The 56,078-nt window shown below is 60.3% G+C and carries 52 protein-coding genes, 1 other RNA gene and 1 pseudogene (2 of these 54 cut by a window edge); 34 read left to right on the plus strand and 20 right to left on the minus strand.

Annotated features, from left to right (window positions below; genetic code table 11):
- A protein-coding gene (locus VC35_RS08060; protein ID WP_046039056.1) for an energy transducer TonB crosses the window boundary here: on the plus strand, nt 1-487 show its 3' portion. The gene continues 128 nt to the left of window position 1, outside the view; the window shows 487 of its 615 coding nt (coding positions 129-615); the start codon falls outside the window, past its left edge; the stop codon is at nt 485-487.
- A gap of 46 nt (nt 488-533) precedes the next feature.
- Here VC35_RS08060 and VC35_RS08065 read toward each other — a convergent pair whose 3' ends face one another.
- Nucleotides 534-1,511, minus strand: coding sequence for an NADPH:quinone oxidoreductase family protein (locus tag VC35_RS08065; RefSeq protein WP_046039058.1), 978 nt, complete (start codon nt 1,509-1,511; stop codon nt 534-536).
- A gap of 150 nt (nt 1,512-1,661) precedes the next feature.
- Between VC35_RS08065 and VC35_RS08070 the strand changes: the two genes are divergently transcribed.
- Entirely contained in the window at nt 1,662-2,069 is a 408-nt protein-coding gene (locus VC35_RS08070) for a flagellar basal body-associated protein FliL (protein ID WP_032829534.1), read from the plus strand.
- Nucleotides 2,070-2,139: 70 nt separating this feature from the next.
- Here VC35_RS08070 and VC35_RS08075 read toward each other — a convergent pair whose 3' ends face one another.
- Nucleotides 2,140-2,592, minus strand: coding sequence for an EVE domain-containing protein (locus VC35_RS08075; protein ID WP_046039059.1), 453 nt, complete (start codon nt 2,590-2,592; stop codon nt 2,140-2,142).
- A 195-nt stretch (nt 2,593-2,787) separates the two neighbouring features.
- On the opposite strand from VC35_RS08075, the gene VC35_RS29490 reads away from it, so the two are divergent.
- Nucleotides 2,788-2,943, plus strand: a complete 156-nt coding sequence (locus tag VC35_RS29490) for a hypothetical protein (protein ID WP_007982896.1) — start codon at nt 2,788-2,790, stop codon at nt 2,941-2,943.
- Nucleotides 2,944-2,978: 35 nt separating this feature from the next.
- On the opposite strand, the gene VC35_RS08080 is transcribed toward VC35_RS29490, so the two are convergent.
- The 4 genes from VC35_RS08080 to VC35_RS08090 all read right to left on the minus strand — a co-directional run bounded on the left by VC35_RS08080 (nt 2,979) and on the right by VC35_RS08090 (nt 4,403).
- On the minus strand, nt 2,979-3,584 hold the full coding sequence (locus VC35_RS08080; protein ID WP_046039060.1) for a 5-formyltetrahydrofolate cyclo-ligase: 606 nt from the start codon (nt 3,582-3,584) through the stop codon (nt 2,979-2,981).
- Between the two features lie 86 nt (nt 3,585-3,670).
- Nucleotides 3,671-3,849: non-coding RNA, 6S RNA (ssrS, locus tag VC35_RS28745), on the minus strand.
- 30 nt (nt 3,850-3,879) lie between these two features.
- Nucleotides 3,880-4,197: a cell division protein ZapA gene (locus VC35_RS08085; RefSeq protein ID WP_007982900.1), complete on the minus strand. Its 318-nt coding sequence runs from the start codon at nt 4,195-4,197 to the stop codon at nt 3,880-3,882.
- Nucleotides 4,194-4,403, minus strand: a complete 210-nt coding sequence (locus VC35_RS08090) for a TIGR02449 family protein (RefSeq protein WP_007982902.1) — start codon at nt 4,401-4,403, stop codon at nt 4,194-4,196. Before VC35_RS08090 ends, VC35_RS08085 begins: the two co-directional genes overlap by 4 nt.
- A gap of 194 nt (nt 4,404-4,597) precedes the next feature.
- Between VC35_RS08090 and VC35_RS08095 the strand changes: the two genes are divergently transcribed.
- The 9 genes and pseudogenes from VC35_RS08095 to gcvH all read left to right on the plus strand — a co-directional run bounded on the left by VC35_RS08095 (nt 4,598) and on the right by gcvH (nt 13,850).
- Nucleotides 4,598-5,155: a YecA/YgfB family protein gene (locus VC35_RS08095; protein WP_046039061.1), complete on the plus strand. Its 558-nt coding sequence runs from the start codon at nt 4,598-4,600 to the stop codon at nt 5,153-5,155.
- Nucleotides 5,156-5,182: 27 nt separating this feature from the next.
- Nucleotides 5,183-6,517, plus strand: coding sequence for a Xaa-Pro aminopeptidase (gene pepP / locus VC35_RS08100; RefSeq protein ID WP_046039063.1), 1,335 nt, complete (start codon nt 5,183-5,185; stop codon nt 6,515-6,517).
- Nucleotides 6,514-7,701 carry a 2-octaprenyl-6-methoxyphenyl hydroxylase gene (gene ubiH / locus VC35_RS08105; RefSeq protein ID WP_046039065.1) on the plus strand — a complete coding sequence of 396 codons (1,188 nt, stop codon included), beginning with the start codon at nt 6,514-6,516 and terminating at the stop codon, nt 7,699-7,701. The genes pepP and ubiH overlap by 4 nt, the downstream gene beginning before the upstream one ends.
- Before the next feature lie 38 nt (nt 7,702-7,739).
- Nucleotides 7,740-7,847, plus strand: a pseudogene (locus VC35_RS29940) (tetrameric acyl-CoA thioesterase); the annotation flags it as partial.
- A gap of 9 nt (nt 7,848-7,856) precedes the next feature.
- Nucleotides 7,857-9,074 carry a 2-octaprenyl-3-methyl-6-methoxy-1,4-benzoquinol hydroxylase gene (locus tag VC35_RS08110; protein ID WP_185754761.1) on the plus strand — a complete coding sequence of 406 codons (1,218 nt, stop codon included), beginning with the start codon at nt 7,857-7,859 and terminating at the stop codon, nt 9,072-9,074.
- A 267-nt stretch (nt 9,075-9,341) separates the two neighbouring features.
- Nucleotides 9,342-10,346, plus strand: coding sequence for an extracellular solute-binding protein (locus VC35_RS08115; protein WP_046039067.1), 1,005 nt, complete (start codon nt 9,342-9,344; stop codon nt 10,344-10,346).
- A gap of 215 nt (nt 10,347-10,561) precedes the next feature.
- Nucleotides 10,562-12,178 carry an ABC transporter permease gene (locus VC35_RS08120; RefSeq protein ID WP_046039541.1) on the plus strand — a complete coding sequence of 539 codons (1,617 nt, stop codon included), beginning with the start codon at nt 10,562-10,564 and terminating at the stop codon, nt 12,176-12,178.
- Nucleotides 12,179-12,334: 156 nt separating this feature from the next.
- Entirely contained in the window at nt 12,335-13,417 is a 1,083-nt protein-coding gene (gcvT, locus tag VC35_RS08125; RefSeq protein WP_046039069.1) for a glycine cleavage system aminomethyltransferase GcvT, read from the plus strand.
- Nucleotides 13,418-13,466: 49 nt separating this feature from the next.
- Nucleotides 13,467-13,850, plus strand: a complete 384-nt coding sequence (gene gcvH / locus VC35_RS08130) for a glycine cleavage system protein GcvH (RefSeq protein ID WP_046039071.1) — start codon at nt 13,467-13,469, stop codon at nt 13,848-13,850.
- Between the two features lie 54 nt (nt 13,851-13,904).
- Here the strand turns inward: gcvH and VC35_RS08135 are convergent, their stop codons facing one another.
- On the minus strand, nt 13,905-15,047 hold the full coding sequence (locus tag VC35_RS08135) for a DegT/DnrJ/EryC1/StrS family aminotransferase (protein ID WP_046039542.1): 1,143 nt from the start codon (nt 15,045-15,047) through the stop codon (nt 13,905-13,907).
- A gap of 154 nt (nt 15,048-15,201) precedes the next feature.
- On the opposite strand from VC35_RS08135, the gene gcvP reads away from it, so the two are divergent.
- Entirely contained in the window at nt 15,202-18,075 is a 2,874-nt protein-coding gene (gene gcvP / locus VC35_RS08140) for an aminomethyl-transferring glycine dehydrogenase (RefSeq protein WP_046039073.1), read from the plus strand.
- 195 nt (nt 18,076-18,270) lie between these two features.
- On the opposite strand, the gene VC35_RS08145 is transcribed toward gcvP, so the two are convergent.
- The 5 genes from VC35_RS08145 to VC35_RS08165 all read right to left on the minus strand — a co-directional run bounded on the left by VC35_RS08145 (nt 18,271) and on the right by VC35_RS08165 (nt 22,333).
- Complete coding sequence (locus VC35_RS08145) at nt 18,271-18,588, minus strand: DUF2388 domain-containing protein (protein ID WP_046039075.1); 318 nt, start codon at nt 18,586-18,588, stop codon at nt 18,271-18,273.
- Nucleotides 18,589-18,656: 68 nt separating this feature from the next.
- On the minus strand, nt 18,657-19,106 hold the full coding sequence (locus VC35_RS08150) for an NfeD family protein (protein WP_046039077.1): 450 nt from the start codon (nt 19,104-19,106) through the stop codon (nt 18,657-18,659).
- Between the two features lie 8 nt (nt 19,107-19,114).
- Nucleotides 19,115-20,035: an SPFH domain-containing protein gene (locus VC35_RS08155; protein ID WP_046039079.1), complete on the minus strand. Its 921-nt coding sequence runs from the start codon at nt 20,033-20,035 to the stop codon at nt 19,115-19,117.
- A gap of 84 nt (nt 20,036-20,119) precedes the next feature.
- Nucleotides 20,120-21,904 carry a type IV pilus assembly ATPase TfpB gene (gene tfpB, locus VC35_RS08160; RefSeq protein WP_046039080.1) on the minus strand — a complete coding sequence of 595 codons (1,785 nt, stop codon included), beginning with the start codon at nt 21,902-21,904 and terminating at the stop codon, nt 20,120-20,122.
- A gap of 90 nt (nt 21,905-21,994) precedes the next feature.
- The gene (locus VC35_RS08165) at nt 21,995-22,333 is read right to left on the minus strand and encodes a hypothetical protein (protein ID WP_046039082.1); all 339 of its coding nucleotides are present in this window, start codon (nt 22,331-22,333) and stop codon (nt 21,995-21,997) included.
- A gap of 126 nt (nt 22,334-22,459) precedes the next feature.
- On the opposite strand from VC35_RS08165, the gene VC35_RS08170 reads away from it, so the two are divergent.
- A complete protein-coding gene (locus VC35_RS08170) occupies nt 22,460-22,930 on the plus strand; it encodes an Lrp/AsnC family transcriptional regulator (protein WP_007993158.1) in 471 nt (156 codons plus the stop codon).
- Nucleotides 22,931-22,982: 52 nt separating this feature from the next.
- Here the strand turns inward: VC35_RS08170 and VC35_RS08175 are convergent, their stop codons facing one another.
- Nucleotides 22,983-24,350: a CYTH domain-containing protein gene (locus tag VC35_RS08175; RefSeq protein WP_046039086.1), complete on the minus strand. Its 1,368-nt coding sequence runs from the start codon at nt 24,348-24,350 to the stop codon at nt 22,983-22,985.
- A gap of 157 nt (nt 24,351-24,507) precedes the next feature.
- On the opposite strand from VC35_RS08175, the gene argE reads away from it, so the two are divergent.
- Complete coding sequence (gene argE, locus VC35_RS08180) at nt 24,508-25,656, plus strand: acetylornithine deacetylase (protein ID WP_046039088.1); 1,149 nt, start codon at nt 24,508-24,510, stop codon at nt 25,654-25,656.
- Between the two features lie 245 nt (nt 25,657-25,901).
- The gene (gene argA, locus VC35_RS08185; RefSeq protein ID WP_046039090.1) at nt 25,902-27,200 is read left to right on the plus strand and encodes an amino-acid N-acetyltransferase; all 1,299 of its coding nucleotides are present in this window, start codon (nt 25,902-25,904) and stop codon (nt 27,198-27,200) included.
- 162 nt (nt 27,201-27,362) lie between these two features.
- On the opposite strand, the gene tauA is transcribed toward argA, so the two are convergent.
- Nucleotides 27,363-28,352: a taurine ABC transporter substrate-binding protein gene (gene tauA / locus VC35_RS08190; RefSeq protein ID WP_046039092.1), complete on the minus strand. Its 990-nt coding sequence runs from the start codon at nt 28,350-28,352 to the stop codon at nt 27,363-27,365.
- 364 nt (nt 28,353-28,716) lie between these two features.
- Here tauA and VC35_RS08195 point away from each other — a divergent pair, with 364 nt between their 5' ends.
- The 9 genes from VC35_RS08195 (at nt 28,717) to VC35_RS08235 (ending at nt 37,714) form a co-directional block, all read left to right on the plus strand.
- Complete coding sequence (locus tag VC35_RS08195) at nt 28,717-30,057, plus strand: OprD family outer membrane porin (protein WP_046039093.1); 1,341 nt, start codon at nt 28,717-28,719, stop codon at nt 30,055-30,057.
- A 411-nt stretch (nt 30,058-30,468) separates the two neighbouring features.
- On the plus strand, nt 30,469-31,812 hold the full coding sequence (locus VC35_RS08200; RefSeq protein WP_046039095.1) for an OprD family porin: 1,344 nt from the start codon (nt 30,469-30,471) through the stop codon (nt 31,810-31,812).
- Nucleotides 31,813-32,103: 291 nt separating this feature from the next.
- The gene (locus VC35_RS08205; RefSeq protein WP_046039097.1) at nt 32,104-32,742 is read left to right on the plus strand and encodes a peroxiredoxin; all 639 of its coding nucleotides are present in this window, start codon (nt 32,104-32,106) and stop codon (nt 32,740-32,742) included.
- Nucleotides 32,743-33,032: 290 nt separating this feature from the next.
- On the plus strand, nt 33,033-33,626 hold the full coding sequence (ssuE, locus tag VC35_RS08210; RefSeq protein WP_046039099.1) for an NADPH-dependent FMN reductase: 594 nt from the start codon (nt 33,033-33,035) through the stop codon (nt 33,624-33,626).
- Between the two features lie 90 nt (nt 33,627-33,716).
- Complete coding sequence (locus tag VC35_RS08215; RefSeq protein ID WP_046039101.1) at nt 33,717-34,697, plus strand: sulfonate ABC transporter substrate-binding protein; 981 nt, start codon at nt 33,717-33,719, stop codon at nt 34,695-34,697.
- A gap of 25 nt (nt 34,698-34,722) precedes the next feature.
- The gene (gene ssuD / locus VC35_RS08220) at nt 34,723-35,871 is read left to right on the plus strand and encodes an FMNH2-dependent alkanesulfonate monooxygenase (protein WP_046039102.1); all 1,149 of its coding nucleotides are present in this window, start codon (nt 34,723-34,725) and stop codon (nt 35,869-35,871) included.
- 8 nt (nt 35,872-35,879) lie between these two features.
- Entirely contained in the window at nt 35,880-36,662 is a 783-nt protein-coding gene (ssuC, locus tag VC35_RS08225) for an aliphatic sulfonate ABC transporter permease SsuC (RefSeq protein ID WP_046039103.1), read from the plus strand.
- Nucleotides 36,659-37,465 carry an aliphatic sulfonates ABC transporter ATP-binding protein gene (gene ssuB, locus VC35_RS08230; RefSeq protein WP_046039105.1) on the plus strand — a complete coding sequence of 269 codons (807 nt, stop codon included), beginning with the start codon at nt 36,659-36,661 and terminating at the stop codon, nt 37,463-37,465. The genes ssuC and ssuB overlap by 4 nt, the downstream gene beginning before the upstream one ends.
- 33 nt (nt 37,466-37,498) lie before the next feature.
- Nucleotides 37,499-37,714, plus strand: a complete 216-nt coding sequence (locus VC35_RS08235; protein ID WP_007967989.1) for a TOBE domain-containing protein — start codon at nt 37,499-37,501, stop codon at nt 37,712-37,714.
- 118 nt (nt 37,715-37,832) lie between these two features.
- Here the strand turns inward: VC35_RS08235 and VC35_RS08240 are convergent, their stop codons facing one another.
- Together VC35_RS08240 and VC35_RS08245 are read right to left on the minus strand one after the other, a co-directional pair.
- Entirely contained in the window at nt 37,833-38,471 is a 639-nt protein-coding gene (locus VC35_RS08240; protein WP_046039109.1) for a TetR/AcrR family transcriptional regulator, read from the minus strand.
- A 267-nt stretch (nt 38,472-38,738) separates the two neighbouring features.
- A complete protein-coding gene (locus VC35_RS08245; RefSeq protein WP_046039110.1) occupies nt 38,739-40,115 on the minus strand; it encodes a glutamine synthetase family protein in 1,377 nt (458 codons plus the stop codon).
- A gap of 667 nt (nt 40,116-40,782) precedes the next feature.
- Here VC35_RS08245 and VC35_RS08250 point away from each other — a divergent pair.
- The 7 genes from VC35_RS08250 (at nt 40,783) to VC35_RS08280 (ending at nt 49,172) form a co-directional block, all read left to right on the plus strand.
- Nucleotides 40,783-42,141: a glutamine synthetase family protein gene (locus VC35_RS08250; RefSeq protein WP_046039112.1), complete on the plus strand. Its 1,359-nt coding sequence runs from the start codon at nt 40,783-40,785 to the stop codon at nt 42,139-42,141.
- Between the two features lie 59 nt (nt 42,142-42,200).
- On the plus strand, nt 42,201-43,565 hold the full coding sequence (locus tag VC35_RS08255) for an aspartate aminotransferase family protein (RefSeq protein ID WP_046039114.1): 1,365 nt from the start codon (nt 42,201-42,203) through the stop codon (nt 43,563-43,565).
- Nucleotides 43,566-43,753: 188 nt separating this feature from the next.
- On the plus strand, nt 43,754-44,866 hold the full coding sequence (locus VC35_RS08260; protein WP_046039115.1) for a polyamine ABC transporter substrate-binding protein: 1,113 nt from the start codon (nt 43,754-43,756) through the stop codon (nt 44,864-44,866).
- A 188-nt stretch (nt 44,867-45,054) separates the two neighbouring features.
- A complete protein-coding gene (locus VC35_RS08265) occupies nt 45,055-46,152 on the plus strand; it encodes a polyamine ABC transporter substrate-binding protein (RefSeq protein ID WP_046039116.1) in 1,098 nt (365 codons plus the stop codon).
- Between the two features lie 73 nt (nt 46,153-46,225).
- The gene (locus tag VC35_RS08270) at nt 46,226-47,368 is read left to right on the plus strand and encodes an ABC transporter ATP-binding protein (RefSeq protein WP_046039118.1); all 1,143 of its coding nucleotides are present in this window, start codon (nt 46,226-46,228) and stop codon (nt 47,366-47,368) included.
- 35 nt (nt 47,369-47,403) lie between these two features.
- The gene (locus tag VC35_RS08275; protein ID WP_185754762.1) at nt 47,404-48,285 is read left to right on the plus strand and encodes an ABC transporter permease subunit; all 882 of its coding nucleotides are present in this window, start codon (nt 47,404-47,406) and stop codon (nt 48,283-48,285) included.
- Entirely contained in the window at nt 48,282-49,172 is an 891-nt protein-coding gene (locus tag VC35_RS08280) for an ABC transporter permease subunit (RefSeq protein WP_046039121.1), read from the plus strand. Before VC35_RS08275 ends, VC35_RS08280 begins: the two co-directional genes overlap by 4 nt.
- 142 nt (nt 49,173-49,314) lie before the next feature.
- On the opposite strand, the gene VC35_RS08285 is transcribed toward VC35_RS08280, so the two are convergent.
- Nucleotides 49,315-49,956: an HD domain-containing protein gene (locus tag VC35_RS08285; RefSeq protein WP_046039123.1), complete on the minus strand. Its 642-nt coding sequence runs from the start codon at nt 49,954-49,956 to the stop codon at nt 49,315-49,317.
- Between the two features lie 196 nt (nt 49,957-50,152).
- Here VC35_RS08285 and VC35_RS08290 point away from each other — a divergent pair, with 196 nt between their 5' ends.
- On the plus strand, nt 50,153-51,118 hold the full coding sequence (locus VC35_RS08290) for a GlxA family transcriptional regulator (RefSeq protein ID WP_046039125.1): 966 nt from the start codon (nt 50,153-50,155) through the stop codon (nt 51,116-51,118).
- Between the two features lie 75 nt (nt 51,119-51,193).
- Here VC35_RS08290 and VC35_RS08295 read toward each other — a convergent pair whose 3' ends face one another.
- Together VC35_RS08295 and VC35_RS08300 are read right to left on the minus strand one after the other, a co-directional pair.
- The gene (locus VC35_RS08295; protein ID WP_046039127.1) at nt 51,194-53,593 is read right to left on the minus strand and encodes a penicillin acylase family protein; all 2,400 of its coding nucleotides are present in this window, start codon (nt 53,591-53,593) and stop codon (nt 51,194-51,196) included.
- Nucleotides 53,594-53,696: 103 nt separating this feature from the next.
- Nucleotides 53,697-54,278 carry a DUF6436 domain-containing protein gene (locus VC35_RS08300; RefSeq protein WP_046039128.1) on the minus strand — a complete coding sequence of 194 codons (582 nt, stop codon included), beginning with the start codon at nt 54,276-54,278 and terminating at the stop codon, nt 53,697-53,699.
- A gap of 96 nt (nt 54,279-54,374) precedes the next feature.
- On the opposite strand from VC35_RS08300, the gene bipL reads away from it, so the two are divergent.
- Nucleotides 54,375-55,322 (plus strand): phospholipase BipL, encoded by a 948-nt coding sequence (bipL, locus tag VC35_RS08305; protein ID WP_046039130.1) that lies wholly within the window; start codon nt 54,375-54,377, stop codon nt 55,320-55,322.
- A 129-nt stretch (nt 55,323-55,451) separates the two neighbouring features.
- Here the strand turns inward: bipL and VC35_RS08310 are convergent, their stop codons facing one another.
- Nucleotides 55,452-56,078, minus strand: the 3' portion of a protein-coding gene (locus VC35_RS08310) for a DUF2059 domain-containing protein (RefSeq protein ID WP_046039132.1). It continues 126 nt past the right edge of the window; only the last 627 of its 753 coding nucleotides appear in the window; the start codon falls outside the window, past its right edge; its stop codon occupies nt 55,452-55,454.

Here is a 56,078-nt window from a genome sequence, read left to right on the forward strand (position 1 = left end):
CGGCATGGTGCGTGTCAGCATGACTGTGAAGGCCGATGGATCAGTCAGTAATGCCGTGATTGCGCAAAGTGCACATCCCGAACTCGAAGAGGCATCATTGGCTGCAGTCAACCAATGGCGATTCAAGCCGTGGACAATTACCGAGGATCAACCTGCGCAAATCATCGTGGTCGCACCCATGGAATACAGGCTGGACAGAGAACATCCCTTCCACGTCAACAAGGAATTGGAGCGGCTGAAATGCAGTGCTATCGCACGGGCATCGCGGAACATCGCCGATTCCTCGTGGGTGGACCTGCCGGTTTTCAGCTGGACCCGCAGTTACCTGACGCACTCCCTTTCACCGACGCAATTGCCGGAGGAGAAGCGTCTGGCGCTGATTGCCAAGCTCAATAAAAGCGTCCCATCAATAGTCAGGCGCTGTAATACCTATCCCGCGGGCCGATACGTACGGTTTCTTCCAGAAGAGATAAGAGTGCTGTTATGACAAAAAAGCGCGGCAGCGTGACCGCGCTTTTATTGCAGATAGTGATTCAGCGAACCTGCACCACCACTTTCCCGACCGCTTTACGCTGGCCAAGATCATTGATGGCTTGGGCTGAATTGCTCAGCGGATAAACCTGCGACACCAGGGGCTTCAATTTGCCTTCGGCAAACCAGCTAAACAACTGCTGGAAGTTCGCCGCATTGTCTTGTGGCTGGCGTTGGGCGAACGAGCCCCAGAACACGCCGAGCACTGCCGCGCCCTTGAGCAGGGCCAGGTTGACCGGCAGCTCGGGAATGCGCCCGCTGGCGAAGCCGACCACCAGCAGGCGGCCGTTCCAGGCAATGGCGCGGATCGCCTGGTCGAACAGGTCGCCGCCCACCGGGTCGTAGATCACGTCGGCACCCTGGCCGTCGGTCAGGCGTTTGATTTCGTCCTTCAGGCTGGTTTCGCTGTAGTTGATCAGTTCGTCGGCGCCGGCGGCCTTGGCCACGGCGAGTTTCTCTGCGCTGCTGGCCGCGGCGATCACCCGGGCGCCCATGGCTTTGCCGATTTCCACCGCCGCCAGGCCGACACCGCCGGAGGCGCCAAGTACCAGCAGGGTTTCGCCCGGTTGCAGGTTGCCGCGCTGCTTGAGGGCGTGCATCGAGGTGCCGTAGGTCATGCTGAAGGCGGCGGCAGTGTTGAAGTCCATCGATGGCGGGATCGGCAGCGCGTTGTAGCCCGGCACGGCAACCTGCTCGGCAAAGCTGCCCCAGCCGGTCAGGGCCATGACCCGGTCACCGACTTTCAGGTGGCTGACTTTTTCACCCACTGCGCTGACCACGCCGGCCGCTTCACCACCCGGTGAAAACGGGAAGGGCGGCTTGAACTGGTATTTGCCCTCGATGATCAACGTGTCGGGGAAGTTCACCCCGGCGGCGTGCACGTCCAGCAGGATTTCGTTCTTCTTCGCGACAGGACTGGCGACGTCTTCCAGCACCAGCGATTCGGCAGGGCCGAAGGCTTTGCACAGCACGGCTTTCATCAGGGCTATTCCTTTGGGAGTGATGGCCGATAAGTGTAGGTGTATGGGTCGGCGGGTCAACGAGCATGCCCGGCCCTGATAGTCAGCCATAAGCTTGTGCTTGCGCGGCGGGTCGTTATGCTAGGCCGCAAACCGGATAAGGAGCGAATTTTGAAAGCGTGGATCATGTTGATGCTGGCCCTGTCCCTGCCTGTGGCAGCGGTGGCCGAAGAAGCCAAAGAAGATGCTGCTCCGAAGGTCAGCTACATCACCCTGAGCCCGCCGTTCGTGGGTAACTACGGGCTGGACGGCACGCCGAAACTCAAGGTCTACAAGGCCGACGTGGCGTTGCGGGTGACCGGTGACGAGGCCGCCAAGGCGGTGAAGGCCAATGAGCCGTTGATCCGCAATCAATTGGTCGCGCTGTTCGCCCAGCAGACCACCGAGACGATGAACAATGTCGAGGCCAAGGAAAAGCTGCGTCAGGAAGCGTTGAAGCAGACCCAGCAGGTGATGAACGACGAAACCGGCAAGCCGGTGGTTGAGGATCTGTTGTTTAACAACTTGATCATTCAGTAAGACTTCTATTGCTTGATTTGACGTCATCGCGAGCTTGCTCGCGATGAGGCCTGTCCAGGCGATAAATGGCTCAGGGCTTTAAAGCAATCACCGCCGCCCACTGCTCCGCCGTCACTGGCATCACCGACAACCGCGAGCCTTTCTGCACCAGCGGCAACTCGGCCAGCGCCGTCTGCTGCTTCAGATAATCCAGTTTCAGCACCCGGGCAAACGACTCGACATGCGCGACATCGATCGCGCTCCAGGCGTTTTTGTCCGTAGTTGCCTTGGGGTCGTAGTAATGACTTTCCGGTTCTAGCGCCGTCGGGTCCGGGTACGCGGCTTCGACAATCCTGCCAATTCCGGCGATGCCCGGTTCAGGGCAGCTGGAGTGATAGAAAAAGAACTCATCCCCCACCGCCATGGCCCGCAGGAAATTGCGTGCCTGATAGTTGCGAACCCCATCCCAGCGCGCTTTGCCGAGCTTTTCCAGCCCTTTGATCGAGAGTTCGTCGGGCTCGGATTTCATCAGCCAATAGGCCATGTCTTTTGCTCCTTGCGTGGTGATTGAGCAGCTTGTCGGCGATTTTATGACAAACCGACAGTCGGTTGACGTCAGCATTTGCGCAGCGGTTCACGTTGCCGCAAAATGCCGGCCTTTAGAGCTTGACGCTGCTGCACGGCCTACAAACGGAAACCGCTGCTGTCATCGTGTTGATGTGCCTTTGGGGGGCAATCGATGAAACGCAAACCGGATTTACTATGGATTTTGGTCATTTTGTTTGGCCTTGGTGTCGTGACCACTGGCTATGCCCAAAGCCTGTGGGCCAACAAGACCGATGCACCGGTCGAGCTCGCCCAACTGCAGCAACAGTCGACCGCCTTCAAGCGCTGATCCTGTTGCCTCGGCGCCGCTGATCGAAGTGGCGTCTAGCCTGCGTAATACCAGGCCTTGTCCGTCACCGTTCCTTGCAGCGGCACATCCCAGCTCGCTTGAGCCAATCGCTCCACCTTCTGACATTCATGGGCCAGCCCCAACAGCGTCGGCTTGCGCCAGTCATTTCGTCGCGCCAGGTAGGCCAGGCTCCGATCGTAGAAGCCACCGCCCATCCCCAGGCGTCCGCCTACATCGTCAAAACCCACCAATGGCAACAGCACCAGATCCAGCGCCCAGATCTTGCGCTGCCGGGCGAGGTTGGCCCGTGGTTCGAGAATGCGGAAGCGGTTGGGTTTGAGTTTTTCCCCGGGACGGATGCGCTGGAACACCATTTTGGTTCGCGGCCAGGCGCTCAGCACCGGTAGATAGGTGGCTTTGCCCCGGCGCTGTGCGGCGCGCAGCAACAGGCGCGGATCGATTTCACCGTCGGTGGGCAGGTAGAGCGAGATGTGTCTGGCGCGGCGGAACAGCGGTTGCTGGGCCAATTGCTTGTACAGCCCGCGAGCGGCCTGGCGCTGCTGACTGGGAGTCAGTGCGCGGCGGGCCTTGCGCAGCATGCGTCGAAGTTGCGGGCGGGGGAGCAGCGCAGGTTCGGTCATGTATTCGGGCTTCAACAATGCGGATACGTGAAGCGTACCCGTAAAAACGCCAATGCCGGTATCAAAACCGGCATTGGACTGAAATCAGGCTCCCCGAATGTGCCGCTGTCAACTTAGCCCTTGAACCCGAAAGTTCAAGGTGGAAGATGCAGTAGGCTTTAAGGCTTTCCGTCTAGCGGACATGCACACCAGCCCAACGTGCAACCTCCAGGGTATAGCAAATCGGCTCAGGGACATCGCCAACTGGCAAGCACCCCAGGGAGTGAGGGGATTATACCGCAAGCGGCGACGCGAATCAGCCTTTGGTGACGTCCGGATCGGTGGCGAGTGCCAGATCGACGCGATCGAGCAGGTCACGCACCTGTTCGCGGGTCGATCCGCTGGCCTGGATATCCGGGCGTTCTTCCTTGTGCAGCAGGTCGTGGGTGATGTTCAGCGCGGCCATCACGGCGATACGGTCGGCGCCGATGACTTTGCCGCTGCTGCGGATCTCGCGCATCTTGCCGTCCAGATAACGGGCGGCGCTGACCAGATTACTGCGCTCTTCCTGAGGGCAGATGATCGAATACTCTTTGTCGAGGATCTGCACGGTGACGCTATTGCTTGAACTCATGAGTCTTGCTCCAGGGCCTTGAGGCGCGAAATCATCGATTCGACCTTACGCCGGGCGATTTCGTTTTTTTCAATGAGGTGCGCGCGTTCCTCGCGCCAGGTCTTTTCCTGAGCTAGTAAGAGTCCGTTTTGACTCTTAAGTTGCTCGACTCGGGTAATCAGCAGCTCGAGTCTGGCCATCAGCGCTTGCAGGTCGGTGTCTTCCATTGTCTTCACTGTCTGATGGGTGTTGGACTGTAGGAGCGAACTTGCTCGCGATGAACCTGAGAACGCCGCGGGGTGTCAGGTACCCAGCGTTATCGTTGACGACCATCGCGAGCAAGCTCGCTCCTACAGGGGTAGTCGATGTAGGATACAAGGCCTTCATTCTAGACATAGCGCCGTCTGGCGCCTAGCTGCCCATGACCATTCAGAATTCCCCGTACCAAGCCTTCGCCACCCTGCTGACTTCCAGCGGTCACAACGTCTCGCCTGCTGAACTGCACGGCCTGTTGCTCGGCCGCAGCTGCGCCGGCGCCGGTTTCGACGCCGAAGGCTGGCTGATCGACGCCGCCGAACTGCTCGAAAGCGAGCCGCAGGACAACGTTCGCAACGCCCTGATCGGCCTGCAAGCGATGGTAAAAGGCGAGCTCACCGGCGATGACGTGACCGTCGTTCTGCTGTTGCCCACCGACGACGCTCCGCTCACCGAGCGTGCCGCTGCACTGGGCGAGTGGTGCCAGGGCTTCCTCAGTGGCTTTGGCTTGAACTGCCGTGACAGCAGCGCCCTGAGCACCGAGGCAACCGAGGTGCTGCAGGATCTGGCGGCCATTTCCCAGGTGCAAGATGCCCTGGAAGAGTCCGACGACGGCGAAAACGACTATATGGAAGTCATGGAGTACCTGCGCGTCGCACCGCTGCTGCTGTTCTCCGAGACCAAAAAAGACGTGCCGGCCGCCGCCAAACCGTCTTTGCACTAATCGTAAGACAGGGAAAACCATCTGCCCATGATCCACATCCCGAAATCGGAATACAGCCGTCGCCGCAAGGCCCTGATGGCGCAGATGGAACCCAACAGCATCGCCATCCTGCCCGCCGCCGCGGTGGCCATTCGTAACCGCGACGTCGAGCACGTCTACCGCCAGGACAGCGACTTCCAGTACCTCAGCGGTTTTCCCGAGCCTCAGGCCGTACTGGTGCTGATGCCGGGGCGCGTACATGGCGAATACATCCTGTTCTGCCGCGAACGCAACGCCGAGCGCGAGCTGTGGGATGGCCTGCGTGCCGGGCAGGAAGGCGCGATTCGCGACTTCGGCGCCGACGACGCCTTTCCGATCACCGATATCGACGACATCCTGCCGGGCCTGATCGAAGGCCGTGACCGGGTGTATTCGGCCATGGGCAGCAACCCCGAATTCGACCGCCACCTGATGGAGTGGATCAACGTGATCCGCTCCAAGGCCAACCTCGGTGCCCAGCCGCCGAACGAATTCGTTGCCCTGGATCATCAGCTGCATGACATGCGCCTGTATAAATCGGCGGCAGAAGTGAAAGTGATGCGCGAGGCGGCGCGGATTTCCGCCCAGGCGCACGTACGGGCAATGCAGGCCTGTCGCTCCGGATTGCACGAATTCAGCCTGGAAGCCGAGCTCGATTACGAATTCCGAAAGGGCGGGGCGAAGATGCCGGCCTACGGGTCGATCGTCGCGGCGGGGCGCAACAGCTGCATCCTGCATTACCAGCAGAATGACGCGCTGCTCAAGGACGGGGATCTGGTGCTGATCGACGCCGGTTGCGAGATCGACTGCTACGCCAGCGACATCACCCGGACCTTTCCGGTCAGCGGCAAGTATTCAGCGGAACAGAAAGCGATTTACGAATTGGTGCTGGCCTCCCAGGAAGCCGCCTTTGCTGAAATCGCCCCGAACAAGCACTGGAATCAGGCGCACGAGGCCACGGTCCGGGTCATCACGGCCGGGCTGGTCAAGCTGGGTCTGCTGCGGGGCGACGTTGACGAACTGATCGCCAGCGAAGCCTACAAGGCGTTTTACATGCACCGCGCCGGCCATTGGCTGGGCATGGATGTGCATGACGTCGGCGAATACAAGGTCGGCGGCGAGTGGCGCGTGCTGGAAGTCGGCATGGCGTTGACCGTGGAGCCGGGGATCTATATCGCCCCGGACAACCAGAATGTTGCGAAGAAATGGCGCGGCATTGGCGTGCGCATCGAGGACGACGTAGTGGTCACCAAAACCGGCTGTGAAATATTGACGAACGGCGTGCCGAAAACCGTCGCCGAAATCGAGGCCCTGATGGCCGCGGCGCGGACACAGGCAGCATGAGTCGAGTCAACCTGGCTATCATCGGTGGCGGGCTGGTCGGTGCAAGCCTGGCACTGGCGCTTCAGGCCGGCGCCAAGGCCCGAGGCTGGAAGATCGTGTTGATCGAGCCGTTCGCCCCTGGCGACAGCTATCAACCGAGTTACGATGCCCGTTCCTCGGCGTTGTCCTTCGGTTCGCGACAAGTCTATCAACGGCTGGGCGTCTGGCAGGAAGTCTCTCGCCGCGCCGAGCCGATCAAGCAGATTCATGTTTCCGACCGTGGTCGGTTCTCGACGGCGCGGTTGTCGGCGATGGAAGAGGGGGTTCCAGCGCTGGGTTATGTCGTTGAAAACGCCTGGCTCGGCCAATGCCTGTGGCAAGGCCTGGACAAGGACGTGATCAGTTGGCGCTGCCCGGCGGAAGTCACCCGCATGGAGCCGCTGACCGACGGCTACCGCCTGACCCTGAACGATGAAACCACCCTGGAGTGCGACCTCGCGGTGCTCGCCGATGGCGGACGCTCCGGTTTGCGCGAGCAACTGGGGATCGGCATCCGCAAGCGTCCGTACAACCAGAGCGCGCTGATCGCCAACATCACCCCGAGCGAAGCGCACAACGGCATGGCCTTTGAACGTTTCACCGACGAAGGCCCGATGGCGTTGCTGCCGCTTCCGGATAATCGCTGCGCACTGGTCTGGACCCGCCTGGGCATGGACGCGCAACGCCTGGCGGCCCTCGATGAGCGCAGCTTCCTCAGCGAGTTGCAGGGTGTGTTCGGTTATCGCCTCGGTACCTTGAAGCAGGTGGGTGCGCGGCATCTGTATCCGCTGACGCTGGTCGAGGCCGAAGAGCAGGTGCGCCCGCATCTGGCGATTCTCGGCAACGCGGCGCACAGCCTGCATCCGATTGCCGGCCAGGGGTTCAACCTGTCCCTGCGCGATGCCCAGGCCCTGGCCGATGCCTTGCTCGCCAGCGAAAAACCATTGGGCGACTTCGCCACGTTGCAGGCCTATCGCGAACGCCAGCGTCTCGATCAGGACCTCACCGTGGGTTTCTCCGATCAGGTCACGCGCCTGTTCGGCAGCACCCAGCCGCTGGTGTCCCTGGGGCGCAACATCGGCCTGCTCGGCCTCGATCTGCTGCCACCGGCCAAACGCTGGTTTGCCCGGCAGGCGATGGGTCTGGGTACGCGCCCGGATGCGTGACTGGCTGATCCGCCGATTCGGCAAGGCGCGATTGATAAAAATACCTGCCTTGCAGGTTCGACATTCATGACGGCTCCTGCCACCTGGTGGCGCGGGTCGGGAAAACCCTTTACGTGCGGCTCAGGCCGCAAGAGAGACAGGCTTAAAGCATGGAAATGCGCGCAGATCTGCTGATTGTCGGGGCCGGAATGGTTGGCAGCGCCCTGGCGCTGGCGTTGCAGGACAGCGGGCTGGAAGTCCTGCTGCTGGACGGCAGCCCCATGAGCGTCAAACCGTTCAACGCTCAGGCTGCGTTTGAACCGCGGGTGAGCGCCTTGTCGGCCGCCAGCCAGCGGATTCTCGAGCGCCTGGGCGTGTGGGGCGGCATCGCCGGGCGGCGCAGCAGCCCCTACACTGATATGCAGGTCTGGGATGGCAGCGGCACCGGGCAAATCCACTTCTCGGCGGCCAGTGTGCATGCCGAGGTGCTGGGGCATATCGTCGAGAACCGCGTGGTTCAGGATGCCTTGCTCGAGCGCCTGCACGATTGCGACCTGGGGCTGCTGGCCAATGCTCGCCTGGAGCAGATGCGCCGCTCCGGTGATGACTGGCTGCTGACCCTGGCCGACGGCCGCACCCTGCGCGCGCCGCTGGTGATCGCGGCGGATGGCGCCAACTCGGCGGTGCGACGCCTGGCCGGTGTGGCGACCCGCGAATGGGATTATCTGCACCATGCCATCGTCACCAGCGTGCGTTGCGCCAAGCCGCATCAGATGACGGCCTGGCAACGCTTCACCGATAACGGTCCGTTGGCGTTTCTGCCCCTTGAGCGGGATGGCCAACAGGATTGGTGTTCGATCGTCTGGTCGACCACACCCGGCGAAGCCGAACGCCTGATGGCGATGGATGAACAAGGTTTCTGCAAGGAGCTGGAGCGGGCCTTTGAAGGTCGACTCGGCGAGGTACTTAGCGCCGACCCGCGCCTGTGTGTGCCTCTGCGCCAGCGGCATGCCAAGCGTTATGTGGCTGAAGGCCTGGCATTGATCGGCGATGCGGCCCACACCATTCACCCGTTGGCCGGGCAAGGGGTGAATCTCGGATTCCTCGATGCCGCCGTGCTGGGCGAAGTGTTGCTGCAAGCGGCAACACGTGGCGAACGCCTGGCGGATGTGAAAGTCCTCAGCCGTTACGAGCGTCGACGCATGCCCCACAACCTGGCGCTGATGGCGGCGATGGAAGGCTTCGAGCGCTTGTTCCAGGCCGATCCGCTGCCTGTGCGCTGGTTACGTAATACCGGGTTGAAACTGGTTGAGAAGATGCCCGAGGCCAAGGCGTTGTTCGTGCGTGAAGCGCTGGGGTTGACCGGGGATTTACCGGCGCTCGCCAAACCCTGAAGTGAGCATGGCCCTGTGGCGAGGGGGCTTGCCCCCGTTCGAGCGCGAAGTGGTCGCAGACCGGATTGCAGGATTTATCTGGATAAATGCCAGGACTGCTTCGCAGTCCAACGGGGCGATGCGGCGTTCCGACAAGCCCCCTCGCCACAATGGTCAGCCAAACTGCCTGTGCAACATCCGGTAACTCCTCTACGGCCAGCTTCGATTGAGAAGCTAAATGTGAGTCCTTATCATTTGCCCTCATTTTTCAATCGAGAGACCGCTCCCATGTTGGCACCGAAGCGTCTACTGACTGCACTGGCCTTGACCCTGATCGGCAGCACCGCCGCCCAGGCCGCTGACGAGGTGGTGGTCTACTCCTCGCGAATCGACGAGCTGATCAAGCCAGTCTTCGATGCCTACACCGCCAAGACCGGCGTGAAGGTGAAGTTCATCACCGACAAGGAAGCGCCGCTGATGCAGCGGCTCAAGGCCGAAGGCGCGAATACGCCGGCCGACCTGCTGCTGACCGTCGATGCCGGCAACCTCTGGCAAGCCGAGCAGATGGGCATCCTCCAGCCGTTCACCTCGAAAACCGTCGACGCCAACATTCCGCTGCAATACCGGGCCGCCTCCCATGCCTGGACCGGCCTGAGCCTGCGGGCGCGGACCATTGCCTACTCCACTGACCGGGTGAAGCCGGGTGAACTGACCACCTACGAAGCGCTGGCCGACAAGCAATGGGAAGGCCGCCTGTGCCTGCGCACGGCGAAGAAGGTCTACAACCAGTCCCTGACCGCGACCATGATCGAAGTGCACGGCGCCGAGAAGACCGAGGAAATCCTCAAGGGCTGGGTCAAGAACCTGTCCACTGACGTGTTCTCCGACGACACCGCCGTGCTGGAAGCGATCAACGCCGGCCAGTGCGACGTCGGTATCGTCAACACCTACTACTACGGCCGCCTGCACAAGCAGAAGCCAGACCTGCCGGTGAAACTGTTCTGGCCGAACCAGGCTGACCGTGGCGTACACATCAACCTGTCGGGTATCGGCCTGACACAGCACGCGCCGCACCCGGAAGCGGCCAAGGCCTTGGTGGAGTGGATGACCACCCCTGAAGCGCAGAAAATCTTTGCCGACGTGAACCAGGAGTTCCCGGCGAACCCTGCCGTGCAGCCATCGGCTGAAGTCGCCGCATGGGGCAAGTTCATCGCTGACACCTTGCCTGTGGAAATCGCCGGCAAGCGCCAGGCCGAGGCGATTCGCCTGATGGACAAGGCTGGCTGGAACTGAGGCATCTTACACTTCAGGACGCTAACCTGTGGCGAGGGGGCTTGCCCCCGTTCGAGCGCGCAGCGGTCGTAAAATTGCCAGACGTGTCTTGCCTGAAGTGGTGAAGTCGTTAATTTCAGGACTGCTTCGCAGCCCAACGGGGGCAAGCCCCCTCGCCACAGAATGAAGCCTGCCGATGTACCATGGCAGGCTTCGTCATTTCAGAGAGCTTTTCCTTGGCCCATCCCGCCCAACGCCGCTGGTATCCAGTCGTCTTCGCCATCGCTGCGCTGGTCCTGTTGCCCCTGAGTGTCCTGCTGTTTTCCTGGCAAACCATCGATCAACAGATCTGGTCCCATCTCTGGGACACACAGATGCCGCGTTTGCTGGGCAATACCCTGACCCTGGTGCTAGGCGTCGGTGTCGGCGTGACAGTCCTGGGGGTCAGCCTCGCCTGGCTCACCAGCCTTTGCGAATTCCCCGGCCGGCGCTGGCTGGACTGGGCGCTGATGCTGCCTTTCGCGATCCCGGCCTATGTGCTGGCCTTCGTCTTCGTCGGCCTGCTGGATTTCGCCGGACCCGTGCAGACCCTGCTGCGGGAGTGGTTTGGCAGTGGTCTGCGGCTGCCGCGCGTGCGTTCCACGGGCGGTGTGATTGTGGTGCTGGTGCTGGTTTTCTATCCCTATGTCTATCTGCTGGCGCGCACCGCCTTCCTCGCCCAAGGCAAAGGCCTGATGGAAGCGGCGCGGGTCCTTGGCCAATCGCCCTGGCAAGCGTTCTGGCGGGTGGCGTTGCCCATGGCGCGACCAGCCATCGGCGCGGGCGTGGCATTGGCACTGATGGAAACCCTGGCGGACTTCGGCGCTGTGTCGGTGTTCAACTTCGATACCTTCACCACGGCCATCTACAAGACCTGGTACGGTTTTTTCAGCCTGTCGTCCGCCGCGCAACTGGCCAGCCTGTTGCTGCTGGTGGTGATGCTGGTGCTCTACGGCGAACGGCGTGCCCGCGGAGCCAACCGGGCGAGCAACGAGCGACCACGGGTCAAGGCGCTGTATCACCTGCGAGGCGTCAAGGCACTGGCGGCCATGACGTGGTGCGGCCTGGTGTTCGCCTGCGCCTTCGTTATCCCGATGCTGCAATTAGCGGTGTGGTTCTGGCTGCGCGGGCGCTTCGATCTCGACGAGCGCTACACCGGGTTGATCGTCCATACCTTGTACCTGGGGGCGATGGCGGCGTTGATCACCGTCAGCGTCGCCTTGTTACTGGCGTTTGCCCGACGACTGGCACCCACCCGGGTCATTCGTTCCGGGATCAGTCTGGCCAACCTGGGTTATGCCTTGCCCGGTTCGGTGCTGGCGGTGTCGATCATGCTGGCGTTCAGTTACCTGGATCGCGAACTGGTGATCCCGCTATCGAGCTGGCTCGGTGGCGCGGGCAAGCCGCTGCTGCTGGGCAGTCTGTCGGCGTTGTTGCTGGCCTATCTGGTGCGCTTCATTGCGGTGGCCTACGGGCCACTGGAAAGCAGCCTGGCGCGTATACGGCCATCTTTGCCCGAAGCGGCACGTAGCCTTGGCGTCAGTGGGCCACGACTGTTTTTCAAAGTGTATCTACCATTATTGCTACCCGGCACGTTGAGCGCCGCGCTGCTGGTGTTCGTCGACGTGCTCAAGGAAATGCCCGCAACCCTGCTGATGCGCCCGTTTGGCTGGGACACGCTGGCGGTGCGAATCTTCGAAATGACCAGCGAAGGCGAATGGGCCCGGGCGTCTTTACCGGCATTGACCCTGGTGCTGGTCGGGCTGTTACCGGTCATTGGATTGATCCGGCGTTCGGCACATCGAAACAGCTAGGTGTCAGTCCTACACCTTGCGGCTACAATGCGCGGCATTCGGTGCGGTCCGTCTGACAGACCAGGTAGCTGAAATCGGCTGAAGGCCCTTTGTTTCAAGGCATTCAGTCCGTGCAGCACCTGCCCGCACCCTCGCCACGCCCGGAAGGAGAAACCCATGGGACAGCGTACGCCTCTGTATGACCTTCATCTCGCACTCGGCGCGAAGATGGTCGATTTTGGCGGTTGGGACATGCCTCTGCATTATGGATCGCAGGTCGAGGAGCACCATCAGGTGCGCCGCGATTGCGGTGTCTTCGATGTATCCCACATGACCGTAATCGATGTCGGCGGCGCCCAGGCCAAAGCCTGGCTCCGGCATTTGCTGGCCAATGATGTCGAACGCCTGCACAGCCCCGGCCGTGCGTTGTACAGCACCATGCTCAACGAGCAGGGCGGGATCGTCGACGACATGATCGTCTACCGTCTCGATGAGGGTTATCGCCTGGTGGTAAACGCCTCCACCCGCGATCAGGACATGGCCTGGATGCAAGCGCATCTCAACGGTTTCGACGTACAACTTCGCGAGCGTTCCGAGTTGGCGATGCTGGCCATCCAGGGCCCTCACGCCCGGCAGAAAATTGCCGAACTGGTCAGCCAGCCCCGCGGCAACCTGATCCAGCTCCTCAAGCCCTTCGAAGGCCTGTCCGATGGTGACTGGTTCATCGCGCGCACCGGTTATACCGGCGAAGACGGCCTGGAAATCATTCTGCCGGCCGATCAGGCGCCAGGCTTTTTCAACGATCTGGTCGGAGCCGGGATTTCTCCCATCGGCCTCGGCGCGCGGGATACCTTGCGGGTCGAAGCCGGCATGAACCTTTACGGTCAGGACATCCAGCAGGATATTTCACCCTTGGCCTCCAATATGGCCTGGAGCATTGCCTGGGAACCCGCCACCCGGCAGTTCATCGGGCGCAAGGCGCTGGAAGCCGAGCAGGCCGCCGGCGTACAGCACAAACTGGTCGGTCTGGTCCTTGAGGAGCGCGGTGTTTTGCGTGCTCATCAGGTGGTTCGTATCGCGGATGTTGGCGAAGGGGAGATCACCAGTGGTAGTTTCTCTCCTACGCTAAGCAAGTCGATTGCACTGGCGCGCGTGCCGATGGCAACAGCCGACCGCGCTGAAGTGGAAATCCGTGGCAAGTGGTACCCGGTCCGGGTGGTCAAACCGACCTTCGTACGCCACGGCAAAACCTTGATCTAATCTTTTTCAGTGGTTAACGACCGCTGACAATTTCCTGAGGACACAGAACATGAGCAATATCCCTGCCGACCTGCGTTTTGCCGAAAGTCACGAATGGGCACGTCTGGAAGCCGATGGCACCGTCACCGTGGGCATCAGCGATCACGCGCAGGAAGCGCTGGGTGACGTGGTGTTTGTCGAGCTGACTGAAGTCGGCAACGTGTTTGCTGCCGGTGATCAGTCGGGTGTCGTTGAATCGGTTAAAGCCGCTTCCGACATTTATGCACCGATCAGCGGTGAAGTGATTGCCGTCAATGAAGCGCTGAGCGGTGAGCCTGAGCTGCTCAACTCCGATCCGTACGGCGCGTGGATTTTCAAGCTCAAGCCAAGCAACACCGCCGAGCTGGAAAAACTGCTGGATGCCGCCGGCTACCAGGCTGCCATCGGCGAATAAGCCCGACGCAACATCCCAAAGCCCCGATCCGTCGGGGCTTTTTCATTTGCGGACTCAGGCGTCGCGCAAAACCGCTTTCACGGCCGCCACCGAACGCTCGACATCCGCTTTGCTCATCGCCGTGAACATCGGCAGCGAGACAATCAGCCGACCGACCCGCTCAGCGATCGGGAACATGCCTTCCTTGAAGCCGCGCTCGCGGTACAGGCTCAACAGGTGAATCGGCGGGTAGTGATAGCCGATCCCGACACCCAATGCCTGCATCTGCTCCATGAAAGTCGCCCGCGCCGGTTTGCCATCCTTGCGCTCCGGCAATACCAGCTGGAACAGATGCCAATTGCTTTGGGTGAAATCCGCCGGAGGCAGTTGCGCCCCGTACTGCGCTTCGAAATCCGCGCCAAAGCAGGCGAAATAGTGCCGGGCCAGGTCACGGCGATGAGCGGTGATGGTTTCGATATGAGCAAACTGCCCCAGGCCAATGGCTGCGGCGACGTCGGTCATGTTGAACTTGCCACCCAGCACGTCGACGTCCAGGCCGTCGAAGCCGTTGCGGGTAACGCCCTGCAGCCGGTATTTCTCCGCCAGTCGTACTTCTTCGGCCGTATTCAGCACCAGGCAACCGCCCTCGGAGGAGGTGACGTTTTTGTTCGCCTGGAAACTGAAGGACACGAAATCCCCTGTCGAGCCAATGCGCTGGCCGTTCCAGCTGGAGCCCAACGCCTGGGCTGCATCCTCCACGATCCGCAGGCTGTGCTTTTTCGCCAGGGTGTACAAACGTGTCATGTCCACCGGCAACCCGGCGAGGTACACCGGGATGATGGCTTTGGTGCGGGGGGTAATCGCCGCTTCCAGTTGATCGAGATCGATATTGCGGGTCACCGGGTCGATGTCGGCAAACACCGGGGTGGCGCCGACTTCCATGATGACGTTGGCGGTGGCCACCCAGGAAATCGGCGTGGTGATCACTTCATCGCCGGGCCCGACCCCGGCAATCCGCAAGGCGATTTCCATGGTGCAGGTGCCGGAATTGAAGGTGCGCACCGGGCGCCCGCCAAAATACTCCGAAAGCTGCGCTTCGAAGGCCTGGACCTTGGGGCCGCTGGTGATCCAGCCCGAGCGCAATACATCACCGACGGCGGCGATCGTGGCTTCATCGATGGTGGGTTTGGAAAACGGCAGGAAAGGCAGTTGGCTCATGAATACAGTCACCCGATCAGCGGACATTAAGTTGGCGCCGGACATGATGATCCGGATTGGTCGACCGCGCCACGTCATCCACGCGAAGATCGACTGCTATGCTGGTTTGACCGTGTTGCATCGACGCCGAGCGCCAGTCAAGAGAGAGCCCGTCATGTCCCAATTGCCGTCCCTGAGCCAGTTACGCGACCCCAATGCCTTTCTGCGCCGCCATCTCGGACCCGACGCCGCCGAGCAACAGGCGATGCTCGACAGCCTCGGCCTGGGCAGTCGGGTCGAATTGATCGAGCAAACGGTGCCGCCGGGCATCCGCCTCAACCGGGCGCTGGACCTGCCCCCGGCACTCGATGAAGAGGCCGCGCTGGCCAAGCTGCGCGGTTATGCCGAGCAGAACCAGGTCTGGACCAGCCTGATCGGCATGGGCTACCACGGCACCCTCACACCGGCCGTCATACTGCGTAACGTGCTGGAAAATCCCGGCTGGTACACCGCGTACACCCCCTATCAACCGGAGATCGCCCAAGGGCGGCTCGAAGCGCTGCTGAACTTCCAGCAACTGACCATCGACCTGACCGGCCTGGAACTGGCCAACGCCTCGCTGCTTGATGAGGCCACCGCTGCGGCAGAAGCCATGGCCTTGGCCAAGCGGGTCGCCAAGTCGAAAAGCAACCTGTTCTTTGTCGACGAAAACTGCCACCCGCAAACCATTTCCGTGGTGCAGACCCGCGCTGAAGGTTTCGGTTTCGATCTGATCGTCGATGCTGTGGATAACTTGAAGCAGCACCAGGTGTTCGGCGCGTTGCTGCAATACCCCGACACCCACGGTGAAATCCACGACCTGCGGCCGCTGATCGATCATCTGCACGCGCAACAGGCCCTGGCCTGTGTCGCCACGGATTTGCTGAGCCTGTTGTTGCTGACCCCGCCGGGTGAACTGGGCGCCGATGTGGTGTTCGGCTCGTCCCAGCGATTTGGCGTGCCCATGGGCTACGGCGGGCCTCACGCGGCATTTTTTGCCAGCCGCGATGAATACAAGCGAGCAATTCCCGGGCGGATCATCGGTGTTTCGAAAGATGCGCGGGGCAACACCGCCCTGCGCATGGCCCTGCAAACCCGCGAGCAACACATCCGCCGGGAAAAGGCCAACTCCAACATCTGCACGGCCCAGGTACTGCTGGCCAATATCGCCAGTTTCTATGCGGTCTACCACGGCCCGGAAGGGCTCAAACGGATCGCCCAGCGGGTTCATCGGCTGACATGCATCCTGGCCGCCGGGCTTGAACGCAACGGTATCACCCGGGTCAACCGGCACTTCTTCGACACCCTGACGCTGGAAGTCGGCGGAGCCCAGACCGCGATCATCGAAAGTGCCCGGGCCGCGCAGATCAACCTGCGCATTCTCGGGCGCGGCCAACTGGGCCTGAGCCTCGACGAGGCTTGCGACGAAGGTACCGTGGCGAAGCTGTTCGACGTGTTCCTGGGTGCTGATCACGGGCTCAGCATCGATGACCTGGATGCCGAAGTCTTGCCTGGCGGAATTCCCGAAAGGCTGGCGCGAACTTCGCCTTATCTGCGCCATCCAGTGTTCAGCGCCCATCACAGCGAAACCGAGATGCTGCGCTACCTCAAGCAACTGGAAAACAAGGACCTGGCGCTCAATCAATCGATGATCCCGCTGGGCTCCTGCACCATGAAACTCAACGCCACCAGCGAGATGATCCCGATTACCTGGCCGCAGTTCGCCAACCTGCACCCGTTCGTGCCCAAGGAACAGGCCGCCGGTTATGGGCTGATGATCGAAGAACTGGAGCGCTGGTTGTGTGCGATCACCGGTTTCGACGCGATCTGCATGCAGCCCAACTCCGGTGCCCAGGGCGAATACGCCGGGCTGCTGGCGATCCGCAAATACCATGAGAGCCGGCAACAGGGCGGCCGCGATATCTGCCTGATTCCTTCGTCGGCTCATGGCACCAATCCCGCGTCGGCGCAAATGGCCGGGATGCGCGTGGTGATCGTCGAGTGTGACGAGGCGGGCAACGTCGACCTGGATGACCTCAAGGAAAAAGCCGCGCAGGCGGCAGACAAACTCGCCTGCCTGATGGCGACCTATCCTTCGACCCATGGCGTGTATGAGGAAGGCATCAGCGAAATCTGTGAAGTGATCCACCAGCACGGGGGGCAGGTGTACATGGATGGCGCCAACCTCAATGCTCAGGTCGGGCTGGCGCGGCCGGCCGATATTGGTGCCGATGTCTCGCACATGAACCTGCACAAGACCTTCTGCATTCCCCATGGTGGCGGTGGGCCGGGCATGGGGCCGATTGGTGTTCGGGCGCACTTGGCGCCGTTCGTGGCCAACCATCCGGTGGTACCGATCGACGGGCCGCACCCGCAAAATGGCGCGGTCAGCGCAGCGCCTTGGGGCAGCGCAAGCATTCTGCCGATCAGCTGGATGTACATCGCGATGATGGGGCCGCAACTGGCGGACGCCAGCGAAGTGGCGATCCTGGCCGCGAATTACCTGGCGCGGCATTTGTCCGGTGCCTTCCCTGTGCTCTACACCGGGCGCAATGAGCGGGTGGCCCACGAATGCATTCTCGACCTGCGACCGCTCAAGGCGTTGACCGGCATTACCGAGGAGGACGTGGCCAAGCGCTTGATGGACTACGGCTTCCATGCCCCGACCATGTCGTTTCCGGTGCCGGGGACGCTGATGGTCGAACCGACCGAAAGCGAGTCGAAGGCGGAACTGGACCGCTTTATCGGGGCGATGCTGAGCATCCGCGCGGAAATCAACGAGGTGCAGAACGGTAACTGGCCGGCTGAAGAAAACCCGCTGAAAGGTGCGCCGCATACGTTGGCCGATATCACTGGCGTGTGGGAGCGGCCGTACAGCATCGTGCAAGCGGTCACGCCGGACGCGCACACCAAGGCTCACAAATACTGGCCGGTGGTGAACCGGGTGGACAATGTGTATGGGGACCGGAACCTGTTTTGTGCGTGTGTGCCGGTGGACGACTACCGCTGATATTTCAGGATGCACATAACCCCTGTGTGAGCGAGCTTGCTCGCGAATGCGGTTCGGCAGCCAATGAAGTTTTTACTGATCCACCGCTATCGCGAGCAAGCTCGCTCCCACAGGGGGGGGCGGTGAACATGGGATTTGTGTTCGCAAGGCAAAAAAAATGCCGCTCAATTGAGCGGCATTTTTCATTCGCAATGCTTATTTAGGTGCCACGGCATTCTTCGCCAGGATCGCGTTCGCCAGTTCCATGTCCGTGGCTTGCAGGCCCGGGTTGTCGGCGCGGACTTTCTGCATGGCTGCTTCCAGGTACGGACCGCGGATACTGCCATCACTGGCGACGAAGCTGCTGGCATCGTCCTGGGCTGCGACGACCAGCTTGTTATCCTTGGATGTCAGATAGCTCGAACCGGTGGTTGCACCGGACGTAAGAACGTTACGCCAAAAAGTATCGGCCATCGCCGAACCGACAGGCAGGGACAACAGCGCGACGGTAGCGACAGCAAGTTTGAAACGCATGACAGGGTGACTCCACTGGGTTGACTACGCGGTTGGATTGCCAACCCCCAATCGAGTTCCGTGGTTGCCTATTCCTCCGCTTCGACCAGCAGGATCGCGCCTTGCTGGCCGACCACCCGTACGCGGCTGCCAATGGCAGCGTCCGGCCCTCGGGCCATCCACACGCCGTCGGCCACCTTGATCTTGCCGCGACCGTCGACAATCGCTTCATGCACCACGAAGGTTTTGCCGATCAGCTCCTGACCGCGCAGATTCAGGTGCGGCTGATCGCTCGGACGCATCGCCGTGCGCTGACGCCGCCACCAGTACAACGCGGTGGTGATCGACAACAGGCCGAACAACAGAAACTGCCATTCCCAGGACAGGTCCGGCAGCAGGAAGGTCAAGACGCCCACGGCTGCCGCGGCCATGCCGATCCACAGCAGGTAACCGCCGGCGCCGAACACTTCGAGAATCAACAGCACCGTGCCCAGCGCCAACCAGTCCCAGAACGAAAGGTGCTGTAAAAATGCCCACATGGCGCGCCTCAGGCTTTCTTGTTATCGAAAGTGGCCTTGACGATTTCGCCAATGCCGCCCACCGCGCCGATCATCGAGCTGGCCTCCAGCGGCATCAGGATCACTTTGCTGTTGTTGGCCGAAGCCAGCTTGCCCAGCGCATCGATGTACTTCTGCGCCACGAAGTAATTGACCGCCTGCACGTTGCCGCTGGCGATGGCTTCGGACACCACTTTGGTCGCCTGGGCTTCCGCCGCGGCTTGCCGTTCGCGGGCTTCGGACTCCAGGAAGGCGGCCTGGCGACTGCCTTCTGCTTCGAGGATCTGTGCCTGCTTCTTGCCTTCGGCGGTCAGGATCGCTGCGGCACGCAGACCTTCGGCCTCGAGGATCTGTGCACGCTTGATCCGTTCGGCTTTCATCTGCCCCGACATCGCTGCCATCAGGTCGGCGGGTGGGCTGATGTCCTTGATCTCGATCCGGGTGATCTTGATGCCCCACGGCGCGGTCGCTTCGTCGACGGTGCGCAGCAGTTTTTCGTTGATGCCGTCACGCTGGCTGAGCATGGCGTCGAGTTCCATCGAGCCGAGCACGGTGCGGATGTTGGTTTGCAGCAGGTTGCGGATAGCGTGTTCGAGGTTGTTGACCTCGTAGGCCGCCTGGGCCGTGTTGACCACCTGGAAGAAGCACACGGCGTCGATTTGCACCGTGGCGTTGTCGGAGGTGATGACTTCCTGCGGCGGAATATCCAGCACGCTTTCCATCACATTCATCTTGCGGCCGATGCGGTCCATGACCGGAATGATGACGTTCAGCCCCGGCTTGAGCGTGTTGGTGTAGCGACCGAAACGCTCGACGGTCCATTCAAAGCCCTGGGGCACGACCTTGAAGCCCATGAACAGAATGGCGACCACCAGGCCGACAAAAAGCAAAAGCACACTACCGATCTGCATAACGATTCCTTGTTGATGTGTGGATCTGTGGAGTTGCAATCGCTGGAGTGTAGCTGTGCCGATGCCGGATAAGTACAGCCGGGCTCAGTTCTGCTCACTCTGGGGCGTCACCCGCAGAACCTCCTCGATGGTCGTCAGCCCGGCGCCGACCTTTTGCGCTCCTGACAGCCGCAGGCTGCGCATGCCTTCCTTGAATGCCTGGCGCCGCACGGCCAGCAGATCGGTATCAGGACTGATCAGCGCTTTGATGCCATCGCTCATTTGCATGATTTCGTAGACCCCGGCGCGACCGCGATAACCGGTGTCGCGGCATTCCACGCAACCGATGGCTCGCTGGGCATTGGTCGGCAAGGGTGCTTGCCAAGGACGGGTCAGGGTTTGCCAGTCGTCTTCGCCCAGCGTCAGCGGCGCCTTGCAGTGCGGGCACAGGGTCCGCACCAGTCGCTGGGCCATGACGCCGAGCACCGTTGCCTTGATCAGGTAATGCGGCACGCCGAGCTCCAGCAGGCGGCTGATGGCGCTGGGTGCATCGTTGGTGTGCAGGGTCGACAGCACCAGGTGCCCGGTGAGCGCAGCCTGGATCGCCATCTCCGCGGTTTCGAGGTCGCGGATCTCGCCGATCATGATGATGTCCGGGTCTTGCCGCATCAGCGCGCGCACACCGGCGGCGAAGGTCAGGTCGATGTTGTGCTGGACCTGCATCTGGTTGAACGCCGGCTCGACCATTTCGATCGGGTCTTCGATGGTGCAGAGGTTGACCTCCGGCGTCGCCAGTTTTTTCAGGGTGGTGTAGAGGGTGGTGGTCTTGCCCGAACCCGTCGGCCCGGTGACCAGGATGATGCCGTGGGGCTGGCGGGTCATGTCTTGCCAACGGCGAAGGTCGTCGGCGGAAAAACCAAGCTGGTCGAAATCCTTGAGCAGGACTTCCGGATCGAAGATCCGCATGACCATTTTTTCACCGAAGGCCGTGGGCAGTGTCGACAAGCGCAGTTCGACTTCACCGCCGTCCGGGGTCTTGGTTTTCACCCGACCGTCCTGGGGTTTGCGTTTCTCGGCGACGTTCATGCGTCCCAGGGTTTTCAGGCGACTGACGATGGCCATGGTGACCTGGGGCGGGAATTGATAGACATTGTGCAGCACACCGTCGATGCGAAAGCGCACCGTGCCTTGTTCGCGCCGGGGCTCGATGTGGATATCGCTGGCGCGCTGCTGGAACGCGTACTGGAACAGCCAGTCGACGATGTTGACGATGTGTGCGTCGTTGGCGTCCGGCTCCTGGTCGCTGGCACCGAGGTTGAGCAGCTGTTCGAAATTGCCGAGGGTACTGACTTGCGGGTCGGCGCTGTTCGCCCCGGTGACCGATTTGGCCAGGCGGAAGAATTCGACGCTGAAGCGCTGGATGTCCACCGGGTTGGCCACTACACGCTTGATCGGCAATTTGAGCACGTGGGTCAGGTCAGCCTCCCAGCCGCTGACATAAGGCTGGGCGCTGGCCACGGTCACCGCCTCGCGGTCGATCGCTACCGCGAGGATCTTGTGGCGTTGGGCGAAGGCATAGGACATCAGCGGGGTCACGGCCGCGACATTGATTTTCAGTGGGTCGATGCGCAGGTAAGGCTGGCCGGCCTGCCGGGATAACCACAGGGTCAGGCTCTCGAGATCCAGCGGTTTGCCGGGACGGCTGAGATCGTCCAGCTGTTGGCTGGCAATGAACTCTAGCGGATGCATTTGGCCAAGGGAGGCGTTGCGGCGGCGGGCATTGAGCGCGTGTTCGGCCGAATCCTGACTGATAAAGCCTTGGGCGACCAGTTCGCGCAGCAGGTCATTGAGATCCAGCCAGCGGTCCTGAAAGGCGAGATGTACGGACATGCGGGCTCCTTTTGAACGACAGTGCGCAAAGGATAGCCGTGAGCAGGCTGACCGCTGGGCCACTACCCGATGAAGCCGTTTCGGAGTTTTTCAGCCCGCCGCTTGAGCCGCTTCGGCCCATGGGGCATCAGCTTCTTGCAGCTCCACCGAGCAGACGCTGATCAGGTTACGAAGTTTTTCCGCAATCACTTGCGCGCGGTGCCAGCTCAAACCGTCGATGACGATTTCGATGGTCATCCAGTCGTCCTGGTGTTGCGCGTTGACCTGTTCCGGCGTGAGCAATTGCAAGGCGAACAGATTGAGGGCGCGACACAGCAGGTCCGGTTCAGCCTCGGCCGTCATTTGATAGCGAACCCGGCAATGGGCGTTGCCGACGTTCCAGACATCGGCGCGGGCAGGTGGGGTGTTCACGGCTTCGAGATACGGCATGGTCTGGCTCCAAAATCATTGGAGAAATGTTTACATCCTGTGCCGGGTATTTCTTCTCTATGATTGGCTGTATTGCAGAAATGAAGAATAAATCAATTCACTTGTTACTCGGTTAAGGGTTTTTTTATGCAAAGCGAACTGGACAGCTACGACCGCAAGATCCTCGCCTTGCTGCAAGAGGATGCTTCGCTTTCCAGCGCACAGATCGCCGAGCAGGTCGGCCTCTCGCAATCGCCGTGCTGGCGGCGGATTCAGCGGATGAAAGAGGAGGGCATCATTCGCGGCCAGGTGACTTTGCTCGACCGCAAGAAAATCGGACTGAACACACAGATCTTCGCGGAGGTGAAACTCAATGCCCACGGGCGTTCGAACTTCACCGAATTCACCGAGGCGATTCGCGGCTTTCCGGAGGTGCTGGAGTGTTACGTGCTGATGGGGGCGGTGGATTTCTTGCTGCGGATTGTCACGGCGGACATCGAGGCCTACGAGCGTTTCTTCTTCGAGAAACTGTCGATGGTGCCGGGGATTCAGGAGGTCAATTCGATCGTGGCGTTGTCGGAGATCAAGTCGACGACCAGTTTGCCGGTGGTGCGCTGATGATGCTTGAGGGCCTTTGTGGCGAGGGGGCAAGCCCCCTCGCCACAAGGTATTACAGGCGCAGCAACATCTTCCAGGCACGGTTCTGATACACCGCAATCGCCTGCTGCTTGCGGGCATCCAGGACTTCATCGGTGATCGATTCGTTGGCCAGTTGTGCCAGTTTGTTCAGCTCGCCGTACAGGCGATCCATTTCCGGGATCTCCAGCACGTTGCGCGCATGGTGCAGCCAGACCTGGATGCGTTCGATGCGCGGCAGTTGCTCGGCCAGGTCTTCTGGTTGTTGCTGGTAACGTTGCAGTTGCAACGAAGTGGCTTCTTCGCCCAGCAGGCGCGGCAACCAGCTGCCCAGTTGCGCAGCGCCCTGGCGATTGCCACGGGTGTTGCGGTCGGCGGCCCAGGTGCGGGCCAGCAGCCAGCGCGAGGTGGTCAGGGAGAACAGGCCCCAGCGCGGATCTTCGAGTTCTTCGAGGAACTGCTCGGGTGCGGCTTTGCGCACGTCTTCATCTTCCAGGCCGGCCTGGACCAGCGGGCGCCAGTCTTCCAGCAAGGCATCGAGGGCGATACGCAGATCGTGGGTCGACTGACGTGGTGCGGCCTGGCCCAGGCTGCTGATCAGCGCGCGCATTTCCGCGAGGCATTCGACCCAGTCCTGCAACAGGCGCCAGTGGCCGTTGAAGCGATACTGCTCGGCCAGACGCTGGCTGCTGCCCAGCAAGTGCCAGCTCAGCGCGGCGAACGCGTCGTCCAGCGGTGTTTCCGCCGTGATCTGCGGTGCCGGCAGGCTCAACGAATAGCTGTGGGCGTCGTACAGGCGATAACCGCGCTCGGCCTTGCTGATGTCGCAAGGCATCAGGGCCAGTTTCTCGGCCAGCTCGGCGGCCAGTTCCAGCAGGGCTGCCGGCTCGCCTTCGCGCAGTTCCAGTTCCAGCTCACAGATTTCTTCTTTCTGCTTGCCGACCACGACGTGACCCAGGTCCAGCGCGGCTTCGATGACCACTTTGGTCTTGCCGCGACCCCAGGCGATTTCCGCGCGTTCGCGGACGAAGTCGGTGGTGAAGATCGGCTTCAGGGTTTTCTTGTCGAGCTCGGCCAGCTCCTCGGGCCAACATTCGCCGTCGAGTTTCTTCAGGTCGAGCTTGGCCTTGGGCAGGGGCCAGTTGAATTCATTACGCTCGGACAAGCCGGCGATGCTCTGGCCACGGGTCTTGAGGGTCTGAATCACTTCTTCGCCATCCTTGCGCAGGCGCAGGGCGACTTTGGCCTGGGCCAGGTCGCGCTCGGGCGTGTCGAAGTACTGGTTCATCAACTCACGGCGTTCCCAGCCACTTTTGTTGCGTTTTTTCAGTAACGGGTGCTCGCGCAGGGCGGCGAGGGTTTCGCGGCTGACGCGGAGTTTGATTTCGGTTTCTTTCTGCATGGCCGGAAAATCCAGGATCGGGAGCGCAGCCGGGGGAATGTGTGGCTGCCAAGGTCGTGCAGTGTACAGGACTCAAGGTTAGTCCGCGTCGCGACGGTTTATTCCTGCCATCGGTTGGTTCTATGATGGACCTCAATTCGGGTGCCGGGAGTCAGCGATGCCATTGCCGTCGATGAAAGAACAATTCGCTGCTTTGATCGCCGCACCGTCGGTCAGTTGCACCCAGCCCAGTCTCGATCAAACCAACCGCCCGGTCATCGATCTGCTGGCGACCTGGCTCGGTGAGCTGGGTTTCACCTGCGAGATTCAGCAGGTCAGCCCCGGCAAGTTCAACCTGCTGGCCAGTTTCGGCTCCGGCCCCGGCGGCCTGGTGCTGGCCGGGCACAGCGACACCGTGCCGTTTGACGGCGCGCTGTGGCAAACCGACCCGCTGAAGCTGACTGAAGTCGACGGTCGCTGGATTGGCCTGGGCAGTTGCGACATGAAGGGTTTTTTCGCCCTGGCCATCGAGGCGGTCAAACCGCTGCTCGATCAGCCGTTCAAACAACCGTTGCTGATCCTCGCCACTTGCGATGAAGAAAGCTCGATGTCAGGCGCCCGCGCGCTGGCCGAAGCGGGGCGACCGCTGGGGCGGGCGGCGGTGATCGGCGAGCCGACCGGGCTCAAGCCGATCCGCATGCACAAAGGCATCATGATGGAGCGCATCGACATCCTCGGGCAGAGCGGTCATTCCTCCGACCCGCGCCTGGGCCACAGCGCCCTGGAGGCCATGCACGATGCCATCGGTGAACTGCGTGGCCTGCGTCTGTTGTGGCAGCGCGAGTTCCGCAATCCACAGTTTGGCGTGCCGATGCCAACGATGAATTTCGGCTGCATCCATGGCGGCGACAACCCCAACCGCATCTGCGGCCAGTGTTCGCTGGAATTCGATTTGCGGCCATTGCCCGGCATGGACCCCAAGGTCCTGCGTGCCGAGATCCTGCAGAAGCTCAAGCCGGTTGCCGAGCGGCATCAGGTCAAGATCGATTACGCACCGTTGTTCCCCGAAGTGCCTCCGTTCGAGCAGGCCGAGGACGCCGAGCTGGTGCGCCTTGCCGAAAAGCTCACCGGTCACAGCGCCGAAGCAGTGGCGTTCGGCACCGAAGCACCTTATCTTCAGCGCCTTGGCTGTGAAACGCTGGTGCTTGGCCCGGGTGATATCGCCTGCGCCCATCAGCCGGGGGAATACCTCGAAATGTCACGTTTGCAGCCTACGGTGCATCTATTAAGGCAACTGATCGAACACTATTGCCTGACACCCCTGTAGGAGCGAGCTTGCTCGCGATGGACGTTAACGATGACGAGGTCCGCCTGGATAAACGCGGTGCCCTCATATCCATCGCGAGCAAGCTCGCTCCTACAGGGTTTTGCAGTTAAATTGCCGATGTTCCAACCCGTATTCATGAGGAGAGCGCGCGTGTCGCCAAGCCTGTTCCGACGATAACCATCAGCCCGCTGTGCGTTTTCAGTTTCGCCCTTTTTTCGGCTGCTATTTATTACAGGCCCAGGTTCATGCCCGAATACGTCAATTGGCTTCGTCACGCTTCGCCTTACATCAACGCCCACCGCGATTGCACCTTTGTCGTCATGCTGCCCGGCGACGGCGTTGAACACCCGAACTTCGGCAATATCGTCCACGACCTGGTGCTGTTGCACAGCCTGGGTGTGCGTCTGGTGCTGGTTCACGGTTCCCGCCCGCAAATCGAAGCGCGCTTGGCAGCTCGTGGCCTGATCCCGCATTACCATCACGGCCTGCGCATCACCGATGCCGCGACCCTGGAGTGCGTGATCGACGCGGTTGGCCAGTTGCGCATTGCCATTGAGGCTCGCCTGTCGATGGACATGGCTTCGTCGCCGATGCAGGGCTCGCGCCTGCGGGTGGCCAGCGGCAACCTGGTGACTGCACGGCCGATCGGCGTGCTTGAAGGCGTCGACTATCACCATACTGGCGAAGTACGCCGGGTCGATCGCAAGGGCATCAACCGTCTGCTGGACGAGCGCTCCATCGTGCTGTTGTCGCCGCTGGGTTATTCGCCGACCGGGGAGATTTTCAACCTGGCGTGCGAAGACGTCGCCACCCGTGCGGCCATCGACCTGGGTGCGGACAAACTGCTGCTGTTCGGCGCCGACCTGGGCTTGATCGACGAACACGGGCGCCTGGTGCGTGAACTGCGTCCGCAGCAGGTGCCGGCGCATTTGCAACGGCTGGGCAGCAACTATCAGGCGGAATTGCTGGATGCCGCGGCCGAAGCTTGCCGTGGCGGCGTGGCCCGCAGCCATATCGTCAGCTACGCCGAAAACGGTGCGCTGCTGACCGAACTGTTCACCCGCGACGGTGGCGGCACCTTGGTGGCCCAGGAGCAGTTCGAAGTAGTGCGCGAAGCGGCCATTGAAGACGTCGGCGGTTTGCTGGATTTGATCAGCCCGCTGGAAGAGCAGGGCATCCTGGTGCGCCGTTCCCGCGAGGTGCTGGAGCGCGAGATCGAACAGTTCAGCGTGGTCGAGCGCGAAGGCATGATCATCGCCTGTGCGGCGCTGTATCAGATTGCCGATTCCGATGCGGGTGAGCTGGCGTGCCTGGCGGTGAACCCGGAGTATCGCCATGGCGGTCGCGGTGATGAGTTGCTGGAGCGCATCGAGACCCGCGCCCGGGCTCAGGGTTTGAAGACTTTATTCGTCCTTACCACCCGCACCGCTCACTGGTTCCGCGAGCGTGGTTTTGTGCCGAGCAGCGTTGACCGCCTGCCATCGGCGCGGGCGTCGCTGTACAACTATCAGCGTAATTCGAAGATCTTCGAAAAAGCCCTTTGATGTTGGAGCGGCAGAGGTTCCTGTGGCGAGGGGGCTTGTCGGAACGCCGCATCGCCCCGTTGGGCTGCGGAGCAGCCCCAAACCTGCCTGACCGAGCCGTATGATCTTGCGGCCGCTTCGCGACCGAACGGGGGCAAGCCCCCTCGCCACAAGGTTTTACATTCACTCCTGGACAAACTTCGCGCTGACATACGGCGAATAATCCGGCAGCACCGTCTCCACCTTCCCTTGCTCCTTCAAGAATTTCGCCGTCTCGCCAATGGCCTTGGCCGTGCCGCCATCCAGCAGTGCGGTGCTCTGTTGCGCCTTGGCATCCGGGAATGCGGAACCTGCCAGTAACTCAGGCACATCGGCGGCATTGGCACCGGTCAGTTTGGCGATTTTTTGCACAGGTTCCGAGTCGACCGTCCAGTTGGCTTTATTTGCTGCGTAATCAGCAAAGGCGTCGAGGGTGACCTTGGCGAATTTGGCCACGACCTCTGGGTGCTTCTCTGCGTAATCCTTGCGCGCCACCCAGACCTCAAAGGTGGGTGCACCCCATTGGCCTACCTGTGCAGCGTCGGTCAGGGTCTTGCCACTCTTGCGGATTTCCCCCAGGGCGGGCGACCAGACAAACGCGCCATCAATATCACCACGCTTCCAGGCTGCTGCGATTTCCGCGGGCTGCAGGTTCACGACTTTGACTTTCGAACTGTCCAGGCCCCAGTGCTTCAGCGCGCCAAGCAGGCTGTAGTGGGAGGTTGAAACGAAAGGCGTGGCGATGGTCTTTCCGATCAGATCTTGCGGTTTTTCGATGCCGCTGCCGTTGCGTACCACCAGCGCTTCGGCGGCATTGATCTGGGCCGAGACGATGAACGCGACAATCGGCAGGTTGCGCGAGGCGGCAGCGGCCAGCGGACTGGAGCCGAGATTGCCGATTTGCAGATCGCCGGAGGCAATCGCCGTGACCACTTCCGGGCCGCTGTTGAAGCGCCGCCAGTCGATTGGCTGGCCGATGGTTTTTTCATAAAGGCCATCGGCCTGGGGGACTTTGCTCGGGTCGATACCGGTTTGATAGCCGACGGTAAGGTTCGCCGCATGAGCGGTGAAAGAAAATGCGAACAATACACAAACTGTAACAATTGGTCCGGATAGTGCACGTTTTGACGTCATGGGGCCGCCTTTCGGTAAAAGATTTGTTTCCGAATTACGTCGAAAACTAATCGATCTAAAAAAGCGAAAATAAATACCGATTAGGAATTAGCTTATGAGCCAAACCTTCTATTCTGGGATGGTTAGGGAGTGGGGAGCTAAATTCCTAAACGGTATTAGAAAAGAATCGGGTAATTCTTTTCAGGTTCATGACGGATTCATGACCCTGCAGGGACCAAAAAACCGGGGATTAGACTATGGTCGTAGACACACATGGTTACGATTGACTTGTGGGTCACGCTCTGGCGCTAATCGCGCATCTTAGGATTTCGGGCATCGACTCGAGACCAGGAACACAAGAATTAGAATCGAGAGGAGCTACACAATGAACAAGTCCACCTTGGCTTTGGCCGTGACCGTGGGGGTTTTGGCGCAGCAGGCAGGCGCCGCAGGTTTCCTGGAAGACAGCAAGGCGTCCATCAGCTCTCGCACCATGTATTACGATGCCGATATGCGCGAAGGTGCGAGCACTCCTGCCAACCGTCAGCGCGAAACCGCTGAAGGTCTGAAGTTCGATTACCTGTCCGGTTTCACCCAAGGTACCGTAGGTTTTGGTATCGACGCCCAGGCGCTGGTGGGTATCCACCTGGATGGCGGCAAGGGGCATCACCCGACCGGTAACAGCAACTCATTCTTCCCTAGCGATGGCAATGAGGCGGCCGACGAGTGGAGCCGTTTGGATGGCAACGTCAAGGCGCGCTTCTCGAAGACTGAAGCCCACCTGGGTGGCGCTCTGGCACCTAACCTGCCGATCCTGATCGCGAACGACAGCCGTCTGCTGCCGCAGACCTTTGAAGGTGGCACCATCACCTCCAAAGAAATCGACAACGTGACCTTCAACTTTGGTCAACTGGAGCACGCGTCGGGTCGTGCTTCCTCGAACTCCACTGGCCTGTCTGTGGCTGGCGCCACTCAGGACAGCAACAAATTCCTTTACGGCGGTGCTGACTGGAAGGTCACCAAAGACCTCTTGCTGCAGTACTACTATGCGAACCTGGAAGACTTCTACAAGCAGAACTTCCTCGGTCTGGTGCACGTCTACCCGATCGCGGCCAATCAGTCGTTCAAGACCGATATCCGTTATTTCGATAGCAGCTCCGACGGCAAGAACGGCGATCCGGGTTTCCGTTTCAACAACAACAACGGTTTCGCCAAGACCCCGGGTGAGATCGATAACAAGACCTGGAGCGCCATGTTCACCTATACCCTGGGTGGCAACGCGTTCCTGATCGGGCATCAGCGTGTCAACGATGACGGCGGCTTCGTTTTCTTGAACCAGGGCAACCTTGTCGATGGCAACGGTAATCCTGAAGGTGCCGGCGGCGCGAGCTTCTACTCGTTTACCGATGCCACAGTTGGCAGCTTTATCCGTGCCGGTGAAAACACCACGTTCGGTCAGTACTCCTATGACTTCGCCTCCCTGGGTGTACCAGGCTTGAAAGCTTCGATTGCTTACTTGAATGGCCAGGACATCAAGGCTACCAACGGTATTGGTAAAGACCTGAGTGAGCACGAGACCGACGCGCGCATTGATTACGTGATTCAAACGGGTGCACTGAAAGGGTTTGGTACGACGCTGCGTCACGGTACCTACCGTGGCAACACCAGCACCCTTGATCAAGACCAGACCCGTCTGATCTTCAACTACACCTACAGCTTCATGTAATCGCCGTAAGAAAAAGCCCCGCTCGCTGGCGGGGTTTTTTTTGTCTGTTTTTTGTTATTCCATAAAGATCTTTTATGATTATTTATTATTCTTTTTAGTTTCTATCCATCCCGCTTAAAGTGCGCCTGTCCGACACTCATCCCTGAGCTCGGGTTTAGCAATTTCGCCCCTCGACAATAGATCAGGTTCAGGAACCGGCCTCACCGCCGATACCTCGGATCTGTCGTGGAAAGGCATATTCCCAGTTGATATTAAAAAGCATCAAAAAATTCTTTTTGGCTTTAAGGCCATGTATCCTGCGGCCCGCCAAATGACCGGCCTAGACGGTTTGCCGCGAATTTACGCATTCAGGATCCCGGGCAATCGATTCGGGACCAGGAACATCAGAATTAGAAACGAGAGGAGCGAAACATGAACAAGTCCACCTTGGCCATCGCTGTGGCCGTCGGGGTTTTGACCCAGCAGGCAAGCGCCGCGGGTTTTATCGAAGACAGCAAGGCAACATTGGGGCTGCGCAACTTCTACATCAACACCGATTACCGTGACGGCACTGGCCCGAACAAAAACGAAGAATGGGGCCAAGGCTTCGATCTGCGTTTCATCTCGGGTTACACCCAGGGCACCGTCGGCTTCGGTATCGATGCGATCGGCCTGTTGGGCGTCAAACTGGATTCCGGTGGCGGCACCAACGGCGCGAGCAACAACTCGTACGGCGGCACCGTGTTCCCGAGCAAGTCCAACGGCGAAGCGGTTGATGACTTCTCCAGCCTGGGTTTGACTGCCAAAGCCAAGATCTCCCAGACCGAGCTGAAGCTGGGTACCTTGCAGCCAAAGCTGCCGGTAATCGTGACCAACGACGGTCGTCTGTTGCCGCAAACCTGGCAGGGCGGCCAGATTGCCTCGAACGACATCAAGGACCTGACCTTGATCGGCGGTCAGATCGAGCAGGTAAAAGGTCGTAACTCGAGCAACAACGAACAGTTGTCTATCTCCGGCGCCAACAGCCGTTCCGCTGCAGGTCGCGACAGCAACAAATTCATTTATGCCGGCGGTGACTACAAGATCACCAAGGACCTGACTGCCCAGTACTACTACGGCAACCTGGAGGAGTTCTACAAGCAACACTTCCTGGGTCTGGTGCACAACTGGGCAATCGGCCCTGGCGTGTTGAAGTCTGACTTCCGTTACTTCAACAGTTCCGACGACGGTGCCAACGGTCACGATCCTCTGTACTTCACCACTGGCAACTACAGCGGTGCAGCCAACGGCAAGGGCAAGGTCGACAACAACCTGTACAGCGGCCTGTTCCTGTACACCGTTGCCGGTCACACCTTCGGTGGCGGTTACCAGGTCAGTAACGGCAACAGTGACTTCCCTTGGCTGAACCAGGGCGACGGTTCGTCGAACTACACCATCACTGATTCGCAAATCCAGAAGTTCGGCCGTGCGGGCGAGCGTACCTGGCTGGCACGCTATGCGTATGACTTCGCCAAGGTCGGCGTACCTGGCCTGACGGCGGGTCTGGTGTACCTGCACGGCGACAATATCGATACCGTTAACGCCAAGGGCCGCGAAGCGGCCAATGGTGCTTCCGAGTGGGAGCGCGATCTGAGCGTGGCTTACGTCGTTCAGGAAGGTCCGCTGAAAAACCTGGGCCTGGCGTGGAAAAACGCGACCTGGCGCACCGACCTGCCGAACACGCGTTCGCAGGACGAAAACCGCGTGATCCTCAGCTACTCGATCCCGCTGCTGTAATAGCGCTCGCGTAACCGAGACAAAAAAAGCCCCGCCTGGTATTGCACCGGGCGGGGCTTTTACATTTTCAAGACGGGTTCACCCCCGTAATCCCGCCTTGAACTTCCCTCTTTGCAGCAACTCAAGGCCTTCTCGAACCTTGGGGCGATGTTCGGCGGGTTGTGCGGGCACGTCCAGTGAACAGATATTTAATATTTCTTTATGATCTAAATAAATCTATATTTATTCTTTTTAATGGATAAAAAACACAGGCACAGTTGAGCCCATCAAGCACTCACAAGGAGCAGCACCATGGGTCTCAGACTTGGCGATATCGCCCCCGATTTCGAACAGAACTCCAGCGCCGGCATCATCCGTTTCCATCAGTGGCTGGGCGATAGCTGGGGCGTGCTGTTTTCCCATCCTGCGGATTTCACCCCGGTGTGCACTACCGAGCTGGGTTTCACCGCCAGGCTCAAGGATGAGTTCGCAGCGCGCGGCGTCAAGGCCATCGCTTTGTCGGTGGACCCGGTAGAGTCTCATCACAGGTGGATCGAGGACATCAACGAAACCCAGGCCACCGTGGTCAACTTTCCGATCCTGGATGACGCCGACCGCAAGGTCTCGGACCTCTACGACCTGATCCACCCCAACGCCAACGACACCCTGACCGTGCGCAGTCTGTTCGTGATCGACCCGAAGAAAAAGGTCCGGCTGACGATTACCTACCCGGCGAGCACCGGCCGCAACTTCAATGAAATCCTGCGGGTGATCGACTCGCTGCAACTCACCGACAACTACAAGGTGGCCACGCCGGCCAACTGGCAGGACGGTGATGAGGTGGTGATCGTGCCGTCGCTCAAGGATGAAGATGAAATCAAACAGCGCTTTCCCAAGGGCTATCGGGCGGTCAAGCCTTACCTGCGCCTGACGCCGCAGCCGAATCGGTAAGTCTTCAGCATTTTTGGCGCAGCTGCGGACCCCTGTGGGAGCGAGCTTGCTCGCGATGGCGGCGGATCAGGCGCAACGGAATTCAAGATGTGTACCCACAAAGCAGGGGATTTTCAGGCCGTTTCGACGGCCTGTTTTTTTGCCTGGAAGAAACCGATTTTCATATTTCTTTAACGAATAACCAAATGAATAAATATGATTTATGGATATATAAATCAGCTGTTAAGGTCACTCTATCGAAGCGAGATCGCAAGCCGCGAATCGCCAACACCGTGCAAGGAATCGTCTGAATGTTGGTTGTCTCACTCGGTGGCAGTCCCAGTCAGCGCTCTCGTTCCGGGGTGCTGCTGGATCGCTCCCAGCGTTGGTTGCAAGGGCAGGGCGTGGAAGTGGTGAGTTATCAGGTGCGGGACTTCCCGGCCGAGGACTTGCTGCACGCACGCTTCGACAGCCCCAAGGTGATCGACCTGCTGCAACAGATTGAAAGCGCCGATGGCCTACTGATCGCCACACCGGTTTACAAGGCATCGTTTTCCGGAGCACTGAAAGTCGTGCTGGATCTGCTGCCCGAACGCGCCTTGAGCCACAAGGTGGTTTTGCCGATGGCCACTGGCGGCAGCATCGCTCACATGCTGGCGGTGGATTACGCGCTCAAGCCGGTGCTGTCGGCATTGAAGGCCCAGGAAATGCTGCAAGGGATTTTCGCCGTCGACAGCCAGATCGCCTACGGCGAAGGCAGCGCCCTGGCGCAGTTGGCGCCGGAGCTGGAACAACGACTGAATGAATCGCTGGAGCTGTTTTTCAGCGCCATGGCGCGACGGCCCAAGCCGCTCGATCCGAACCTGTTGAATGATCGCTTGTTGAGTGCTCGCTGGAGCATTTGAGCCTCACCAAAAAATTGAAGTACTGGCCTTACTCGCCCGCCAACGGGCAAGCAGGTGCAGCCAAAACCCAACTGCAAAAAGGAGAGCGCCATGCGCCCTGTCATTTTGCGTCGTGGTCTGGTCGCTCTGTTTGCTGCGGCTGTCACCTTCGGCGCCATTACTCAAGCTCAAGCCGAGACATTACGAATCGGCTATCAGAAATACGGCACCCTGGTGCTGCTCAAAGCCAAGGGCACCCTGGAAAAACGCCTCGCCGCCCAAGGCGTGGACGTGCAATGGACTGAATTCCCCGGCGGCCCGCAACTGCTCGAAGGCCTGAACGTCGGCTCCATCGACTTCGGCGTCACCGGTGAGACGCCGCCCGTGTTCGCTCAAGCGGCCGGTGCCGATTTGCTCTACGTCGCCTATGAACCGCCAGCGCCGCACAGTGAGGCGATCCTGGTGCCGAATGACTCGGCGATCAAGTCGGTGGCGGACCTCAAGGGCAAGAAAGTCGTGCTCAACAAGGGCTCCAACGTGCACTACCTGCTGGTGCGTGCGCTGGAAGACGCCGGCCTCAAGTACACCGACATCCAGACCGTATTCCTGCCGCCAGCCGATGCCCGCGCCGCGTTCGAGCGGGGCAGCGTCGACGCCTGGGTGATCTGGGACCCGTACCAGGCCGCCGCCGAACAACAGCTGCAAGCGCGCACCCTGCGTGATGGTCAGGGCATCGTCGACAACCATCAGTTCTACCTGGCGACCAAACCTTACGCGCAAAAAAACCCCGAGGTGATCAAGACCCTGGTGGAAGAAGTGCGCGCGGTGGGCGAGTGGTCCAAGGCTAATCCGCAAGAGGTGACCCAACAGGTTTCACCGCTGCTCGGCCTGCCAGCGGACATCACCCTGACCTCGGTGAAACGCCAGGGCTATGGCGCGCTGTTCCTCACCCCGGAAGTGGTCGCGGCGCAGCAGAAAATCGCCGACAGCTTCTACCAGCTCAAGCTGATTCCCAAGCAGTTGAGCATCAAAGACGTGATCTGGACGCCGCCGGCTGCCGTTGCCCAAAGCTCAGTAACCAAAGCCCAATAAATCGTTTCCCCAAGGAGACCACTCCATGAGCCTCAATATTTTCTGGTTCCTGCCTACCCACGGCGACGGCCATTACCTTGGCACCGCCGAAGGCGCACGCGCCGTTGACCACGGTTACCTGCAACAAGTCGCGCAAGCCGCTGACCGCCTGGGTTTTGGCGGGGTACTGATCCCTACCGGGCGTTCCTGCGAAGACTCGTGGCTGGTGGCGGCATCGCTGATTCCTGTGACCCAGCGCTTGAAGTTCCTGGTTGCCCTGCGCCCCGGGATCATTTCCCCGACGGTGGCGGCGCGTCAGGCGGCAACCCTGGATCGACTGTCTGGTGGTCGTGCGTTGTTCAACCTGGTGACGGGCGGTGATCCGGAAGAGTTGGCGGGCGATGGTCTGTTCCTGAGCCACGAAGAGCGCTATCAGGCCTCGGTGGAATTCACCCGCATCTGGCGCCGGGTGCTGGAAGGCGAAACCGTCGATTACGACGGCCAGCACATCAGCGTGAAAGGGGCGAAATTGCTCTATCCGCCGATCCAGCAACCGCGTCCGCCGCTGTACTTCGGTGGTTCTTCGGACGCTGCACAAGACCTGGCCGCCGAACAGGTGGAAATGGTCCTGACCTGGGGCGAACCACCGGCCGCCGTCGCGGAAAAAATCGAACAGGTCCGAGCCAAGGCCGCCAAGCTCGGACGCACCGTGCGCTTCGGCATTCGCCTGCACGTGATCGTGCGTGAAACCAACGATGAAGCCTGGAAAGCCGCGGATCGGCTGATCTCCCATCTCGACAACGAGACTATCGCTCGTGCCCAGGCTTCACTGGCGCGTTTCGATTCGGTCGGTCAGCAACGCATGGCCGCATTGCATGGCGGCAACCGCGAGAATCTGGAAGTCAGTCCTAACCTGTGGGCCGGCGTCGGTCTTGTGCGCGGCGGTGCCGGTACGGCGCTGGTGGGCGATGGTCCGACCGTGGCCGCCCGCGTGAAGGAGTACGCGGACCTGGGCATCGATACCTTCATCTTCTCCGGTTATCCACACCTGGAAGAGTCGTACCGGGTGGCCGAGCTGCTGTTCCCGCATCTCGATGTCGAGCGTCCTGAACTGCCGAAAAGCGCCGGTTACGTCAGCCCGTTCGGCGAGATGGTCGCCAACGATATTCTGCCCAAAGCCGCGTCCCAGAGCTGAGGCGCGCCATGAACAAATTCATCCACAGCCTGGCGCCCTGGGCGTTGCCGGTGTTGCTGTTGGCGGTATGGCAGTTGAGTGTGTCGGCGGGTTGGTTGTCGACAAGGATCCTGCCGGCCCCCATCGCCGTCATCGAGGCCGGTGTGAGCCTGGTGCGTAGCGGCGAAATCTGGACGCACCTGGCGATCAGTGGCTGGCGCGCCGCGCTGGGCTTCACCATCGGTGGTGGCATTGGCCTGACCCTTGGCTTCATCACCGGCCTGTCGAAGTGGGGCGAACGCCTGCTCGACAGTTCGGTGCAGATGATCCGCAACGTGCCGCACCTGGCGCTGATTCCACTGGTGATCCTGTGGTTCGGCATCGACGAGTCGGCGAAGATTTTCCTGGTGGCGCTGGGCACCTTGTTCCCGATCTACCTCAACACCTATCACGGCATCCGCAACGTCGACCCGGCGTTGGTGGAGATGGCGCGCAGCTATGGACTGAGCGGTTTCAGCCTGTTCTGGCAGGTGATTCTGCCGGGGGCGCTGCCTTCGATACTGGTCGGCGTGCGCTTCGCGCTGGGCTTCATGTGGCTGACGTTGATTGTGGCGGAAACCATTTCCGCGAGTTCCGGCATCGGCTACCTGGCAATGAATGCCCGGGAGTTTTTGCAGACTGACGTGGTGGTGCTGGCGATTCTGTTGTACGCGGTGCTCGGCAAACTGGCCGACCTCGCGGCCCGTGGACTTGAACGAGTGTGGCTGCGCTGGCACCCGGCCTATCAGGTTGCCAAGGGAGGTGCAGCATGATCGCCGAGCAACCTCCACGCCTGCTGCGCGGCATTCCGCTGGCGGTGCGCAAGCTGCAAAAAACCTTCGGCTCGCGGCAGGTGCTGCGCGAGATCGACCTGCACATTCCGGCTGGCCAGTTTGTCGCTGTGGTCGGTCGCAGTGGCTGCGGCAAAAGTACCTTGCTGCGCTTGCTCGCAGGCCTCGATCAACCAACTGGCGGTGAGTTGCTCGCCGGTGCCGCGCCATTGAGTGATGCGCGGGAGGACACGCGGCTGATGTTCCAGGAAGCGCGTTTGCTGCCCTGGAAAAAGATCATCGACAACGTCGGTCTGGGCCTTAAGGGCAACTGGCGGCCGCAAGCGCTTGAAGCCTTGGAAGCGGTGGGCCTGGCCGATCGCGCCCACGAGTGGCCGGCTGCGCTGTCCGGTGGACAGAAGCAACGCGTGGCATTGGCCCGTGCGTTGATTCATCAGCCGCGCCTGTTGTTGCTCGATGAACCCTTGGGGGCGCTGGATGCCCTGACCCGAATTGAAATGCAGCAACTGATCGAACGGCTCTGGCAACAGCACGGTTTCACGGTGTTGCTGGTGACCCATGACGTCAGTGAAGCCGTGGCGATTGCCGATCGGGTGATCCTGATCGAAGACGGCGAAGTCGGCCTCGACCTGCACGTGGAACTGCCGCGCCCTCGGGTGCGCGGTTCCCATCGGCTGGCGGCGCTGGAAACCGAAGTCCTCAATCGCGTGCTGGCGCTGCCCGGCCAACCACCGGAACCGGAACCTGTTTCACCCTTGCCTACGCAATTGCGCTGGGCTCAATAACTCAAGTCTTACCCAACGACAGGAATCAACATCATGACTATCAAGGCCATCAACGTTCGCAACCAGTTCAAAGGCTCCATCAAGGAAATCGTCCTGGGCGACGTGCTGTCGGAAATCGACGTGCAGACCGCGTCCGGCATCGTCACCTCAGTGATCACCACGCGCTCGGTGAAAGAGCTGGAGCTGGCGGTGGGCAGTGAAGTGATCGCGTTTGTGAAATCCACCGAGGTGTCGATCGCCAAGTTGTAAGGCGAATGCGTAAACAACAACCCCGAAGGGTTTGAGCCCTTCGGGGTTTTTTGTGCGTGTGATTCATTGAGATCGGTGGTGCCGCCTTCGCGAGCAGGCCAGTAGGCCAATCAAGAAATCAGGATGGAATGCTGCGCTTGGGCAAATACGGTGGCAAATACAACCCCACATAAGCATCAAACACCCGCATCCCTTCCTCTGCCATGCGCGGCGTAATCTGCCCGTGTTGCTGCACCGAGCGCGCATACACCCGGTCGCCCAGTTCCATGGCCAGGGCGAACACATCGACATCACTCGGCAATGTCGGCAGCTCGAAGTGATGGTCGAACAGCTTGTGCATCAGGTCGCCCAGCTCGATGTCGTGCTGGCGGTCGGCTTGGGTGACTTCGGTCAGACCATGCTGGGCCAGAATGAGTTGGCGGGCCGCGGCGTCCTCGGCGTAGATGTCGAGCATGCGTTGTTCCACCAGTCGCGACAGATCGCGCCAGCCATCCAAGGCGAGGTGATCGATGGGGGCTTGCAGGCAGGCGCGGAAGGCCGCGTGGACGTCAGCGGTCAAGGCTTCAAGCAACGCCGGCACGCTGGCGAAGAAGTGGTAGACCGAGGAGGGCGGAATCTCCGCGCGCTCGGCGACGCTGTAGATCGACAGACTGGCCACGCCCTCGGCGGCCAACAGCGTGCGGGCCGCATCGAGTATCGAATCGATCCGGGCCTGGCTGGTTGCGCGGGGTTTGCGGGGGGTGGCTACGCGTGTCATTGGAGTCTCCTGCGGGGCAGCGGGCATTGTACGCAGAGCGGGCAGATGTTCCATATCCCCCTGTGGCGAGGGAGCTTGCTCGCGCTGGGTCGCGAAGCGGCCCTAAAACCGGTAAATGCGGTGCACCTGATAGAACCGTCTCGCGGATTAGAGGGAGTCCTTCGGCCTCCAGCGGGAGCAAGCTCCCTCGCCACAGGGATTGATGTTGGCCATAAAAAAACGCCGCAGGCTATGAGGCCGGCGGCGTTTCTTCACTACTGCAACCGCTTACACGGTATGCAGGTACCAGTTGTACTCGAGGTCGGAGATGGAGTGTTCGAACTCCTCCAGCTCGCTCTCTTTACAGGCCACGAAGATATCGATGTATTTCGGATCGATGTACTTGGCCATGACTTCGCTGTCGTCCAGCTCGCGCAGTGCATCGCGCAGGTTGTTCGGCAGGCTCTGCTCGTTCTGCTCGTAGCTGTTGCCTTCCACTGGGGCGCCAGGCTCGATCTGATTGGTCAGACCGTGGTGCACCCCTGCCAGGACCGAAGCCATCAGCAGGTACGGGTTGGCATCGGCGCCGGCTACACGATGCTCGATGCGCACGGCGTCGGAGGAACCGGTCGGAACGCGAATCGCCACCGTGCGGTTATCCAGGCCCCAGCACGGCGAGTTCGGCACGTAGAACTGTGCGCCGAAACGACGGTAGGAGTTGACGTTCGGGCAGAGGAAGGCCATCTGCGCCGGTAGGGTCTCGAGCACACCGCCGATCGCGTGACGCAGTGCGGCGTTCTGCTCGGGATCCTCACTGGCAAAAATGTTCTTGCCGTCTTTGTCGAGAATCGAGATGTGCACGTGCAGACCATTACCCGCCTGGCCTGGGTAAGGCTTGGCCATGAAGGTGGTGTCCATTTCATGGTCGTAGGCGATGTTCTTGATCAGGCGCTTGAGCAGGACCGCGTAGTCGCAGGCCTTGATCGGGTCAGCCACGTGGTGCAGGTTCACTTCGAACTGCGCCGGGGCACTTTCCTTGACGATGGCGTCGGCCGGAATACCTTGCTCTTTTGCACCTTCCAGAATGTCCTGGAGGCAGTCGACGTATTCGTCGAGGTCGTCGATCAGGTAGACCTGAGTCGAGTGCGGACGTTTGCCGGAAACCGGCGAGCGAGGTGGTTGCGGACGACCGTTCACGTTCTCCTGGTCGATCAGGTAGAACTCCAGTTCGAACGCGGCGCAGATGGTCAGGCCCATTTCGTCGAACTTGCGTACCACATTGGCCAGCACTTCACGCGGGTCGGCGAAGAATGGCTCGCCTTCGAGTTCGTGCATGGTCATCAGCAGTTGCGCGGTCGGGCGCTTCTGCCATGGCTCATTGCATAGGGTATCGGGGATTGGATAGCAGATTCGGTCAGCATCACCGATGTCCAGGCCCAGGCCGGTGCTTTCCACCGTCGAGCCATTGATATCCAGAGCAAATAAAGAGGCCGGCAGGTTGATGCCTTTCTCGTAAACCTTGTGGAGGCTGGTGCGTTCAATGCGCTTGCCGCGCACCACACCATTCATATCCGCAATCAGAAGGTCAACGTACAGAACCTCAGGATGTTCCTTAAGGAACGCGTTCGCTTCGTTAAGCTGAACGGCACGCGGGGGTACCGACATGATGCAACACCTTTGTTGTTAAAAATATCAATCATTGATCTTTTCAGATTCCAGTCAACCCGAACGGCATGCCGAAGTCAAGCGAGGCCTTTTTTGCCCTAAAAAAGCGCCCGTGTGGCTTTTTTGAGGCACTTTGGGGCGTTTTTATGCCCTTGACCTCTATGGCGCCCGCAGGCTTGAGCGGGCCGTGTTGTATTTTTTACGGGGGTGTTGTGTAAAAAAATGAACAAGGCTAAGCTCGAATCAAACCCATAACAGCAATAATACCGGGGTGCTTCATGTCTCGCCTGCCGATAATCGGCGTCACCGACTGCTCAAGACAGGTCGGTCGGCATGTTAATCACATCAGTGATGACACGTCCGTCCGTTCCGTGGCCTCAGCGGTTCTGGTGATCCTCCCATCCGTGACGGTTCGACCGTCCCCGTCCGATATTCTGGACGGTCGCGATGGCACCCCCATTACGGTTACTCCATTCAATATAGAACCGATTCACAATAGCGGCCTGACCATCGTTCAGGGCACCGCTCGCGATTCTGCACGCCCGGCCTCTGCAGCCGTGTCGGCAAGCACGATAATCTGCCGCGCAAACGCTCTACAACGCGACGCCGATGCGTCAAACAACGCCTGACCTTAAAAGGGTCGGACAACTCAAGCCTAGAGGCATTTATGAGTAACAACCTCGACCAGCTCACCGATTGGTTGAAAAACCACAAGATCACAGAAGTCGAATGCATGATCGCCGACTTGACCGGGATTACCCGGGGCAAGATTTCGCCGACCAACAAATTCATCGCCGAAAAAGGCATGCGTCTGCCAGAAAGCGTGCTGTTGCAGACAGTGACCGGCGATTACGTCGAAGACGACATCTATTACGAACTGCTCGACCCGGCCGACATCGACATGATCTGCCGCCCCGACCAGAGCGCGGTGTACCTGGTGCCGTGGGCCATCGAGCCGACCGCCATCGTCATCCACGATACCTACGACAAGCAAGGCAACCCGATCGAGTTGTCGCCGCGCAACGTGCTCAAGAAAGTCCTGAAACTCTATACCGACAAAGGCTGGCAGCCGATCGTGGCGCCGGAAATGGAGTTTTACCTGACCAAGCGCAGTGACGACCCGGACTACCCGTTGCAGCCGCCGATCGGCCGCTCCGGTCGCCCGGAAACCGGTCGTCAGTCGTTCTCCATTGAAGCGGCGAACGAATTCGATCCGCTGTTCGAAGACGTCTACGACTGGTGTGAACTGCAGGACCTGGACCTCGATACGCTGATCCACGAGGACGGCACGGCGCAGATGGAAATCAACTTCCGTCACGGTGATGCCCTGTCCCTGGCCGACCAGATCCTGGTGTTCAAGCGCACCATGCGCGAGGCCGCGCTCAAGCACAACGTCGCTGCGACCTTCATGGCCAAGCCGATGACCGGCGAGCCGGGCAGTGCCATGCACTTGCACCAGAGCATCATCGACATCGAGACCGGCAAGAACATCTTCTCTAATGAAGACGGGACCATGAGCCAGCTGTTCCTGCACCACATCGGTGGCCTGCAGAAACTCATTCCCGAGCTGTTGCCGCTGTTCGCACCCAACGTCAACTCGTTCCGCCGCTTCCTGCCGGACACCTCGGCGCCGGTGAACGTGGAGTGGGGCGAAGAGAACCGCACCGTGGGCCTGCGGGTGCCGGATGCGGGGCCGCAAAACCGTCGGGTGGAAAACCGCCTGCCGGGCGCCGATGCCAACCCGTACCTGGCGATTGCCGCGAGCCTGCTCTGCGGTTACATCGGCATGGTCGAAGGCCTGAACCCGAGCGCGCCGGTGGTGGGACGTGGCTATGAACGCCGCAACCTGCGCCTGCCGCTGACCATCGAAGACGCGCTGGAACGCATGGAAAACAGCGCAACCGTCGAGCGGTACCTGGGCAAAAATTTCATCACTGGCTACGTCGCGGTCAAGCGGGCCGAGCATGAAAACTTCAAGCGCGTGATCAGTTCGTGGGAAAGGGAATTCCTGCTCTTTGCCGTCTGATACGCCGGGCGTCGCCGCTGTCTGGCGGCGCCTTCACCTGATTTTTTTAGGAGATTCGTATGACCAGCAACAATCCGCAAACCCGTGAATGGCAAACCCTGAGCAATGATCACCACCTGGCTCCGTTCAGCGACTTCAAGCAGCTGAAAGAGAAAGGCCCGCGGATCATCACCAACGCCAAGGGTGTTTATCTCTGGGACAGCGAAGGCAACAAGATCCTCGACGGCATGGCCGGCCTGTGGTGTGTAGCGATTGGTTATGGTCGCGATGAACTGGCCGATGCCGCCAGCAAACAGATGCGCGAACTGCCGTACTACAACCTGTTCTTCCAGACCGCGCACCCGCCGGTACTGGAGCTGGCCAAGGCCATCGCCGACATCGCGCCGCAAGGCATGAACCATGTGTTCTTCACCGGTTCCGGCTCCGAAGGCAACGACACCATGCTGCGTATGGTTCGTCACTACTGGGCGATCAAGGGCCAGCCGAACAAGAAAGTCATCATCAGCCGCAAGAACGGCTATCACGGTTCCACCGTGGCCGGCGCGAGCCTGGGTGGCATGACGTACATGCACGAACAGGGCGACTTGCCGATCCCGGGCATCGTTCACATTGCCCAGCCGTACTGGTTCGCCGAAGGCGGCGACATGACCCCGGAAGAATTCGGTATATGGGCGGCCAATCAGCTGGAAGAAAAGATTCTGGAAGTCGGCGTCGACAACGTCGGCGCCTTTATTGCCGAGCCGATCCAGGGTGCCGGTGGCGTGATCATTCCGCCAGAGACCTACTGGCCGCGCATCAAGGAAATCCTCGCCAAGTACGACATCCTGTTCGTGGCTGACGAAGTGATTTGCGGTTTCGGACGTACCGGTGAGTGGTTCGGTGCCGATTTCTACGACCTCAAGCCCGACATGATGACCATCGCCAAGGGCCTGACCTCGGGCTACATCCCGATGGGCGGCCTGATCGTGCGTGATGAAGTGGTGGACGTGCTCAACGAAGGCGGCGACTTCAACCACGGTTTCACCTACTCCGGGCACCCGGTGGCGGCGGCTGTGGGGCTGGAAAACATCCGTATCCTGCGCGACGAAAAAATTGTCGAGCGCGTGAAGTCAGAAACGGCACCGTATTTGCAGAAGCGTCTGCGGGAACTGAACGATCACCCGCTGGTGGGTGAAGTTCGTGGGGTGGGTCTGTTGGGGGCCATCGAACTGGTCCAGGACAAGGCCACGCGCAAGCGTTACGAAGGCAAGGGCGTCGGCATGATCTGCCGCCAGTTCTGCTTCGATAACGGCCTGATCATGCGCGCCGTCGGCGACACCATGATCATCGCTCCGCCACTGGTGATTACACCGGCGGAAATCGATGAGCTGGTGACCAAGGCTCGCAAGTGTCTTGACCTGACCCTGAGTGCATTGCAGGGCTAAGTGCTAGGCTCTGAGCGGAAGTCCAAAGTTCTACATATGTAGTAGGAACTTTCGCTCAGAACTGTCAGAAAGCATGGCCGTTTCCTTGAAAGACCGATGTGGATCTTGCCAGACTAGCCGCGGTTCCAGTTGCCCGGGTTCGGTCGCTGAACAAGTGGTTCAAAAAAGAAAAATTTGGAGCATTACGCATGAAGGCACTAGGTAAAAAGCTCGCTGGCAAGACTCTGCTTGCCATGTCCGTGATGGGTTTGATGGCGGGCGCGGTTCAGGCCGATGACAAAGTACTGCACGTGTACAACTGGTCCGACTACATCGCACCGGACACCGTCAAGAAGTTTGAAGACGAGTCGGGCATCAAGGTTGTCTATGACGTCTTCGACAGCAACGAAACCCTGGAAGCCAAGTTGCTGGCTGGCAAGTCCGGTTACGACATCGTTGTACCGTCGAACAACTTCCTGGCCAAGCAGATCAAGGCCGGCGTCTACCAGAAGCTGGACAAGTCCAAGCTGCCTAACTGGAAAAACCTGAACACCGACCTGCTCAAGGCTGTTTCCGTGAGCGACCCGGGCAACGAGCACGCCTTCCCGTACATGTGGGGTTCGATCGGTATCGGCTTCAACGCCGAGAAGGTCAAGGCTGCACTGGGTGCCGACGCACCGGTCGATTCCTGGGACCTGATCTTCAAGCCTGAAAACGCCGCCAAGTTGAAATCGTGCGGTATCAGCCTGCTGGACTCGCCAACCGAGATGATTCCGGTGGCGTTGCACTATCTGGGCCTGCCAACCGACAGCCAGAAGAAAGAAGACATCGACAAGGCTGAAGCGCTGATCATGAAGGTCCGTCCTTCGATCGCCTACTTCCACTCGTCCAAGTACATCTCCGACCTCGCAAACGGCAACATCTGCGTGGCCGTGGGTTACTCGGGTGACATTTACCAGGCCAAGTCCCGTGCTGCTGAAGCCGGTGACAAGGTGAAAGTCAGCTACAACATTCCGAAAGAAGGTGCAGGCAGCTTCTACGACATGGTCGCCATCCCTAAAGATGCCGAAAACGTCGAAGGCGCCTACAAGTTCATGACCTTCCTGCAGAAGCCGGAAATCATGGCTGAAATCACCAACGCCGTGCGTTTCCCGAACGGTAACGCGGCTGCCACTCCACTGGTGGATAAAGACATCACCAGCGACCCGGGCGTTTACCCACCTGCGGACGTGTTGGCCAAGCTGTACGCAATTGCCGACTTGCCGGCCGCGACCCAGCGGATCATGACCCGCAGCTGGACCAAGATCAAATCCGGTAAATAAGCCGGTTTGATTCAACAACCTGTTGTCGCCACCCGCGCGGTGGCGACAACAGGTGTAATTAAATGACAGAAAGTTTTGCTGGAACGGTTTTTCGAGGGTAAGTTGCGCGCCGGTTTTGTTGCCGGGCAACCACGGTTGTCATGTAGCGCGGGGCAACTTGGGCCCAACTAATTTCAGAGGACCTCCACTTGCCTATTTTTTCTTTGTTGCGCAATGCCATGCTGGTGGGTGCCGGGCTGACGATTGCTGTCAGTGTCCAGGCCGCCGGTACTGTGCATATTTATAACTGGTCGGACTACATCGGCGAGACCACCCTGGCCGATTTCCAGAAAGAGACCGGTATCAAGCCGGTTTATGACGTCTTCGATTCCAACGAAACCCTGGAAGGTAAATTGCTGGCCGGGCGTACCGGCTACGACGTGGTCGTGCCGTCGAACCACTTCCTCGGCAAACAGATCAAGGCCGGGGCATTCCAGAAGCTCGACAAGTCGCAGCTGCCGAACTATTCGAACCTCGACCCGGTGCTGCTCAAGCGCCTTGAGCAGAACGATCCGGGCAACCTGTACGCCGTGCCGTACCTGTGGGGCACCAACGGCATCGGTTACAACGTCGACAAGGTCAAGGCTGTGCTGGGCGTCGACAAGATCGACTCCTGGGGCGTTTTGTTCGAGCCGGAAAACATCAAGAAACTGCACAGCTGTGGCGTCGCGTTCCTCGATTCCGCCGATGAAATGATGCCGACAGTGCTCAACTACATGGGCCTGAATGCCAACAGCACCAACCCTGAAGATTACAAAAAGGCCGAAGATAAGTTGCTCGCAGTGCGGCCTTATGTGACCTACTTCCACTCCTCCAAGTACATCGCGGATCTGGCCAACGGCGACATCTGCGTGGCGATCGGTTTCTCCGGCGACATCTTCCAGGCCAAGCACCGCGCCGAAGAAGCCAAGAAAGGCGTGAACATCGCCTACTCGATTCCGAAAGAGGGCGGCGCGCTCTGGTTCGACATGCTGGCGATTCCGAAGGACTCGGCCAACGTCAAGCAGGCCCACGCCTTCATCAACTATTTGCTGAAGCCTGAGGTAATTGCCCAGGTCAGTGATTACGTCGGCTATGCCAACCCCAACCCGGGGTCGGACAAACTGATGGAACAGTCCATTCGCACCGACGAAGCGGTCTATCCACCGCAAGAGGTGCTCGACAAGACCTACGTGTCGGTCGAGTTACCACCGAATATTCAACGTTTGATGACCCGCAGCTGGACCAAGGTCAAGTCGGGTAAATAGCTTCAAGGCTCAAACTATCCAAGGTTGGCTCACCTTGAGCGAACTGCACTCTTTTTTTCTGGGAGTTTCGTAAATGGCAGTTGCCTCCGGCGCCTATAAGAAAGCCCTCGAGGGCGACCAGCAACCTAAACAGGTGCTGGTCAAAATCGACCGGGTCACGAAGAAGTTCGACGAGACGATTGCCGTGGACGATGTGTCCCTGGAAATCAAGAAAGGCGAAATTTTCGCCCTGCTCGGCGGTTCGGGATCGGGCAAATCCACTTTGCTGCGCATGCTCGCAGGTTTCGAACGGCCCACGGAGGGACGCATTTTCCTCGATGGCGTAGACATCACTGACATGCCGCCCTACGAGCGGCCGATCAACATGATGTTCCAGTCCTACGCCTTGTTCCCGCACATGACCGTGGCGCAGAACATCGCCTTCGGCCTCAAGCAGGACAAGATCCCGGCCGCTGAAGTCGACGCCCGCGTGGCCGACATGCTCAAGCTGGTACAGATGAGCCAGTACGCCAAGCGCAAGCCGCATCAGTTGTCCGGTGGTCAGCGTCAGCGTGTGGCCTTGGCCCGTTCCCTGGCCAAGCGTCCGAAGCTGCTGCTACTCGACGAACCGATGGGTGCACTGGACAAGAAGCTGCGTTCGCAAATGCAGCTGGAGCTGGTGGAGATCATCGAGCGCGTCGGCGTGACCTGCGTCATGGTGACCCACGACCAGGAAGAGGCCATGACCATGGCCGAGCGCATCGCGATCATGCACCTGGGCTGGATCGCCCAGATCGGCAGCCCGATCGACATCTACGAAACCCCGACCAGTCGCCTGGTCTGCGAATTCATCGGTAACGTGAACATCTTCGAAGGCGAAGTGATCGACGACGCCGAAGGCCACGCGATCATTACCTGCAAAGACCTGGATCGCCAGATCTACGTCGGCCACGGCATCAGCACTTCGGTGCAGGACAAGTCGGTCACCTACGCGATCCGTCCGGAAAAACTGCTGGTCACCGCCGACATGCCGACCTGTCAGTACAACTGGTCCAGCGGCAAGGTGCATGACATCGCCTACCTGGGCGGGCACTCGGTGTTCTACGTCGAACTGCCAAGCGGCAAGCTGGTGCAGTCGTTCGTGGCCAACGCTGAGCGCCGCGGGCAGCGTCCGACCTGGGGTGATCAGGTCTACGTGTACTGGGAAGACGATAGCGGCGTGGTACTTCGCTCATGAACATGCGCAAACTCAAACGCCGTCTCAATCGAATAATTCCCGGTGGCCGTCAAATGGTCATCGGGGTTCCCTTCATCTGGCTGTTCCTGTTCTTCATGCTGCCGTTCTTCATCGTTCTGAAGATCAGCTTCGCCGAAGCGGACGTGGCCATTCCGCCCTATACCGAAATCTACAGCTACGCCGAGCAGAAGCTGCAGTTGCTGCTTAACCTGGGCAACTACGCGATGCTGGCCGGTGACGAGTTGTACATCGCCGCTTATCTCGGCTCGTTGAAGATGGCGCTTTTCAGCACCATCCTTTGCCTGCTGATCGGCTACCCGATGGCCTACGGTATCTCCGTTGCCCGCAAGGAAGTGCAGACGGTGCTGGTGCTGCTGATCATGATGCCGACCTGGACCGCGATCCTGATCCGCGTTTACGCGTGGATGGGCATCCTCAGCAACAACGGCCTGCTCAACGGTTTCCTGATGAGCATGGGCTGGATCGACGAACCGCTGCAGATCCTCAACACCAACCTGGCGGTCTACATCGGCGTGGTTTATTCCTACCTGCCGTTCATGATTCTGCCGCTGTACGCCAACCTGGTGAAACACGACCATAGCCTGTTGGAGGCTGCATCGGACCTGGGTTCGAGCACGTTCAACAGCTTCTGGAAAATCACCGTGCCGCTGTCGAAAAACGGCATTATCGCAGGCGCAATGCTGGTGTTCATCCCGGTGGTGGGCGAGTTCGTGATCCCGGAACTGCTCGGCGGTCCGGAAACCCTGATGATCGGTAAAGTGCTCTGGCAAGAGTTCTTTAACAACCGTGACTGGCCGGTGGCGTCTGCCCTGGCGGTGGTGATGCTGGCGATCCTGATTGTGCCGATCATCCTGTTCAACCGCAGTCAGGCCAAGGAAATGGAGGGTAGAGAATGAAGCGCTTCCGTTTCTCCAGCCTGATGCTGGTACTGGGTCTGTTGTTCATCTACCTGCCGATGCTGATCCTGGTGATCTACTCGTTCAATGCCTCCAAGCTGGTGACGGTGTGGGGTGGTTGGTCGATCAAGTGGTACGTCGGCCTGCTCGACAACACCCAGCTGATGGGCTCGGTGGTGCGTTCGCTCGAAATCGCCTGCTACACGGCGGTGGCGGCGGTGGCGCTGGGTACACTGGCGGCGTTCGTCCTGACGCGCATTACCCGCTTCAAGGGCCGTACCCTGTTCGGTGGCCTGGTGACTGCGCCGTTGGTGATGCCTGAGGTGATCACCGGTCTGTCGCTGTTGCTGCTGTTCGTGGCCATGGCGCAGATGATCGGCTGGCCGCAGGAACGCGGTATCGTCACCATCTGGATCGCCCACACCACGTTCTGTGCGGCCTATGTGGCGGTGGTGGTCTCGGCGCGCTTGCGCGAGCTGGACCTGTCCATCGAAGAGGCGGCCATGGACCTCGGTGCACGGCCGTGGAAGGTGTTCTTCCTGATCACCATCCCGATGATTGCGCCATCGCTGGCGGCGGGCGGCATGATGTCCTTCGCGTTGTCGCTGGATGACCTGGTGTTGGCGAGCTTCGTGTCGGGCCCGGGTTCAACGACCCTGCCGATGGAAGTGTTCTCGGCGGTGCGTCTGGGCGTGAAGCCCGAGATCAACGCCGTGGCCAGCCTGATCCTGTTGGCAGTGTCGATCGTGACCTTCATGGTCTGGTTCTTCAGTCGTCGCGCCGAAGAAAGCCGTCGTCGTGCGATCCAGCAGGCGATCGAGGAAGCAGCAGCCGACTCGTGGAAGCAACCGGACGTGCGTCGCGCGCAGGCACCGGAAGCGGCTTGAGCAATGCCGGATTGACCTCATTATCGAGTTCAACCCAAGTCCAAAATGTAGGAGCGAGCCTGCTCGCGATGACGGAATGTCAGTCGACTTAATTGTTGCCTGACACACCGCTATCGCGAGCAGGCTCGCTCCTACATTGGTTTTATGCGACCCAAGGGGATTTGCGGATGACCTCGACGAAGTTCATCGGCTTGAACCCCGGCTCCTGATCAACCAGCACATCGGTTTTCACATTGCCGAACGTGGTCTGCGGACGATGGCGCAAGCCGTCGGCAAACGCGCAGATGATGCACTCCTTGAATCCCTCGCCCCGTGGATGCGCATGCACCACCGCTTCGCGCTGCACGCTGGAAAACGCCGCGTAGTCCATGCCCAGCACGTCCATCTCGACGCCAGCCGTGACCAGCGCCACGGTGGGCCGCAAGTGCTGAGGCACGCCCGGCGTGGTGTGCAGGGCAATCGATAGCCAGACCTGTTCGATGTCGTCATCGCTCAACCCGTAGGGCTTGAGGAACGCCGCTGCCGCGTTTGCACCATCGACTTCGAAGCGCTCGTTGTCGCTGCGATGACCTTGCACCAGGCCCAGGTCATGGAACATCGCGCCGACGTACAACAACTCCGGGTTGTAGGCCAGTTGCTTGCGCTCACCGCTCAGTGCGCCGAACAGGAAGACCCGGCGCGAGTGGTGGTAGAGCAGGTCGGACTCGATGTCACGAATGTATTCGGTGGTGGCCTTGGCCAGTGCGCTGTCGGGGATCTGGATGCCGGCGATGGTGCTGCTCATGGAGTTTTCCTCTTCGTGATGAGGGTTTCAGTCTGTTCCGGCCCCCGAAACCGGACAATCGATCCATGGCTGCGATCCCGGCCAATGAGCGTGCATATCGCGCCAACCTCGCTTGTTGCGTGTGGATTGGCTAGGGTTGAACCGGGTTAGTGAGTTTACTGTGGCGATCCAGATTCATTGAGGGCGTTTTCAGACCATGAGTAAAACCGTAGCCATCGTGGTGTTTGCCGGCGTCCAGTCGCTGGATGTCACCGGCCCCATGGATGTGTTTTCAGAGGCCAATCGCTTCCTCGCCCCTGAGGATCACTATCGTCTGGAGGTGATTGGCGTCGAGCGCGGGATGATGGCGTGCTCCAACGGTTTGGCACTCAATGCCCATCGGCATTTCAGCGAAGCGCTGGAGCCGTATGACCTGTTGCTGGTGGCTGGCGGGCCGCAGTTGCCGTTCATGGATTTCGGCAGGGTATTCGATGGCTGGTTGCGCGATGCCTGTGCCCGGGCCACGCGCTTTGGCTCGATCTGCAACGGCGCGTTCATGCTCGCCCGGGCCGGATTGCTGGAGGGGCGCACGGTCACCACGCACTGGCAGGACGCATCGGATCTGGCGGCGTTGTGCCCCACGTCTCGGGTGGAAGCGGATCGACTGTATGTTGAGGATGGCGAGCTGTTCACCTCGGCCGGGGTCACAGCGGGGATCGATCTGTCGTTGTATCTATTGGGCCGGGATCACGGGCCGGAAGTGGCGCTGAATGTCGCCAAGCGGTTGGTGGTGTTCACCCAGCGTTCGGGCGGGCAATCGCAATTCAGCCCGTTCCTTACGCCCCACGCCGAACCGGATTCGGCGGTCGCAATGGTCCAGCATTACGTGTTGGCCAACCTGACGGGCGATCTGACCATCGCCGACCTGGCCAATGCCGCCAACATGAGCGCGCGCAACTTCTCCCGGGTGTTTGCCAGGGAAGCGAAAATCACCCCGGCCGAGTTTGTCGAGCGTGCACGGGTCGATGCGGCGAGGACGCTGCTGGAAAGCACCCGCGCGCCGCTCAAGACCGTGGCCTATCAATGCGGTTTTCGCGATGCCCAGCACATGCGCAGTGTGTTCAATCGTAGATTGGGGGTGACGCCTCAGCAGTTCAGGTTGAATTTTGCGGCGATGGTTTGAGCTGACATTTTTTGTTGTCTGTGAGGGCCCCTTCGCGAGCCTGCTCGCGCAGGGGCCGGTCCAGCCAGCAAAAATCTATGGCACAGCCCGCGCCGGCAACAGCTTCAACGTACTGCGCGTATTGGCCGTGACCTCTTCATCATTGAGATGCGCCTGGAAGTACATCCCCTCGACGTAGGCCTCGGCCTGATCATCATAGTGGCTGTCGAACAGGACGCCGCTCTGGCCGACCGGGTTGACGGTCAGGCTGTGGGTCGGGTCGTCGAAGTCGATCAGGCGTCGGGTCGAGGGGCCGTAGGTGACGGGCCAGGGTGCCGGTCCGATTTTCGCCGAGAGGTTGTTCGGTACTTCATGAGTGCCGGGTGCGGCGAAGGGGCCGACATTGAAGAACAGGTCCAGCGGCTTTTGCTGCCCCAGCGGATGGCCATGGGTCAATGTGTGCGCACTGCCCCACTGCCATTGCGAGGCGTCTGCGCCGAGGGTGCTCTTGAGGTGCGCGAGGCTGGCTTGCCAGGCGGCCTTCACCGTGTCGGCACGGGTTTCCTTGCCCTGGGTGTTGCGGTTGTCCCACCACGGTGAGTCGGCGCTGGCAGCCAGGCGGGGGAGCGCGGCATCGATCACCCGGGTCGAGAGCAGCGTTTCGAAGAAGTCGTTACCCAGCTCATCGTGCATCGTCGCGTCAGCCAGGTTGAACAGGAACTGGTTGAACAGCGTGGCGCTGGTCGAGTCGAGGGGGTAATCGCCTTGCCACTGGGCCAGTTGCTCCACCAGCTTGAGCTCGGCGGGATCGCTCACCACTTCGCGTAACACCGGCAACAGCGGTGCCAACAGGCGCGGGCCGTAGGCGGTGGTGGTGCCCAGTTGCAGCTTCTGGCTGTTTTCCAGGTCCCATTTGACCGTTTTGTCGCTGAGCTGGCGATTGAGTTGCTGGCCGCGATCGGCAAGGTTGTAGTAGCCGGGAATCTCCATGCCGGTCGGCGACACCGGCTGGAAGTTGGCCGAGACGATGTAGCCCCGCGCCGGGTTTTCTTCCTGGGGGTTGGCCGTGAACGGGTAGAAGCCGTCCTTGTCCGCCTCGGCGGTGCTGCCGTCGAGGATGAACCACGGGCGTACGCCCGCCGGGCGTTTAGGCAATTGCGCCGCTGCCCACCAGCCGATGTCACCCTTGGCATTGGCCCAGACAACGTTCAGGCCCGGGGCCTGGATTTTTGCCGAGGCACTGCGGGCCTTGGCCAGGGTGTCGGCGCGATTTAGCTGGTAGAAGCCCTCCAGGATCGGGTTCTGGCTTTCGAGAAACGCCCACCACATGGCAATCGGCGTTTTGCCGGCGCCGCTGCCCAGGGCATCGTTAACGATCGGACCGTGGGGCGATTGACGCAACACCAGGGTGACTGGCGCCTGGCCCTTGACCGCGATCTGCTGCTCGCTGGTCGTCATGTCCACCCACTGGCCGTGATACCAGACTTGATTAGGGTTGTCCGGGTTGACCTTCTCGGCGATCAGGTCGAGGTCGTCGTTCTGGAACATGGTGATGCTCCAGCCGAAGTCGCGGTTCATGCCCAGGGAGGCAAACGGCATCAGGGCCTGATAGTGGCCGTAGAGTTCGAAGCCCGGCGCCGAAAGTTGCGCTTCGTACCACACCGACGGCGCGGAAAAACGGATATGCGGATCCCCCGCCAGCAGCGGCTTGCCGCTTTGGGTCCGGCTGCCTGCGACGACCCAGGCGTTGCTGCCCTCGAACTGTGGCAGGCCGTTGTCAGCCAGGGCTTGTTCGCTCAGGCGGGCGAGGGCGTTGAGGTCTTTCCAGTCGGCGCTGGCCAAGGGGGTGCCAGTGCCGTTGAGCACGCCCTTGGGCTGCCAGTCGAGATCGAAGATGTTCAGGTATTCGGGCCCCAGTTGATCGCGCACGAATGTCAGCAAGGGTTCGGTACGAAATGCCGCGGCAAAACTGTAGGCCATGTAGCCGGCGATGCTGATGGTGTCCTGGGCGGTGAACGGGCGTTTTGGAATGCCCAGCACATCGAACTCCACGGGTTTTGCGTGGCTGTCCTGATACTGGTTGATGCCGTCCAGATAGGCTTGCATGGCGATAAAGGAGGGCGACTGCTTGTCGAGGTTCGCGAAGTAGGTTTCGGCGCGTTCGCGAATGCGCAGGCTGCGCATCAGTTTGTCGGTGTCGAGCAGTTTTGGCCCGAGTACTTCGGCCAGTTCGCCACGGGCCAGGCGACGCAGGACTTCCATCTGGAACAGGCGGTCCTGGGCATGCACATAGCCGAGGGCGCGGTACAGGTCGGTTTCGTTGTCGGCGCGGATGTGCGGGACGCCGCGCTCGTCGTAGCGCACAGTGACGGAGCCTTGCAGGTGTTGCAGTTCCACCATGCCCTGGCGTGACGGCTGCTTGCTGTAGAAGTACCAGCCGGCCCCGGCGGCCAGCGCGACGATCAACAGAGCGAGAGCGGTCAGGCTGCGTTTCATGGAGACTCCTTGTTGTTATTGTGATTCCTGGTGCCACTGTGTAACACGGCGTGCCGATTTGGCGCATCGCCCGTAGGAGGGATTCGTATTACCGCGTCTTTCCCTATTTAGTTGGCTCGACAGGCCACGGGCAGTAACACCCCACCGCCAGTGTGTGCGTGGCACTCACCGCACGTCCCTCATCCAGCGCTTGCAGGATCGGTTCGATAAAGCTGTTGCTCGAATTGCAGGTCAGGCCTTCGCTGTAGGGGCCGAAGTACGCCAGTTTGCCGCTGCGATCCCAGATTGCCACGGCCGGGCTGGCGGGGACCTGTTCGGAGCCGGGCAGGACGTCAATGGTTTTCAGACGGCTCAAGGTGCTTGGCAATTGGCCATGGCTACCGGGCTTTTGCACAGCATAGAATTCCACGCCATGGGGGGCGTAGCGCTCGACCAGTTCGCTCAGGTGTTGTTGATTGCCGACATTGCACGGGCAGGCCGGGTCCCAGAAATGCACCAGACGGATGGCGCCAGGCCCGGCGAGTGCTTCGGGAAGGCGCAGCGGATCGCCGGAAAACATCGCGGTGTGCTCGCTGAACGCCCGCAGGTAGCGCCCCTGGAACCAGTCGTAGGCCGCCCACAATACACCGGCACACATCACGGCGAGCAGGCTGGCAAACAGGGTGGCGCGAAGGGGCGAGCGCATCGGTTCAGTCCTCGAAGGTCGGCTAGCTTGCCATGCTTGCCGCGACAGAAGAATATCGCAGGCCTACAAAGTCCGTTTCACGCTCTGGAATCGTCCATGCCGGCCACTTTCGACCCCGATCTTTTACGTGCAAGTCTGCTGCCATTGGCGGCCGGGCAGCCGTTGTCGGCGCAGGCGCAGGCTTACCAGCGATTCTACGGGCTGGATTTTTCCCCGCGTCAGGTGCGCCGTGGCCTTGGGCGATTCGAGGTCGACGGTTATGAGCTGGTCAGCCAGTTCTGGTGGCCTGAGCGAGCAAAAGCGACGCTGTTTGTCATCCACGGTTTCTACGACCACACCGGGCTCTACCGGCATGTGATCGAATGGGCGCTGGACCAGGGCTTTGCGGTGATTGCTTGCGACTTGCCGGGACATGGCCTGTCCAGCGGCGAACGGGCGAGCATCAAGGATTTCGCCGAGTACCAGGACGCGCTGCAAGGCCTGTTCAGCGAGGCGCAGTCCCTCGACTTGCCGCAGCCGTGGCACCTGTGCGGGCAGAGCACCGGCGGGGCTATCGTGATCGATCATGTGTTGAATGCGGGGGCGAACAGCCCGGCCCAGGGCCAGGTGATTCTGCTGTCGCCGCTGGTGCGGCCGCGGGCGTGGGGTTGGTCGCAGCTGAGTTATTACGTGCTCAAGCCTTTCGTCAAAGCCATCGCCCGGCGTTTCAGCGAGAACTCCAATGACCCGGCCTTTCTGCCGTTCCTGCAAGCCGATCCGTTGCAGCCGTTGCGCCTGCCGACGGCCTGGGTGGGCGCATTGGCGCGCTGGATCAAGCGCATCGAGGCCGCCCCCATGAGTACCCGTCGGCCGCTGATCGTGCAGGGACAGGCCGACATGACGGTGGATTGGGAGCACAACCTGGAAGTGTTGCGAGGCAAGTTTGATCGGCCGCAGGTGTTGATGTTGCCCGAGGCACGGCATCATCTGGCGAATGAGACGCTGGTGATGCGAGAGGAGTATTTCGGGTTTCTGACCAGGCGGATCAAGGGTCGGAATCCCTAGTGCCTGCTCCGGCCCCTTCGCGGGCAAGCCCGCTCCCACAGGTTTTGCGGTGATCACAAATTTGTGGGGTGACTCAAAACACTGTGGGAGCGAGCTTGCTCGCTATAGCGGTCTATCAGTTGGTGAGGATCACTGGGTCAGGTTCGAATTGCTCTGTCCCACCGCCAACCCCGCCCGGATTGCCGCCAATGCGGCTTGATAATAAGCCTGGCCTTCCGTCGATTCGGCAAAGGTCGCGAACTCTTCCAGTTCGTTGTCCGACAGGTCGCGATAGACATACAGCAGTGTGTTGTTCAGGTCGCTGCCGATCTGGTCCATCAGGCGCTGGCGCTGGCCGTTGAGCATGCCCTGGGCCTGACCGGCACCGAGCAGGCCCGGGATCATCGAACTCAAGCTATCGGCGGCGACGCCAGCAATCGCCAGGCTGACTTCCGCGCCGGCCTCGCGTGCAGGCAGGGCTTGTGCCAAATGGCCGATGATCAGCATGCGGCTGTCGCTGGCCTGCATCTTCGGCAGGCCCTTGGCGTTTTTCGCCAGTTGGTCGCGACGGGTCGCCAGCAGTTCGGCGGCCACGACTTTCTTGCCCAGGGGCGACTGGAAAAACGTCAGCGCGGGTTTGGGGTTGGTGAGGTTTTTGCGCAATTGCGCTTCGGCTCGCTGGTCCACGGCCTGGGCGGAAAATCGCTGATTGCTGTTATTGACCAGTGCCTGAAACACCGTCGGTGGCAGGCTGCCCTGGTAGCGTTGCTGAGCGGC

The organism is Pseudomonas fluorescens (assembly GCF_000967965.1).
GTDB classification, from domain to species: Bacteria; Pseudomonadota; Gammaproteobacteria; order Pseudomonadales; family Pseudomonadaceae; genus Aquipseudomonas; species Aquipseudomonas grandcourensis.

What these genes read in the sequence shown, in the direction of transcription:
- VC35_RS08065 (WP_046039058.1), bottom strand. Translation starts at nt 1,511, where the DNA reads ATGAAAGCCGTGCTGTGCAAAGCCTTCGGCCCTGCCGAATCGCTGGTG.
- VC35_RS08075 (WP_046039059.1), bottom strand. Translation starts at nt 2,592, where the DNA reads ATGGCCTATTGGCTGATGAAATCCGAGCCCGACGAACTCTCGATCAAA.
- VC35_RS29490 (WP_007982896.1), top strand. Translation starts at nt 2,788, where the DNA reads ATGAAACGCAAACCGGATTTACTATGGATTTTGGTCATTTTGTTTGGC.
- VC35_RS08080 (WP_046039060.1), bottom strand. Translation starts at nt 3,584, where the DNA reads ATGACCGAACCTGCGCTGCTCCCCCGCCCGCAACTTCGACGCATGCTG.
- VC35_RS08085 (WP_007982900.1), bottom strand. Translation starts at nt 4,197, where the DNA reads ATGAGTTCAAGCAATAGCGTCACCGTGCAGATCCTCGACAAAGAGTAT.
- VC35_RS08090 (WP_007982902.1), bottom strand. Translation starts at nt 4,403, where the DNA reads ATGGAAGACACCGACCTGCAAGCGCTGATGGCCAGACTCGAGCTGCTG.
- VC35_RS08095 (WP_046039061.1), top strand. Translation starts at nt 4,598, where the DNA reads ATGACCATTCAGAATTCCCCGTACCAAGCCTTCGCCACCCTGCTGACT.
- pepP (WP_046039063.1), top strand. Translation starts at nt 5,183, where the DNA reads ATGATCCACATCCCGAAATCGGAATACAGCCGTCGCCGCAAGGCCCTG.
- ubiH (WP_046039065.1), top strand. Translation starts at nt 6,514, where the DNA reads ATGAGTCGAGTCAACCTGGCTATCATCGGTGGCGGGCTGGTCGGTGCA.
- VC35_RS08110 (WP_185754761.1), top strand. Translation starts at nt 7,857, where the DNA reads ATGCGCGCAGATCTGCTGATTGTCGGGGCCGGAATGGTTGGCAGCGCC.
- VC35_RS08115 (WP_046039067.1), top strand. Translation starts at nt 9,342, where the DNA reads ATGTTGGCACCGAAGCGTCTACTGACTGCACTGGCCTTGACCCTGATC.
- gcvT (WP_046039069.1), top strand. Translation starts at nt 12,335, where the DNA reads ATGGGACAGCGTACGCCTCTGTATGACCTTCATCTCGCACTCGGCGCG.
- gcvH (WP_046039071.1), top strand. Translation starts at nt 13,467, where the DNA reads ATGAGCAATATCCCTGCCGACCTGCGTTTTGCCGAAAGTCACGAATGG.
- VC35_RS08135 (WP_046039542.1), bottom strand. Translation starts at nt 15,047, where the DNA reads ATGAGCCAACTGCCTTTCCTGCCGTTTTCCAAACCCACCATCGATGAA.
- gcvP (WP_046039073.1), top strand. Translation starts at nt 15,202, where the DNA reads ATGTCCCAATTGCCGTCCCTGAGCCAGTTACGCGACCCCAATGCCTTT.
- VC35_RS08145 (WP_046039075.1), bottom strand. Translation starts at nt 18,588, where the DNA reads ATGCGTTTCAAACTTGCTGTCGCTACCGTCGCGCTGTTGTCCCTGCCT.
- VC35_RS08150 (WP_046039077.1), bottom strand. Translation starts at nt 19,106, where the DNA reads ATGTGGGCATTTTTACAGCACCTTTCGTTCTGGGACTGGTTGGCGCTG.
- VC35_RS08155 (WP_046039079.1), bottom strand. Translation starts at nt 20,035, where the DNA reads ATGCAGATCGGTAGTGTGCTTTTGCTTTTTGTCGGCCTGGTGGTCGCC.
- tfpB (WP_046039080.1), bottom strand. Translation starts at nt 21,904, where the DNA reads ATGTCCGTACATCTCGCCTTTCAGGACCGCTGGCTGGATCTCAATGAC.
- VC35_RS08165 (WP_046039082.1), bottom strand. Translation starts at nt 22,333, where the DNA reads ATGCCGTATCTCGAAGCCGTGAACACCCCACCTGCCCGCGCCGATGTC.
- VC35_RS08170 (WP_007993158.1), top strand. Translation starts at nt 22,460, where the DNA reads ATGCAAAGCGAACTGGACAGCTACGACCGCAAGATCCTCGCCTTGCTG.
- VC35_RS08175 (WP_046039086.1), bottom strand. Translation starts at nt 24,350, where the DNA reads ATGCAGAAAGAAACCGAAATCAAACTCCGCGTCAGCCGCGAAACCCTC.
- argE (WP_046039088.1), top strand. Translation starts at nt 24,508, where the DNA reads ATGCCATTGCCGTCGATGAAAGAACAATTCGCTGCTTTGATCGCCGCA.
- argA (WP_046039090.1), top strand. Translation starts at nt 25,902, where the DNA reads ATGCCCGAATACGTCAATTGGCTTCGTCACGCTTCGCCTTACATCAAC.
- tauA (WP_046039092.1), bottom strand. Translation starts at nt 28,352, where the DNA reads ATGACGTCAAAACGTGCACTATCCGGACCAATTGTTACAGTTTGTGTA.
- VC35_RS08195 (WP_046039093.1), top strand. Translation starts at nt 28,717, where the DNA reads ATGAACAAGTCCACCTTGGCTTTGGCCGTGACCGTGGGGGTTTTGGCG.
- VC35_RS08200 (WP_046039095.1), top strand. Translation starts at nt 30,469, where the DNA reads ATGAACAAGTCCACCTTGGCCATCGCTGTGGCCGTCGGGGTTTTGACC.
- VC35_RS08205 (WP_046039097.1), top strand. Translation starts at nt 32,104, where the DNA reads ATGGGTCTCAGACTTGGCGATATCGCCCCCGATTTCGAACAGAACTCC.
- ssuE (WP_046039099.1), top strand. Translation starts at nt 33,033, where the DNA reads ATGTTGGTTGTCTCACTCGGTGGCAGTCCCAGTCAGCGCTCTCGTTCC.
- VC35_RS08215 (WP_046039101.1), top strand. Translation starts at nt 33,717, where the DNA reads ATGCGCCCTGTCATTTTGCGTCGTGGTCTGGTCGCTCTGTTTGCTGCG.
- ssuD (WP_046039102.1), top strand. Translation starts at nt 34,723, where the DNA reads ATGAGCCTCAATATTTTCTGGTTCCTGCCTACCCACGGCGACGGCCAT.
- ssuC (WP_046039103.1), top strand. Translation starts at nt 35,880, where the DNA reads ATGAACAAATTCATCCACAGCCTGGCGCCCTGGGCGTTGCCGGTGTTG.
- ssuB (WP_046039105.1), top strand. Translation starts at nt 36,659, where the DNA reads ATGATCGCCGAGCAACCTCCACGCCTGCTGCGCGGCATTCCGCTGGCG.
- VC35_RS08235 (WP_007967989.1), top strand. Translation starts at nt 37,499, where the DNA reads ATGACTATCAAGGCCATCAACGTTCGCAACCAGTTCAAAGGCTCCATC.
- VC35_RS08240 (WP_046039109.1), bottom strand. Translation starts at nt 38,471, where the DNA reads ATGACACGCGTAGCCACCCCCCGCAAACCCCGCGCAACCAGCCAGGCC.
- VC35_RS08245 (WP_046039110.1), bottom strand. Translation starts at nt 40,115, where the DNA reads ATGTCGGTACCCCCGCGTGCCGTTCAGCTTAACGAAGCGAACGCGTTC.
- VC35_RS08250 (WP_046039112.1), top strand. Translation starts at nt 40,783, where the DNA reads ATGAGTAACAACCTCGACCAGCTCACCGATTGGTTGAAAAACCACAAG.
- VC35_RS08255 (WP_046039114.1), top strand. Translation starts at nt 42,201, where the DNA reads ATGACCAGCAACAATCCGCAAACCCGTGAATGGCAAACCCTGAGCAAT.
- VC35_RS08260 (WP_046039115.1), top strand. Translation starts at nt 43,754, where the DNA reads ATGAAGGCACTAGGTAAAAAGCTCGCTGGCAAGACTCTGCTTGCCATG.
- VC35_RS08270 (WP_046039118.1), top strand. Translation starts at nt 46,226, where the DNA reads ATGGCAGTTGCCTCCGGCGCCTATAAGAAAGCCCTCGAGGGCGACCAG.
- VC35_RS08280 (WP_046039121.1), top strand. Translation starts at nt 48,282, where the DNA reads ATGAAGCGCTTCCGTTTCTCCAGCCTGATGCTGGTACTGGGTCTGTTG.
- VC35_RS08285 (WP_046039123.1), bottom strand. Translation starts at nt 49,956, where the DNA reads ATGAGCAGCACCATCGCCGGCATCCAGATCCCCGACAGCGCACTGGCC.
- VC35_RS08290 (WP_046039125.1), top strand. Translation starts at nt 50,153, where the DNA reads ATGAGTAAAACCGTAGCCATCGTGGTGTTTGCCGGCGTCCAGTCGCTG.
- VC35_RS08295 (WP_046039127.1), bottom strand. Translation starts at nt 53,593, where the DNA reads ATGAAACGCAGCCTGACCGCTCTCGCTCTGTTGATCGTCGCGCTGGCC.
- VC35_RS08300 (WP_046039128.1), bottom strand. Translation starts at nt 54,278, where the DNA reads ATGCGCTCGCCCCTTCGCGCCACCCTGTTTGCCAGCCTGCTCGCCGTG.
- bipL (WP_046039130.1), top strand. Translation starts at nt 54,375, where the DNA reads ATGCCGGCCACTTTCGACCCCGATCTTTTACGTGCAAGTCTGCTGCCA.